This window comes from Egibacter rhizosphaerae, from assembly GCF_004322855.1.
In the GTDB taxonomy this organism is placed as follows: domain Bacteria; phylum Actinomycetota; class Nitriliruptoria; order Euzebyales; family Egibacteraceae; genus Egibacter; species Egibacter rhizosphaerae.
Genome location: NZ_CP036402.1, coordinates 1995259 through 2052193, shown reverse-complemented (window position 1 = coordinate 2052193; position 56935 = coordinate 1995259). Strand labels below are relative to the sequence as shown.

The 56935-nt window shown below is 73.5% G+C and carries 54 protein-coding genes and 1 pseudogene (2 of these 55 running past the window's edge); 30 read left to right on the top strand and 25 right to left on the bottom strand.

Features of this window, described 5'->3' with window-relative positions; all coding sequences use genetic code 11:
- A protein-coding gene (hrpA, locus tag ER308_RS09560; RefSeq protein WP_131154771.1) for an ATP-dependent RNA helicase HrpA crosses the window boundary here: on the top strand, positions 1-868 show its final stretch. 3020 nt of this gene lie to the left of the window's left edge; the window shows 868 of its 3888 coding nt (coding positions 3021-3888); its start codon lies off the left edge, out of view; it ends in the stop codon at positions 866-868.
- A gap of 61 nt (positions 869-929) precedes the next feature.
- Here the strand turns inward: hrpA and ER308_RS22365 are convergent.
- Positions 930-2966, bottom strand: a pseudogene (locus ER308_RS22365) (serine hydrolase domain-containing protein).
- Between the two features lie 102 nt (positions 2967-3068).
- The gene (locus tag ER308_RS09545) at positions 3069-4010 is read right to left on the bottom strand and encodes a DMT family transporter (RefSeq protein WP_165491953.1); all 942 of its coding nucleotides are present in this window, start codon (positions 4008-4010) and stop codon (positions 3069-3071) included.
- A gap of 146 nt (positions 4011-4156) precedes the next feature.
- On the opposite strand from ER308_RS09545, the gene ER308_RS09540 reads away from it, so the two are divergent.
- Positions 4157-5086 (top strand): LysR family transcriptional regulator, encoded by a 930-nt coding sequence (locus ER308_RS09540; RefSeq protein ID WP_131154767.1) that lies wholly within the window; start codon positions 4157-4159, stop codon positions 5084-5086.
- A gap of 59 nt (positions 5087-5145) precedes the next feature.
- Here the strand turns inward: ER308_RS09540 and ilvE are convergent, their stop codons facing one another.
- From ilvE to ER308_RS09525, 3 genes are all read right to left on the bottom strand, one after another.
- Positions 5146-6174 (bottom strand): branched-chain-amino-acid transaminase, encoded by a 1029-nt coding sequence (gene ilvE / locus ER308_RS09535; RefSeq protein ID WP_205745989.1) that lies wholly within the window; start codon positions 6172-6174, stop codon positions 5146-5148.
- A gap of 90 nt (positions 6175-6264) precedes the next feature.
- On the bottom strand, positions 6265-6957 hold the full coding sequence (locus ER308_RS09530) for a type 1 glutamine amidotransferase (RefSeq protein WP_131154766.1): 693 nt from the start codon (positions 6955-6957) through the stop codon (positions 6265-6267).
- A gap of 90 nt (positions 6958-7047) precedes the next feature.
- Positions 7048-7593 (bottom strand): PadR family transcriptional regulator, encoded by a 546-nt coding sequence (locus ER308_RS09525; protein ID WP_131154765.1) that lies wholly within the window; start codon positions 7591-7593, stop codon positions 7048-7050.
- A 158-nt stretch (positions 7594-7751) separates the two neighbouring features.
- Between ER308_RS09525 and ER308_RS21515 the strand changes: the two genes are divergently transcribed.
- The 4 genes from ER308_RS21515 to ER308_RS09510 all read left to right on the top strand — a co-directional run bounded on the left by ER308_RS21515 (position 7752) and on the right by ER308_RS09510 (position 10380).
- Positions 7752-8723 (top strand): hypothetical protein, encoded by a 972-nt coding sequence (locus ER308_RS21515; protein ID WP_165491952.1) that lies wholly within the window; start codon positions 7752-7754, stop codon positions 8721-8723.
- On the top strand, positions 8720-9181 hold the full coding sequence (locus ER308_RS21510; protein ID WP_165491951.1) for an ABA4-like family protein: 462 nt from the start codon (positions 8720-8722) through the stop codon (positions 9179-9181). Before ER308_RS21515 ends, ER308_RS21510 begins: the two co-directional genes overlap by 4 nt.
- A 67-nt stretch (positions 9182-9248) precedes the next feature.
- Entirely contained in the window at positions 9249-10079 is an 831-nt protein-coding gene (locus ER308_RS09515; RefSeq protein ID WP_165491950.1) for a sulfite exporter TauE/SafE family protein, read from the top strand.
- Between the two features lie 28 nt (positions 10080-10107).
- Positions 10108-10380: a hypothetical protein gene (locus ER308_RS09510; protein ID WP_131154762.1), complete on the top strand. Its 273-nt coding sequence runs from the start codon at positions 10108-10110 to the stop codon at positions 10378-10380.
- A 48-nt stretch (positions 10381-10428) separates the two neighbouring features.
- On the opposite strand, the gene ER308_RS09505 is transcribed toward ER308_RS09510, so the two are convergent.
- The gene (locus ER308_RS09505; protein ID WP_165491949.1) at positions 10429-12468 is read right to left on the bottom strand and encodes a ribonuclease catalytic domain-containing protein; all 2040 of its coding nucleotides are present in this window, start codon (positions 12466-12468) and stop codon (positions 10429-10431) included.
- 234 nt (positions 12469-12702) lie between these two features.
- Here ER308_RS09505 and ER308_RS09500 point away from each other — a divergent pair, with 234 nt between their 5' ends.
- The 5 genes from ER308_RS09500 to ER308_RS09480 all read left to right on the top strand — a co-directional run bounded on the left by ER308_RS09500 (position 12703) and on the right by ER308_RS09480 (position 19363).
- The gene (locus ER308_RS09500; RefSeq protein WP_131154760.1) at positions 12703-13761 is read left to right on the top strand and encodes a potassium channel family protein; all 1059 of its coding nucleotides are present in this window, start codon (positions 12703-12705) and stop codon (positions 13759-13761) included.
- A gap of 32 nt (positions 13762-13793) precedes the next feature.
- The gene (locus tag ER308_RS09495) at positions 13794-14708 is read left to right on the top strand and encodes a DMT family transporter (RefSeq protein ID WP_131154759.1); all 915 of its coding nucleotides are present in this window, start codon (positions 13794-13796) and stop codon (positions 14706-14708) included.
- Positions 14709-15049: 341 nt separating this feature from the next.
- Entirely contained in the window at positions 15050-16714 is a 1665-nt protein-coding gene (locus tag ER308_RS09490; RefSeq protein ID WP_131154758.1) for a putative glycoside hydrolase, read from the top strand.
- A 46-nt stretch (positions 16715-16760) separates the two neighbouring features.
- Positions 16761-17231 carry a flavodoxin family protein gene (locus ER308_RS09485; RefSeq protein ID WP_420826252.1) on the top strand — a complete coding sequence of 157 codons (471 nt, stop codon included), beginning with the start codon at positions 16761-16763 and terminating at the stop codon, positions 17229-17231.
- Positions 17232-17356: 125 nt separating this feature from the next.
- Entirely contained in the window at positions 17357-19363 is a 2007-nt protein-coding gene (locus ER308_RS09480) for an elongation factor G (protein WP_131154756.1), read from the top strand.
- A 68-nt stretch (positions 19364-19431) separates the two neighbouring features.
- Here ER308_RS09480 and ER308_RS09475 read toward each other — a convergent pair whose 3' ends face one another.
- On the bottom strand, positions 19432-21627 hold the full coding sequence (locus ER308_RS09475) for a cell wall-binding repeat-containing protein (protein WP_131154755.1): 2196 nt from the start codon (positions 21625-21627) through the stop codon (positions 19432-19434).
- A 234-nt stretch (positions 21628-21861) separates the two neighbouring features.
- Between ER308_RS09475 and ER308_RS09470 the strand changes: the two genes are divergently transcribed.
- A complete protein-coding gene (locus tag ER308_RS09470) occupies positions 21862-22773 on the top strand; it encodes a YihY/virulence factor BrkB family protein (protein ID WP_165491948.1) in 912 nt (303 codons plus the stop codon).
- On the opposite strand, the gene ER308_RS09465 is transcribed toward ER308_RS09470, so the two are convergent.
- Positions 22702-23448, bottom strand: coding sequence for a TSUP family transporter (locus ER308_RS09465; protein ID WP_165491947.1), 747 nt, complete (start codon positions 23446-23448; stop codon positions 22702-22704). The two genes, ER308_RS09470 and ER308_RS09465, sit on opposite strands and share 72 nt — an antisense overlap.
- A gap of 118 nt (positions 23449-23566) precedes the next feature.
- Here ER308_RS09465 and ER308_RS09460 point away from each other — a divergent pair, with 118 nt between their 5' ends.
- Genes ER308_RS09460 through ER308_RS09450 form a run of 3 tightly spaced genes read left to right on the top strand, consistent with a single transcriptional unit; the run spans position 23567 to position 26105 of the window.
- Positions 23567-24511, top strand: a complete 945-nt coding sequence (locus ER308_RS09460) for an ABC transporter ATP-binding protein (RefSeq protein WP_131154752.1) — start codon at positions 23567-23569, stop codon at positions 24509-24511.
- 8 nt (positions 24512-24519) lie between these two features.
- Positions 24520-25302 (top strand): ABC transporter permease, encoded by a 783-nt coding sequence (locus ER308_RS09455; RefSeq protein ID WP_131154751.1) that lies wholly within the window; start codon positions 24520-24522, stop codon positions 25300-25302.
- The gene (locus ER308_RS09450) at positions 25299-26105 is read left to right on the top strand and encodes an ABC transporter permease (protein ID WP_131154750.1); all 807 of its coding nucleotides are present in this window, start codon (positions 25299-25301) and stop codon (positions 26103-26105) included. The genes ER308_RS09455 and ER308_RS09450 overlap by 4 nt, the downstream gene beginning before the upstream one ends.
- Positions 26106-26211: 106 nt before the next feature.
- Here ER308_RS09450 and ER308_RS09445 read toward each other — a convergent pair whose 3' ends face one another.
- The 7 genes from ER308_RS09445 to allB all read right to left on the bottom strand — a co-directional run bounded on the left by ER308_RS09445 (position 26212) and on the right by allB (position 34279).
- Entirely contained in the window at positions 26212-27864 is a 1653-nt protein-coding gene (locus ER308_RS09445) for an HNH endonuclease (protein ID WP_131154749.1), read from the bottom strand.
- Between the two features lie 114 nt (positions 27865-27978).
- Entirely contained in the window at positions 27979-28557 is a 579-nt protein-coding gene (locus ER308_RS09440; RefSeq protein ID WP_131154748.1) for a DUF488 domain-containing protein, read from the bottom strand.
- A gap of 128 nt (positions 28558-28685) precedes the next feature.
- A complete protein-coding gene (locus ER308_RS09435) occupies positions 28686-29963 on the bottom strand; it encodes a DUF6986 family protein (protein ID WP_131154747.1) in 1278 nt (425 codons plus the stop codon).
- A complete protein-coding gene (pucL, locus tag ER308_RS09430; protein ID WP_131154746.1) occupies positions 29960-30859 on the bottom strand; it encodes a factor-independent urate hydroxylase in 900 nt (299 codons plus the stop codon). The genes ER308_RS09435 and pucL overlap by 4 nt, the downstream gene beginning before the upstream one ends.
- A 3-nt stretch (positions 30860-30862) precedes the next feature.
- A complete protein-coding gene (gene uraH, locus ER308_RS09425; RefSeq protein ID WP_131154745.1) occupies positions 30863-31198 on the bottom strand; it encodes a hydroxyisourate hydrolase in 336 nt (111 codons plus the stop codon).
- Positions 31199-31221: 23 nt separating this feature from the next.
- Entirely contained in the window at positions 31222-32766 is a 1545-nt protein-coding gene (gene alc / locus ER308_RS09420) for an allantoicase (RefSeq protein ID WP_131154744.1), read from the bottom strand.
- A 13-nt stretch (positions 32767-32779) separates the two neighbouring features.
- Entirely contained in the window at positions 32780-34279 is a 1500-nt protein-coding gene (gene allB / locus ER308_RS09415) for an allantoinase AllB (RefSeq protein ID WP_131154743.1), read from the bottom strand.
- An 81-nt stretch (positions 34280-34360) separates the two neighbouring features.
- Between allB and ER308_RS09410 the strand changes: the two genes are divergently transcribed.
- The 10 genes from ER308_RS09410 to ER308_RS09365 all read left to right on the top strand — a co-directional run bounded on the left by ER308_RS09410 (position 34361) and on the right by ER308_RS09365 (position 45413).
- Complete coding sequence (locus tag ER308_RS09410; RefSeq protein ID WP_205745988.1) at positions 34361-34906, top strand: helix-turn-helix domain-containing protein; 546 nt, start codon at positions 34361-34363, stop codon at positions 34904-34906.
- Positions 34903-35217 (top strand): thiamine-binding protein, encoded by a 315-nt coding sequence (locus tag ER308_RS09405; protein ID WP_131154741.1) that lies wholly within the window; start codon positions 34903-34905, stop codon positions 35215-35217. Before ER308_RS09410 ends, ER308_RS09405 begins: the two co-directional genes overlap by 4 nt.
- 36 nt (positions 35218-35253) lie before the next feature.
- Positions 35254-36087 carry an FAD binding domain-containing protein gene (locus ER308_RS09400; RefSeq protein WP_240732018.1) on the top strand — a complete coding sequence of 278 codons (834 nt, stop codon included), beginning with the start codon at positions 35254-35256 and terminating at the stop codon, positions 36085-36087.
- Positions 36084-36644: a (2Fe-2S)-binding protein gene (locus tag ER308_RS09395; protein WP_131154739.1), complete on the top strand. Its 561-nt coding sequence runs from the start codon at positions 36084-36086 to the stop codon at positions 36642-36644. The genes ER308_RS09400 and ER308_RS09395 overlap by 4 nt, the downstream gene beginning before the upstream one ends.
- A gap of 23 nt (positions 36645-36667) precedes the next feature.
- Positions 36668-39010, top strand: coding sequence for a xanthine dehydrogenase subunit D (gene pucD / locus ER308_RS09390; RefSeq protein WP_131156971.1), 2343 nt, complete (start codon positions 36668-36670; stop codon positions 39008-39010).
- The gene (locus ER308_RS09385) at positions 39007-40299 is read left to right on the top strand and encodes an 8-oxoguanine deaminase (protein WP_131154738.1); all 1293 of its coding nucleotides are present in this window, start codon (positions 39007-39009) and stop codon (positions 40297-40299) included. The genes pucD and ER308_RS09385 overlap by 4 nt, the downstream gene beginning before the upstream one ends.
- A 118-nt stretch (positions 40300-40417) precedes the next feature.
- Entirely contained in the window at positions 40418-41665 is a 1248-nt protein-coding gene (locus tag ER308_RS09380) for a BMP family ABC transporter substrate-binding protein (RefSeq protein WP_131154737.1), read from the top strand.
- Between the two features lie 3 nt (positions 41666-41668).
- Complete coding sequence (locus ER308_RS09375; protein WP_205745986.1) at positions 41669-43285, top strand: ABC transporter ATP-binding protein; 1617 nt, start codon at positions 41669-41671, stop codon at positions 43283-43285.
- Positions 43282-44484, top strand: a complete 1203-nt coding sequence (locus ER308_RS09370; protein WP_131154736.1) for an ABC transporter permease — start codon at positions 43282-43284, stop codon at positions 44482-44484. The genes ER308_RS09375 and ER308_RS09370 overlap by 4 nt, the downstream gene beginning before the upstream one ends.
- Entirely contained in the window at positions 44475-45413 is a 939-nt protein-coding gene (locus ER308_RS09365) for an ABC transporter permease (RefSeq protein WP_131154735.1), read from the top strand. Before ER308_RS09370 ends, ER308_RS09365 begins: the two co-directional genes overlap by 10 nt.
- A 96-nt stretch (positions 45414-45509) precedes the next feature.
- Here ER308_RS09365 and ER308_RS09360 read toward each other — a convergent pair whose 3' ends face one another.
- On the bottom strand, positions 45510-45869 hold the full coding sequence (locus ER308_RS09360) for a hypothetical protein (protein WP_131154734.1): 360 nt from the start codon (positions 45867-45869) through the stop codon (positions 45510-45512).
- A 214-nt stretch (positions 45870-46083) separates the two neighbouring features.
- Positions 46084-47757 carry an HNH endonuclease signature motif containing protein gene (locus ER308_RS09355; protein ID WP_131154733.1) on the bottom strand — a complete coding sequence of 558 codons (1674 nt, stop codon included), beginning with the start codon at positions 47755-47757 and terminating at the stop codon, positions 46084-46086.
- Positions 47758-47857: 100 nt separating this feature from the next.
- Between ER308_RS09355 and mntA the strand changes: the two genes are divergently transcribed.
- Complete coding sequence (gene mntA / locus ER308_RS09350) at positions 47858-48424, top strand: type VII toxin-antitoxin system MntA family adenylyltransferase antitoxin (protein ID WP_131154732.1); 567 nt, start codon at positions 47858-47860, stop codon at positions 48422-48424.
- 7 nt (positions 48425-48431) lie between these two features.
- A complete protein-coding gene (locus ER308_RS09345; protein WP_131154731.1) occupies positions 48432-48854 on the top strand; it encodes a HepT-like ribonuclease domain-containing protein in 423 nt (140 codons plus the stop codon).
- 58 nt (positions 48855-48912) lie between these two features.
- On the opposite strand, the gene ER308_RS09340 is transcribed toward ER308_RS09345, so the two are convergent.
- Positions 48913-49560, bottom strand: a complete 648-nt coding sequence (locus ER308_RS09340) for an urease accessory protein UreD (protein ID WP_131154730.1) — start codon at positions 49558-49560, stop codon at positions 48913-48915.
- On the bottom strand, positions 49557-49877 hold the full coding sequence (locus ER308_RS09335) for an urease subunit gamma (RefSeq protein ID WP_131154729.1): 321 nt from the start codon (positions 49875-49877) through the stop codon (positions 49557-49559). The genes ER308_RS09340 and ER308_RS09335 overlap by 4 nt, the downstream gene beginning before the upstream one ends.
- A 201-nt stretch (positions 49878-50078) precedes the next feature.
- Between ER308_RS09335 and ER308_RS09330 the strand changes: the two genes are divergently transcribed.
- The gene (locus ER308_RS09330; RefSeq protein ID WP_131154728.1) at positions 50079-50687 is read left to right on the top strand and encodes a hypothetical protein; all 609 of its coding nucleotides are present in this window, start codon (positions 50079-50081) and stop codon (positions 50685-50687) included.
- A gap of 43 nt (positions 50688-50730) precedes the next feature.
- Positions 50731-51096 carry a hypothetical protein gene (locus tag ER308_RS09325; RefSeq protein WP_131154727.1) on the top strand — a complete coding sequence of 122 codons (366 nt, stop codon included), beginning with the start codon at positions 50731-50733 and terminating at the stop codon, positions 51094-51096.
- A gap of 69 nt (positions 51097-51165) precedes the next feature.
- On the opposite strand, the gene ER308_RS09320 is transcribed toward ER308_RS09325, so the two are convergent.
- From ER308_RS09320 to ER308_RS09300, 6 genes are all read right to left on the bottom strand, one after another.
- Positions 51166-51435, bottom strand: a complete 270-nt coding sequence (locus tag ER308_RS09320) for a hypothetical protein (RefSeq protein WP_131154726.1) — start codon at positions 51433-51435, stop codon at positions 51166-51168.
- Positions 51432-51962, bottom strand: coding sequence for an RNA polymerase sigma factor (locus ER308_RS09315; protein WP_165491946.1), 531 nt, complete (start codon positions 51960-51962; stop codon positions 51432-51434). The genes ER308_RS09320 and ER308_RS09315 overlap by 4 nt, the downstream gene beginning before the upstream one ends.
- The gene (locus ER308_RS21505) at positions 51943-52482 is read right to left on the bottom strand and encodes a hypothetical protein (RefSeq protein ID WP_165491945.1); all 540 of its coding nucleotides are present in this window, start codon (positions 52480-52482) and stop codon (positions 51943-51945) included. The genes ER308_RS09315 and ER308_RS21505 overlap by 20 nt, the downstream gene beginning before the upstream one ends.
- 5 nt (positions 52483-52487) lie before the next feature.
- Entirely contained in the window at positions 52488-52907 is a 420-nt protein-coding gene (locus tag ER308_RS09310; RefSeq protein ID WP_131154724.1) for a hypothetical protein, read from the bottom strand.
- A gap of 1 nt (position 52908) precedes the next feature.
- The gene (locus ER308_RS09305; protein WP_131154723.1) at positions 52909-53118 is read right to left on the bottom strand and encodes a hypothetical protein; all 210 of its coding nucleotides are present in this window, start codon (positions 53116-53118) and stop codon (positions 52909-52911) included.
- Positions 53119-53224: 106 nt separating this feature from the next.
- Positions 53225-55882 carry a CHAT domain-containing protein gene (locus ER308_RS09300; RefSeq protein WP_165491944.1) on the bottom strand — a complete coding sequence of 886 codons (2658 nt, stop codon included), beginning with the start codon at positions 55880-55882 and terminating at the stop codon, positions 53225-53227.
- A gap of 141 nt (positions 55883-56023) precedes the next feature.
- Here ER308_RS09300 and ER308_RS09295 point away from each other — a divergent pair, with 141 nt between their 5' ends.
- A protein-coding gene (locus tag ER308_RS09295) for a S8 family peptidase (protein ID WP_165491943.1) crosses the window boundary here: on the top strand, positions 56024-56935 show its 5' portion. Its footprint extends 369 nt past the window's final position; the window shows 912 of its 1281 coding nt (coding positions 1-912); its start codon is at positions 56024-56026; its stop codon lies off the right edge, out of view.

Sequence of the window (56935 nt, the reverse complement as noted above, 5' to 3'; positions counted from 1 at the left end):
CTCCGGCGAGCTGGAGCGCTCCGGGCTCACCGACTGGGAGATCGGGGCGCTCCCCGGAACCGTCGAGGTGGCGGGGCGCGGCGCGGTCGTCACCGGTTATCCCGCGCTGGTGGACGAGGGCGAGACGGCCGGCGTGCGGGTGTGGTTGTCCGAGGGCGAGCAAGCGCGCCACCACTGGGAGGGCACTCGCCGGTTGTTGCGTCGGTCCATCCCCTTGCCCGCCAAGACGGTCGACCGCCACCTCGACCGCGAGACCAAGCTCGCCCTGACCCGTGCGCCGCACGACGACGTCGCCGCGCTTCTCGACGACGCCGCCTGCGCCGCGATCGACGCGCTCATGGCCGCGCACGGTGGTCCGGCGTGGGACGCGGAAGGGTTCGGGAAGCTCCGTGACGCGGTGCGGGCCGGCCTCGTCGACGAGGTGCGCGACGTGCTCGGCGGCGTGCGCGAGGTGGTCACCCGCGTGGGGGAGGCCGAGCAGCAACTTTCGGCCGGACGGGCGCCGCAGCACACCCAGGAGGATGCGCGGGCGCAGCTCGACCGGCTCGTCCATCCCGGATTCGTCACCGCGACCGGCGCACGCCGACTGTCCGATCTCGCCCGGTATGCGCACGCTGTCGCGTTGCGCCTCGAGAAGGCACGACAGGATCCGGCCCGCGATCGTGAGCGCCAAAGCAGGATCGCCGAGGTGCAGCAGGCCTACGTGGACCTGCTGCGCCGCCTCGGCCCCGACGCCGGGCACGAGGTGACCGAGATCCGCTGGATGATCGAGGAGCTGCGCGTGAGCCTCTTCGCGCAACAGCTCGGCACTCGTCAGCGTGTCTCCGAGCAGCGCATCCTGCGCGCCATCGCCGACGCACAGCCGTAGCGGCGGGCCCCGGACCGCTGACCGTCGAGGTCGCGGCGCCGGGGGAAGGCGTCGCGGCGGGTCAGAGGCCGAGGAAGCCGTGCGTTCCGAGCTGCCAGGTGAACGCGAGTCCCAGGACCGCCAACGCGGTCTGGTGCACCCTGACGGGTCGCGACCAGGCTCGGTGCCGCCACGCGTACCCGGCACCGGCGACCGTCGCCAGGGCGAGGATCGCGACGACGTACGGTGCGAGGTATGCCAGCCGCAGCGGCAGGGGCTCGGTGATGAACGCGAGGTCGCCTCCGCCGGCGACGAAGCCGGTGGCGAACAACCCGGCGAAGGCGACCCCGGCGATCGAGAGCCCGGCGGCGGCCAGCCGTGCGGCACGGACGCCGGTCGGTTGGCCGGACTGCTCGCCACGCTCCTGGACGGTGCGCCGGCGGCGCCACGCCCGCCCGACCCCGACACCCGCCCAGGCTATGAGCGAGAGCGCGAAGGCGGCGAGCGGTAGGCCCAGCGCGACGGCAACGACCGGGAACCGGTCGGGCCCGGTGACGGGCGCGAAGGTGTCCGGGGTCGCGCTCGAGAGGTGCACCGCGGCGACCTGCCCGTCGTTCGCCTCAGCGGCGAGCACGTCCGGTCCGCCGACCTCCTCGTACACGTACGGCCCCACCTCGACCCATTCACGGTCGGGACCCATCGGCGAGTTGCTCACCAGCCGGCCGTCGCCCTCGGTGGTGAGGGTGAGCCGGCCCAGCAGGCCGAGTAGTTGCGCGGGGCCGTGATCGGGCATCGCGTGACCGGCGTACTCGCCCGAGACGGTCTCGGCGCGCTCGCCGGCCTCGGCCTCGGTCGGCACGTCCTCGGTGCCATCGGGCGCGTGGAGCCCGTAGAGGTCGAGGAACTCCTCGACGACGTCCCCCGGGTTCGCCTCGCCGCTGCGGACGTTGTACGTGACGAAGATGCCGAGCTCGTGGTCCGGAACCAGCAGGAACTCGGTGGTCTCGTGGAGCGTGGCGCCCCCGTGGCCGAAAGCCTCGACGTCGACGCGAGGGTCCTCCATGAAGCCGAACCGCCAGCCCGTCACCGCGGGGTGGCGCTCCTCGTGGACCGCGTGCATCCGGTCCAGCGTCCCCGGTTCGAGGATGCGCTCGCCGTCGACCGAGCCGTCACCCAGGTGGGCCCGCATGAACCGTGCCATGTCCGTCGCCGGCGCGCTCATCGAGCCCGCCGGGTGCCAGTTGACCTAGCTGCGCTCGATCGGGGCGAGGTCGTCGCCGAACCCTTCGTGCGGGGCTGCGAGCCGCGACGGGTCCTCGTCCGGCACCGGCTGCTCGAACGTGGTGCGGTCCATGTCGAGCGGCCCCAGGACCTCGTCCTGCACGTACGCCTCGAACGTCGTGTCGTACGCCTCCGCGACGACGTGCCCGGCCAGCGCCGTGCCGTAGTTCGAGTACGCCACCGTCTCGCCGGGAGGACGAACCCGTTCGGGCGCTGCCTCGGCGAGTGCCTGCTCCAGTTCGACCAGCTCGTCGGCGTCGTCGACCGCGCCCGGGTTCGCGGGATCGTCGAAACCCGCGGTGTGAGTGGCCAGGTGGCGCAGGGTGATCGGCTCGTCGAAGGTCTCGTCGATCTCGACCGCGGAGTCCTCGAGGTACGTCGCGACGTCGACGTCGAGGTCGAGCGCGCCGTCCTCGACTCCCTGCATGACCGCGGTCCACGTGACGGGCTTGGAGGTCGAGCCCACCTGGAAGGCGGGCTCGTCCGCGGTCACGGGGACCCCGGCATCGGTGTCGGCGTCGCCGTACCCCTCGGCGAGCACGAGCTCGTCCTGGGCGACGACGGCGACGCTCGCGCCGGCGACGTGCTCGCCCAGGTCGGGTTCGATGCGCTGCGCCACGCGCTCGGCCAGCGTCGCGGGATCGACCTCGCCAGCGGCGCTGGCGCCGTCGCCGGCCGCCTGCGCCGCGGCGGCGCCGGACGCCCCGGCTGCCCCGGCCGCGCCGGCCAGCAGGCCGGCGAACGCGACCACGCTGACCGCAAGCGCGGCACCGAAACGGGCGGCGGCCCACGCGGGCCGGGCGATCGGGGACGTGGGTGTGGGGGGCGCGACAACCATGACAACCACCTCGTGTTCGTTGATTCGGGTGCGGTGCGTGCTGGCACCACACGGTGGTTGTCGCTGGTGTGGGTGACCTCTGCTGGCAGGGGGGTCTTCGACTCAGCCGCGCTCCCCACCTCGAGGTTCCGGGCTCCGACTCGCGGGGGAGACCGGCTCCGACCCCTGTGGGGGCGGGGGATCGCTGGTGCGCCACCGCGACGGGGGACGGACCGCCGCGGCGAGGCCGCCACTGACGAGCAGCAGCCCCGCCAGGCCGGTGGGCGTGAGCGGCTCACCGAGCAGCAGCAGCCCCAGCAGCACGGCGGTGACGGGCTCGGCCAGGGTCATCGTGAGAGCCCGCGGTGCGGGCACGGTGCGCAGCCCGGCGGCGTAGAGCGCGTAGGCGAGGCCCGCCGTGACCAGCCCGAGCCACAGCGCGACGCCCACCCCGGCTGGCGACTCGAGCCAGCCGTGATCGCCGAACGCGATCAGGGGGCTGAGCAGGACCGCGGATCCTCCGAACGCCGCAGCGGTGGTGGGCAGCAAGCGATCGCCGAGCGCTCGGTGGCGTTGCAGCACGAGCGTGTAACCCGCGAACGCGGCGCCGGCGACCGCGGCGAGGGCGATGCCGAGCGGATCGGCTGCGCGTTCGCCGGTCGGGAGCAGGAGCAACGCCACGCCGGCGACGGCGAGCGTCGTGGCGAAGGCCCAACGCGGACTGGGCGGTCGCCCCGTGGTGAGCGCGCGGACGATCCCGCCGACGATCGGGGCAGAGCCCAGGGCGACGACCGTGCCCAGGGCGACACCGGTCAGGTGGACGGCCGTGAAGAACGCGACCTGGAAGAGCGCGACGGCGACGGCCGCGCACACCAGCCACGAACGTCGTGGCCCGCGCATCATCGCCGTGAGCGCCCGGAGCTGGCCCGCCGCCACCGTGGCCAGGAGCAGCGCGGCCGCACCGAGCACGCCTCTCCACGCCGCAGCCTGCGCGGCTGGCGGGGCGATGTCCTCCAGCGAGGCGGTCGTCCCGGCGGTACCCCACAGCACCGCCGCGGCGAGCACCACCGCATTCCCTGTCCGATGCGACCACCGGTTCACGGTCTGGCCTCCGAGCGATCGAGGGTTGGTGTGTCCGCTCAGGATCCATCCACGAACGTTCACCATCAGCGCTGAGTCACGATCGATTGATCAGCTACGATGATCGGTCGATGGAACTTCGAACATTGCGCACGTTCGTCGCCGTGGCCGAAGAGCTGCACTTCGGTCGCGCGGCCGCCCGGCTGCACCTCGCCCAGTCGGCGGTCAGCCAGCAGGTGGCGCAACTGGAACGGGACGTCGGTGTGGCGTTGCTGGCGCGCACCAGCCGACGCGTCGAGCTGAGCCGGGCGGGCGAGGCGTTCCTGGTCGAGGCCCGCCGCACCCTGGATGCGGCGGGCTCGGCGCGCCGGGCGGCGCGGCGCGCGGCAGCCGGGGAGACCGGGTGGTTGCGCATCGGGTTCGTGGACTCGGCCGCCTACGACCTGCTCCCGCGACTGCTGGCGGCCTTCCACCAACGCCGACCGGAGGTCCGCCTGGAGTTGCAGGAACTCTCCACCGAAGCGCAGTTGGAGGGCGTGGGCGACGACGTGGACGTGTCGATCACCCGGGACACCGACCCCCTAAACGGTGTGGAGCTCACGCCGCTCGTGGACGAGCCACTGCTCGCCGCGGTCGATGACGGGCACCCGTTGGCCGAGCGTGAGGCCGTCGATCTCGCGGAGTTGGCCGCGGAGCCGTTCGTGCTGTTCCCCCGCGAGCACGTGCCGATGGTCTACGACCACCTCGTCGCCGTGTGCCGGCTCGCCGGCTTCCGGCCGCGGGAGGGCGCGCAGGCGCTGCAGTACGCGACGATGCTCGGGCTGGTGACCGCGGGCTACGGCGTGGCCGTGGTGCCGGCAGCCGTGCGGGTGGTGGGCAGCGCGCACGTCCGCTACCTGCCGCTGCGGGATCCGCAGGCGACGAGCCGGCTCGCCATCGCGGTGCCGGTCGGTCGGGCGGACCAGCTCGCCACCGTGTTCCGGGACCTCGCCCGCGATCTGGCGCCGTCGATCGACGCACTGCTGGATCCCCTGCGCGGCACGCGTGAGACCCCCGGGTAGGCCTCAGGCAGCGGGTGTCTGCCGGAAGCGCTCGCGGTACTGGGCCGGTGAGGCCGCGGTCACCCGCCGGGAGCGACCGGCTCGGTCCAGCCCCAGTGGTCGGGGGCGACACCACGCTGCACGGCGACGAGGGCCTCGCGCAACCGCTGGGTCCGCGGCCCGACGCCGCCGTCGCCCACCCGCACCCGCTGGTCGCCGTACACCAACGTGCCCACGCCCGCGAGTACCGCCGCGGTGCCGACGAGGGCGGCCTCGGCGGTGGCGGAGCGATCCAGGAGCTCGTCGACGAGCAGCGGGCGCTCCTCGACCTGGTCACCGAGATCGCGGGCGAGGGTCAGCACGGAGTCGCGGGTGATCCCGGCCAGGAACGTCCCGTCCAGTGGCGGGGTGATGAGGGCGCCGTCGCTGATGAGCAGGAAGTTCGCCGGACCAGCCTCCTGCACGAACCCCTTCGGGGCGAAGAGGAGTTGGTGGGCCGACAGCTCGCGGCGTGCCCGCTCGGTCGGTCCGAGCGCCATCGCGTAGTTCCCGCCGGCCTTCACCCCACCGAACTGCGGGGTCGTGCGCGGGAGGTCGGTCTCGACCGCCACGGTCAGCGGCCGGTCGGCCGCCACGTAGTCCCCCACGGGGCTGGCGAGCACGTAGAGCAGCGCCTCCCGTGAGGGGTGGGTCGCCGCCCCGATGTTGGGGTCGGTGCCCAGCAGGGTGGGACGCAGGTAAAGGGCGCCGGGAGGGTCTGGGACCTCGTCGAGGTTGGCCGCGACCACCGCGTGAAGCATCTCGGTGATCCACTCGGGGTCGGGGACGGGCAGGCACAGTCCGGCGGCGCTCCCGGCGAGCCGCTGGGCGTGATCTCGGGCACGGAACAGGCGGACGGTGCCGTCCTCGCCCCGGTGCGCCTTCAGGCCCTCGAAGCACGCGCTGCCGTAGTGCAGCCCGTGTGCAGCCGGGTGCAGCGACAGTGGTCCCACGGGCTCGAGTTCGAAGGGCGCGAACGAGCCATCGTTGGTCCGGCTCGTGGCCATCGTGCCCGCCATCACGCTGCCGAACGGCGCGGGCGTCGGCGTCGAAGTCGTGGACTCGGACAACGTCTCCCCCTGGCCTCACCATCGGCGACCGTCGCCGGATCGGCAGGGTACCGGCCGGTGCCGGTCACGGGAGGGCGGAAGGCGCTGCGATCAGGTCGCCGAGGCCGGAGCCGGGACCCCCGCGTGGGCCAGGAAGGCGCGCAGCAACCTGCCGGCTCGCTCCTCGGCCCGTGGCCCAGCGGCCCGTGCGGGTCCGATTACCTGACCTGCCGACACCCCCGCGGCGGCGAGCATGTCGGGGCTCCCGTCGACCCACGCGTCGAGGAGGTCGGGCGTGACCTCGGGACGGAACTGGATGCCCAGGTGGCGACGCACGGCGAAGGCGTGGCCGCTGCGCGGGGTTCGGGCGATCTCCCGGGCGGTGGGGGGTGGCTCGAACCCGTCGTTGTGCCAGACGACCCACGGGCCCGAGGCGATCAGCGTGGGGTCGTCGGTGTCGAGTTCCAGCCACCCGATCTCGGGGGTCTGGAGGGGGGCCACGGTGCCCCCGAGAGCGCGGGCGAGGGCCTGCCCGCCGAAGCAGACGCCCAGGATCGCGACGTCGTGGGCGTCGGCACGGCGGAGGAGGTCCAGTTCGTCGGCCAGCCACGGGACCGTGTCGTCAGCCGCCGAGGCGAACGAGCCGAGCGGAACGAGCACGTCGACGTCGGAGGGGTCGGGCAGGCCCTGGCCGCGGTCGAGCCGCACGACCTCGATCTCCAATCCGAGCGCGTGGGCGTGTTCTCCGAGGTGGCCCGCGGGATCGTGCTCCTCGTGCTGGACGAAGCACAGCCGGGTGGTCATGGCCGTTCACCTCCTGGTCCGCGGAGCGGCCGGGTGTGTCCCGGCGTCGACGCTACCCCGCCGACGAGGGTCCGCACCCGGACGTCCGGATCAGCCCGACGCGTCCCCGTCCCTCGTCTCGTCGGCCTGGCAGTACCGCGCCGCGGCCCACTCCGCCCACTCGACGTAGGCCCGTTCGACCCGTAGTCCGGCCTCGAGCGCGATCCGCGAGGCATCGACGGCCGCTGAGTCGCACGGCCAGTCGTGAGCCAGTTGCTCGTAGAACGCGAGTTGCTCGGCGTGGCGGTCACGTTCCCTCTCGAGGTAGGCGCGGGCCTCCTCGGGTTCGAGGAGCCAGAGGAGGAACACCCGCAGGATCGGCTCGTTGCGAACGCTGCGGCTGGGCTCGGTCTCGCGCAGCCAGCGCGTCGCCTCGGCGCGACCGGCCTCGGTCGCCGCGTAGTCCTTCCGCCCGCGTGCGCCCGTGCCGACGACCTCGATGAGCCCTTCGACCTCGAGCTTGCCCAACTCGGTGTAGACCTGACTGTGGGAGGCGGTCCAGACGTTGCCGAGGGACTGCTCGAAGCGTTTCGTCAGGTCCCATCCGCTGTGCGGGTGCTCGCTCAGCATCCCGAGCAGTGCGTGTCGCAGTGGCATCGCGCCCTTCTCGTCCGTCTCCTGGGCACAGTCTATATGTCCCGTTCGACAGATGCCAATTGACATGTCAGTCTCGACATGTAAGATTCGAAGTTCACACCGGATCGGGGGAGTCGTGAGCCGGCAACCCTGCGGCTCCGGAGCGGAGGGCAGCAGCGATGGGGAGGACATCCGGGCTCGTGCGGGAACTCCGGGGCGCGCTCACCGCCTACTGGCGGGAGGGGGACACGTCGCAGCGCTGGCTCTTCGCCGTGGGCACGATGCTGGTCATCGTGGGGCTCGTGCACCTCGTGCCCGCGGTCCTGACCGACCGTGCCTGGCAGGGGCCGATCTCGTTTCGGAAGCCGTTCCTGTTCGGGGTGTCGTTCGGGTTGACGTCGATCACGGTCGCTTGGCTGACGAGCTACCTGCGGACGGGTCCTCGGGCCCGGCGCACCGTCGCGTGGCTGCTCGGCGGTGGCTCCGTCGTCGAGGTCAGCGCGGTGTCGCTCCAGGCGTTCCGGGGCGTGCCGTCGCACTTCAACCTCACGAGCTCATTCGACGCCAGCGTCTTCGTGATCATGGGGGTGGCGGTCACCGCGATCGCCCTGTCGATCCTGCTGGTGACGTGGTGGAGTTTCACCCGTCTGGAGGCGCCGGGCCCGATGGTGCTCGGGGTCCGCACCGGGCTGCTCGTGTTGCTGGTGAGCCAGGCACTCGGCGGGCAGATGGTCACCCACGGGATCGAGCAGACGCTCGCTGACACGGGACGGGAGCCGAACGTCTTCGGCGCGGCCGGCCAGCTGAAGGTGCCGCACGCCGTGACCGTGCACGCGGCGCAGGTGCTGCCGGGGATCGCCTGGCTGCTGGGGTTCGGTGCCTGGGGCATCGCGCGCCAACGCCGGGTCGTGGTCGTCGCGGCCGTCGGGTACGTCGGGCTCGTCCTCGCCGCGGGGCTGCAGACGTTCACCGGCCGCTCTCCCATGGACCTCATGCCGGTGTCCGGCGTCCTGTTGGTCGCAGGGGTCGCACTGCTCGGCGGGGCCGGGTTGGTCACGCTGTTGGCGCTCGCGTCCCGGAACGCGACCGCCGGGACCGGTGCGCCCGACCAGGCGGCGCCGGCCGTCCCGCCCCGGGAGGGCCGGCCGTGACGGTGACGACGGCCTTTTCCGCCAGCTTCCTGCTCGTGGCCCCCGTCTGGGCGCTGATGCTGGCCGCCCCGCGATGGTGGCTGACGCGACGCCTCCTGGCCTCGCCGCTGGTGGCCGTTCCGGCGGCCGCCGCCTACGCGGTGGCGGTGGCGCCGATCGTCGGGGACGTCCTCTCGACGGTCACGCGACCCGAGCTCGGAGCCGTGGCCGCCCTCCTGGCCGAACCCCGCGGCGCGCTGGTCGCCTGGGCCCACTTCCTCGCCTTCGATCTGCTTGTCGGACGCTGGATCTACCTCGACGCGCGTGCATGGCACGTGCCGCACTTCGTGGTCCTTCCGGTCCTGCTGCTCACGCTCCTGTTGGGTCCGGTCGGGTACCTGCTGCACGTTCTCACCCGGGCGCCGTTTCGTGCCGGTGACGAGCCGGGCGTGCCCGCGGCCCGGCCACCGGCCGGCTGACTGCGTCCCCGGGCAGGTCGGCCCATAGGATGCGGGTCCGTCCGACCCCATCCCGTAAGGCTGCTTGGTGGCGCTCGCGGACCCCGACCTGTGGCTCGTGCTGACCGCCGCGCTCGGTGCTGCGGCTGTCGGCGCCGCAGGGGGCATCGGCGGCGCCGTGCTGCTCGTCCCCGGTCTCGTCCTGGCCGGCGTGCCGCAGGCGCTCGCGGCCTCCCTGGGACTGCTGACGGTGGCAGCCGGCTCGTTGGCGGCGGCGCCACGTCAGCTCGCGCAGCGGCTCATCAACCATCGACTGGCGGTGGTCCTCGAGCTGACCGCCACGATCGGCGCCGTCGCCGGCGCCGTCCTCGCGGGCGTCGTTCCCCCCGAGCTCTTCAACGTGGTGCTCGCGGTCGCGGTCCTCACCGCCGCTGCCGGCAGCTTCGGCCGGCGAGGGATGCGCAACCGTCCGGACCCGGCGCTCGGCGCGGACGAAGTCGGGGAGCACCCCGGCCGACTCGCCGGCGTCTACCGGCTCGGCGAGGAGGTGGTGCCGTATTGCGCCCGCCGCGTGCCCGCGGGTCTGGGTCTCTCGGGGGTGGTCGGGGTGGTCGCCGGGCTGACCGGGACCTCCGGTGGGTACCTCAAGACCCCGCTGATGAGCGAGGTGATGCACGTTCCCGTCAAGGTCGCCGCGGCGACCACGACGCTCGCGAGCGGGCTGACGGCGGTGGCTGCGCTCATCGTGTACGTGGGCCGGGGCGACGTGGACCCGCTCCTCGGGGCCGTCGCGGTGATCGGCGCGATCGCCGGCGGCATGCTCGGCGCGTTGGTGCAGGAGGTCGTCCCGCCCGTCCTGGCCCGGCGCGTGCTGGCCGGCGCGTTGGTGGTCGTGGCCGTGGTGCTGGTGGCCGCCTGATGCAGGGAGATCCAGCGCAGGGGGATCGATGAACCAGCCGACCGATCCGGTGCCGAAGGGTGCCCGGCTGCTGACCGCGATGGCCGCGTTGGCGGTCGTCACGGCGCTGGTCAGCCTGTTCGCCCCGGCTCCCTGGGGCCCGCGCGTCGCGTGGGTCGCGATCGGGATCGTGGTGCTCGGTCCACCGTTGCGGTTGCTGCTCGCCGCCCGCGCATGGCGCGGGCCGGGGGACCGCCGCTACCTGCTCGCCCTCGCCGGTCTCGCGGCGGTCTTCGCGCTCGCGGCCCTCGTCGGCCGCTGAGCCAGTGGGCCAGGCCCGGCCGGCGCGAGGGCCGGCTCACCAGCCGGCTCATCCGGCCGTGTCCGCGCGGGTCCAGCTCGCGCGGCCGATCTCGTCGAGTCCGGCGTAGCGCACTGACGTGCGCACCCCGACCCGCCAGGACGCGCTCGTCGCGGTGAGCCCGTGCGTGTCCGTCTCGAGCTTCGCGCGCTCATCGTCCCCGAGCCCGAGGGCGTCCTCGGCGGTCAGGAACCCGGGCAGGCCCAGCCGCGGCACCCGGATCCGCAGCCCCGCGGGAGTGAGCCCGGTGACCACCGCGGTCTCCGCCCCGCGAATCTCCCCCTGCTCGAGGAGCAGGGCCCACAGATCCGCGCGCTCCCTGCCCTCCAGCCGGGCCAGCGCGCCTGCGCGAGCACCGAGCCAGTCCGACAGCGGCCGCAGCAACTCCACCTCGTGGGGCGGGGGCTCGCCCGCCAGGGCGGCGCGCACCTGGCGGTGCACGACGAGGTCGGCGTAGCGCCGCAGCGGCGAGGTGAAGTGGACGTAGGCCTCCGACGCCAGCCCGCGGTGCTGGTGCGGATCCGGTTCGTACGTCGCACGCGCCGTCGACGACGTCGCGGTCGAGATCAGCAGATCGCGGCTCTCGATCCGTCCCTCGCGGTCAAGCCGGTCGATCTCGGCGAGCAGTTCACCGGTGACCCGGTCGGGGTCGCCGTCGTCGGCCTCGACCGAGGGCAGCGACGCCCCCGCGAGCTCCGCTGCCGCGCGCAGCCGCTCCCGCCGCCCGGGATCGATCCCCTCGTGCGCGCGGTAGAGGGCCGGCATCTCGTGGCGCACGAGCCATCCGCCGACGGCCTCGTTCGCGGCGACCATCAGGCGCTCGATCAGCCGGTAGGCCTCCGCGTGGGGCTCGGCGGAGGCCAGCGTCAGCTCGCCGTTCACGACGGTGGGGGTGAGCTCCGCCTGGTCGAACAGCTCCTCGAGGGTGAGGCGCGCGTCGCGCTCGACCGACAGCCGCCGGGAGGCCTCCAGCGCATCGCGGAGGGCCCGCTCGACCGAGGGGGCCTGCGTGCTCGCCTCGAGTTCCACGGCCTTGCCGTCGCCAGCCAGCCAACGCTCGACCGCACGGTACGAGAGTCGCGCGCGAGAGCGGATCCAGGCGGGCTCGACGGTGACCCGGTCGACGCGCCCGTCGGGCAGCACCGCGAAGCGGGCCGACAGCACGGCCCGGTCCTGCCCGACGACGAGCGAGTGGGCTCCCTCCGACATCGAGGGGTCGAGCATCGGCGCGTTCGGTCCGGATGCCAGGTAGGCCGTCGCCGCGAGTGTGCGGGCGTACTGGTCCGCGGGGGAGTCGAGCCCGATGTCGCCGGCCACGTCGGTGATGTGCACCGCGACCCAGACCGGGCTGTCGGGATCGCGGTCCCAGCTGGCGCCGACCGCGTCGTCGAGGTCGCGGCTCGCGAACGCGTCGACGGTCACGCACGTCTCGTCGCGCCGGTCCATCGGCACGAGGTTCTCGCCCGGAACGGGTCCCGACCGGTCGAGCCCGGCGGCGGCACCGCGTCGCCCTGCCGCCAGTTGGCCGGTGATGCGCACGTGCGTGGTTTCGGTCGCCTGCGGGTCGAGGCCGACCGCGGCCGGACCGCCGGGAACCACCGAGGGGGCGGCGCCCCCCAGCACGAGCGGGACGGCGCGGGCGCGGGTCGCGTCCGCGGTGCCGGCGGGGTAGGGGCCGGCTGCCACGGCTTGTGCGACGGGGGCGCCGCCCTCACCGGGCACGACGAGCACCACCACCCGCTCGCCCTCGTGCGCCGCGAGGGATTCTGCGACGGGCTCGGCCAAGGTGATCCAGCCTGTGCCCTGCGCACCGTCCTGCTCGATGACCATCTGCCCGCGGCGTCTGGCGGTCGTGCCGGTGAGCAGCCGGCGCGGTCGGGTCACCAGCTCGGTGGCGGCGGCGGTCGCGCCCTTGTCGGCGAGCTCGATCGTGGTGAGGACGAGGTCGTCGGCCACGAACGCGCGGGCCGGCTGTGGGGGCACGAAGACCCGGTCGACCTCGACGGGTTCGCCATCGGCGCCGGGGACCGCGACCGTGGTCTCGGTCACGCCGTCCTCGGCAACGGGCGTCAGGAACCCGAACCCCCGGCGGTGGGGGCGGAAACGGCAACGAACCTGCACGGCAACCTCACGGGACGGGACGTCGGGGATCGCACGGTCGCGCGACAGTCTCGCAGGCTCGGGCATCACGTGGCCGCCCGGAGCCGCCCGGACTCCCGGGGACGGTATCGTGGGGCGCTGTCACCCAGGGTGGTGCGAGTGCGTCGTACCCATCGAGAGGCCATGAGCGAACCGACCGAAACCGCCACCGAGGACGTCCGCTCGCGTCCCCCCGCCCGGGAGTACACGCCGATCATCCGCCTGCTGCGGCGGCTGCTCTTCGCGGCCTCACTGATCCTGTTCGTCGCGATCGTGCTGTACGCGGGGCGGGGCGGGTACGTCGACGAGGCGGGCGGGACGATCGGTGTCATCGATGCGCTGTACTACGCCTCGGTCACCGTGACCACGACGGGGTACGGCGACATCGTGCCCGTGACCGACGGTGCCCGAATGGCGACCGCGCTGCTGGTGACGCCCGCGCGGATCGTGTTCCTGTTGCTGCTCGTGGGGACCACCGTCGAGCTGCTCACGTCCCAGTGGCGCGAGGACCTGCGCCGCTCACGCACCCGCCGCAGGCTGCGTGACCACTACATCGTGTGCGGCTACGGGACGAAGGGTCGCGCGGCGGTCGAGGCGTTGCGCGAGGACGGGGTTGCTGACCGGCAGGTCGTGGTGATCGACATCGATGCGGATGCGGCCGAACAGGCCCGCCACGACGGGTTCACGGTGGTGAACGGCGATCCGGCGCGCGTCTCGTGCCTCGACGAGGCGAAGGTCCGCGAGGCGCGCGGTGTGATCATCGCGACGAACCGCGACGACACCTCGGTGCTCGCGACGCTCACCGCGCGTGAGCTGAACCCCGATGCCCGGATCGTCGCCGCCGTCCGCGAGGAGGAGAACGCGCACCTGCTGCGCCAAGGCGGCGCCGACGCGGCGATCACCACCGCCGAAGCGTCCGGCCGGCTGCTGGGGCTCACGACGAGGAGCTCCTTGGTCGGTCGGGTCGTGGACGATCTCCTGCACACCGCCGAAGGGTTCGCGCTCTCCGAGCGCGAGGTGGGAATACGGGAGGTCGGCTGCGCGGTTGACGCCACGGAGGGCCAGCGCACGCTCGCCGTGGTGCGCGACGGAGAGCTCCTGCGGTACGACGACCCGCGCCTGGGTGCGCTCCGCGAGGGCGATCGCGTGCTCGGCCTGCCCGACGAACGTGACGGTGCGCGCTCCCGCGACCGTCAGGGTTGACGCGCCCCGGCGCGGGAAAGGCCGCACGGTCCATGTCCGACGGTGCCCCCCGGCCCCGCCTCCTGCAGACGTCCGCGGGACGGCTGTCGGAGGCCTTCGGCGCCCCCGAATGGGGGTTGCTCACGGCGCTCGCGTTCATGTGGGGCTCGTCGTTCCTGTTCATCGACATCGGTCTGGAGGCCTTGCGGCCCGGGGTCGTGACCCTCGCCCGCGTGGCGCTGGGTGCCGCCGCGGTCGCGCTGGTGTCGCGGGCCCGCCGCCGCGTGGCCCGCGAGGACCTCCCGCGCGTCGCCCTGCTGGGTGTGGTCTGGATCGGCATCCCCCTGACGTTGTTCCCGATCGCCCAGCAGTGGGTCGACTCCTCGGTGGCGGGGATGATGAACGCGGCGATGCCCATCTTCACCGCGGTGTGGGCGACGGCACTGCTGCGGCGCCTGCCCGGCAGCCGCCAGGTCGTCGGCCTGCTGCTGGGCTTCGTCGGTGTCCTCTCGATCATGTGGCCGGGGCTGGGCGACGCGGACGCCACCGCGCTCGGCACCGCCCTGCTGCTGGTGGCCGTGTGCCTCTACGGGCTGGCGGCGAACCTCGCCGTGCCGCTGCAGCAGCGCTACGGCTCGCTGCCGGTGCTGCTGCACGCCCAGGTCGCGGCGCTCGTGATCGTGACACCGCTCGGTCTCGTGCAGTTGCCGGGCTCCGAGTGGGCGTGGGGTTCCGCGCTCGCGATGGTGCCGCTCGGTGTGCTCGGCACCGGACTGGCATTCGTGCTGATGACCACGCTCGTGGGACGTGTCGGGGGGCCACGGGGCTCGGTGGCGATCTACTTCACCCCGATCGTCGCCATCGTCCTCGGCGTCGCGCTCCGCGGTGAGCCGCTGCACGCGACCGCGCTCGTGGGCACCGCCCTGGTGCTGGCCGGTGCCTGGCTGGCCTCGCGGCGCGAGACGTAGGCTCGGTTCGCGCGGTCACCGGACGGCCGGTCCCGGGTTCGACACGACGCCGATGGCCGCCCGGGAGGCGGGCGCGGGGGCGCCGTCCACGCGCGTCGGGATCGATCGAAAATCCTGTTCCCAGTGCCCTCGCGGAGGGGTGACGAGCAGTAGGCTGCGCCACGTGTCCATGCCGCCGCGGCCCTCGGGCCGGGGGCCAGTAGAGGATCGCGTCGCGGTGGCACGGATGAGCCAGGGTCGGACGGTTCGGGGATCGTCGGTCAGGGGGTCGGACCGCGGTGCCGTCGCGAATGATTGACGAGTACGAGGGTGCCTTGGACGCATCGGGGAGCACACGGATCATGCGGGCAGCCCTCATCGGCGTGCTGTTGGTCGGTGCGGCCGCAGCGATGGCGTGGTGGTGGAATGCCGGCGCGACCGACGCGCCACTCGACGTCGGCACTGGGGGCGAGGGTGAGGCCCCGGACAGCGATGAGGCCGGCGTCGAGCTCGCCCTCCGCGGCCTCGACGACGGGGACGTTGTCACTGCCGAGGATCTCGAGGAGGGCCTCGACGTCACGGTCGTCGGCGAGCCGGCGGAGCGCGTTCAGCACGCCGCCGTGCGTCGCAACGGCGCGCGGCAGCACCCGTTCGACGAGGACGGCGAGGTGCCCCTGGACCTCGACCGCATGCCCGAGGGCGAGCAGGTCATCGAGGTCGAGGTGCCCGAGACCGAGGACGCCCCCGCAGCCGAGGCGTCGTGGTCGTTCACGCTCGACACGCGCCCCCCGCCCCTGCGGCTCGAGGACCCCGACCTCGCGGTCGGGGACGAGCCGGTCGGGATCGCTGGTTCCACGGATCCCGACGCCGAGGTGGAGGTGGGTGGCGAGCCCGTCGAGGTCGACGAGGACGGCGAGTTCGCGACCGAACTCGAGGTGCCACAGGACGGGGCGGCCACCGTCCACGAGCTCACGGTTACTGCGACGAGCGAGGCCGGCAACACCGCGACCGCAGAGGCCGAAGCGGCCTGGGTGCCCTCACGCAGCGACGTGGAGCGCATCCGCGGCGTGCACGTCTCGCCGCACGGGTGGGCGAGCGACGAGTTGCGCGAGGGCGTCCTCACCCTCGCCGAGGAAGGTCGGATCAACACCGTCGTCCTGAGCCTCAAGGACGAGGGTGGTCACGTCGGCTACGACACCGACCTGGAGCTCGCGAACGAGATCGGCGCGAACCTCGCGGTCTACGACCTCGACGACACCGTCGCTGAGCTGCACGAGCGTGGGATCCGGGTGGTGGGGCGCATCGTCGCGTTCGCCGACCCGACCTGGGCGCCGCACGCCTGGGAGAACGGCGATCGTGATGTCGTGGTCCAGCGGCCCGAGGGCGTGATGCACACCGGCAGCTACGACGGCTTCACGAGCTTCGCCCACGAGGACGTGCGGCAGTACCAGATCGATCTCGCGGTCGAGGCGGCGCGAGCCGGGGTCGACGACATCCTGTGGGACTACATCCGCCGTCCCGACGGGCCCTTGGACGAGTACCACTTCGGGGGCCTCGACGAGGACACCACGCCGTCGGAGTCGATCGTCGACTTCCTCGAGGAGGCCGACGAGGCGATCGCACCGTACGGCACGAGCCACGGCGCCTCCGTCTACGGGATCGCGGCGACCCGGCCTCACGAGATCGCGCAGGACATCCCGGCGATGTCCGAGCACCTCGACTACGTCGCCCCGATGGTCTACTACAGCCACTGGGGGCCGGGGGAGTTCGACGTGAGCGACCCGAACGCCGAGCCCGGGCTGATCACCGAGCGATCCCTCGAGGAGTTTGTCCGCCTCGCCGAGGAGCAGGGCGACTCCCACGTGGTCGCGTGGTTGCAGGACTTCCAGCTCGGCGGGCCCCACGGCGAGTCCGAGGTACGCGCGCAGCTCGAGGCCGCCGAACGCGCCGGGGTCGACGAGTGGATGATGTGGAACGCGAGCGTTCGCTACACGCGCTCCGCGTACGACCCGCTCGAGGAGGACTGAGCCCGCACCGTCCGCCTCCTTGCTGGCGGCCCGATCGCCTCGCACTCTGGCGGGCATGGCCCGGTTACTGATCGTCCACCACACGCCGTCCCCGGCGACCCAGGAACTGTTGGAGGCTGCCGTCGAGGGGGCGAGCGACGAGCTGCTCGAGGGGCTCGAGACGGTCGTCCGCCCGGCCCTGACGTGCAGTGAGGTCGATGCGCTCGAGGCCGACGGCTACGTTCTCGGCACGCCCGCCAACATCGGGTACATGTCGGGAGCGCTCAAACACTTCTTCGATCGAATCTACTACCCGTGTTTGGAGGCGACCCAGCGACGCTCCTACGCGGTCTACGTGCACGGGAACCTCGATACGACCGGTGCGGTGCGGGCGGTCCAGTCCATCGCGGGCGCGCTGGAGTGGCGCGAGGTGCACGAGCCGGTGGAGATCATGGGGCAGCCCGGGGAGGCGGAGCGCGACGCCGTCCGCGAGCTCGCAGGCACCGTCGGCGCGGCGCTCGAGACCGGTCTCGCGTGAGGGCGACGGCCGCGCAGCTCGCCGATCCGCGGGGCTGACGGTCGGGTACGAGGGTTCCGCCTCGCAGCCGGGCGGTCTACCCTTGGTGGTCCAACGCGTCGTCATCCGCACGCCCCGGGGGCCACATGTCGACGAACCGCTCGGCGTACCGGACGCTGTTGCTGATGGGCCACGGCGGGACGGGCAAGACCGCTCTGGGTGAGGCGCTCCTCGAACTCGAGGGCGGGGAGCGTGGCCGCCACGGCGTCCTGGACCACGAGGTCGAGGAACGGGAGCGCGGACATTCGCTGAGCCTCGCCGTGGCGAGCCTGCCGTGGCGCGAGCGGGTCCTCACGATCGTCGACACCCCCGGCGGTGCGGAGGCACTCGGGGACGCGTTCGCCGCTCTGGCCGCCGCGGACCTCGCCGTGTTCGTCGTGGATGCCAGCGTCGGCGTCCAGGCCCAGCACGACGAGCTCTGGGCGGCGTGCGACGAGCTCGCGATCCCTCGCCTGCTCTGGTTGAACAAGTTCGACCTGCCCCAGGCCGCGTACCAACGCAACATCGAGGCGCTCCGCGAGCGCTACGGCAAAGCGCTCGCTCCCGTGCACATGCCCATCGGGGTGGGCGACGACTTCACGGGGGTCATCGACCTCCTGCGCTTCGTCGCGGTCGAGCGACGAGACGGCCAGCGCGTCGAGGTCGACGTGCCCGATGAACGTCGCGAGCAGGCCGAGCGCAACCGCGAGCTGCTGGTCGAGGCGATCGTGGAGAACGACGACGCCCTCCTCGAGCGGTACCTCGAGGGAGAGACGCCGGGTACCGAGGAGCTCGCCGCGACCTTCGCGACCGGCATCGCCGGCTGCGGGTTCTTCCCGCTGCTGTGCGGCTCCGTGGCGACACCGATCGGGGTGCGGTGGCTCGCGGACTTCGTCGTCGACGAGGGTCCCGCCCCGGAGATGAGCGGGCCGGCCACGGCGCGCGTCATCAAGACCCACACCGACCGGTACGTCGGTCGGGTCAACCTCGTGCGAGTCGCGAGCGGCGAGTTGACCGCGGAGACGACGCTGCAGGTGGCCCGTACGGGCGCGACCGTCAGGCTCAACCACCCAGCGCGCCCGAAGGGGGCCGAACAGGAGCCGATGAAACGTGCGCCCGCTGGCGCCATCGTCCGCTACAACAAGCTCGAGGACGTGCGCACCGGGGACCTCCTGCATCCCGCGGGCGAACCCGTCGATGTCGTGGAGGTCCGCGCCCCGCGCCCGCAGCACCGGACCGCGATCGTGCCGGCCGCGCCCGGGAGCGAGGATCGCCTGGCGATGGCGTTGAGCCGCCTCGCCGACGAGGATGCGGCCCTCGAGGTCGAGCACGATCCCGACACGGGACAGACCGTCCTGTCGACCTACGGTCCGGAGCACTTCGCCGTGAGCCAGGCCCGGCTCGCCCGCAAGTTCGGCATCGACATCACCGAGGAGCCCCTGCGGATCGCCTACCGGGAGACGCTGCGCGCGACGGCCCGGGCCGTCGGGAAGCACGTCAAACAGTCGGGGGGCCACGGGCAGTACGGGATCGCCGAGATCGAGGTCTCGCCCCTGCCGCGGGGCGAGGGGTTCCGCTTCAGCAACGAGATCGTGGGAGGCGTGATCCCGCGGCAGTACATCCCGAGCGTCGAGAAGGGCATCGTCGAGGCAATGGCCCGCGGCGTCCTGGCCGGGTATCCCGTCGTGGACGTCGCGATGCGGCTCCTCGACGGCAAGCACCACTCGGTGGACAGCTCGGACATGGCCTTCCAGGCCGCGGGGTCGCTCGCGTTCCGCGCCGCCGCCGAGAAGGCGGGGCTCGCCCTGCTGGAGCCGATCATGCACGTCGAGGTGACCGTGCCGGGCGACCTGGTCGGAGACGTCATGGGCAACCTCTCGGCCCGCCGTGGCCGCATCCAGGGTTCCGAGCAGATCCCGGGGCCGGGACCTGCGCTCGACCGCACCCGCGTGCACGGGTTCGTGCCCCAAGCGGAGCTGACCACGTACGTGCCCGAACTGCGCAGCCTCACGCGCGGCACGGCGCGGGTCGACATCGTCCACGATCACTACGATTTCGTGCCCGAGCACCTCGGTGCCGGCATCGCCGCGCGTGAGGGGGCCGCGATCGGTTGAGCGCGACTCGCGCTCGCGGCGCGACGCGCGTGGGGACGGCCAGTCGGCCGCCCCCACGGCCTCCGCCGCTACTCGCAGCCGGCGCCGTGCAGCCGTGCGGTGCCGGCGCGCAGGATGTCCTCGCTCAACGCCGCGGGGCCGCCGTAGGCGACGGCCGTGTCGCCGACGTCGAGGGTGTCACAGACGTACTCGCCGACGCCGTCTTGCAGCGCACTGCTCGGGGTGAGCAGCACCGGCCCCCCGGCGGCCGCAGCGTTCGGCCCCCCGGCGAGGGCATCGGGGAACTCGTCGCTGCGAGCGAGGCCCACGAAGTCCGGGTCGTCGAAGAACGCCTCGGCGACCTCGAGCGCGGTCTCGTGCCGGGTCTCGCCGACCAGCGCCTCGGCGTCGGGGTGCGCCTCGGCCGCTGGACCTCCGATCGCCCACTGCTCACCCTCGTTCTCGACGAGGTAGTCCTGCACCGCCTCGGGCGGCTCCTCGGGGCGGGTGAGGATCACCGCGGCGTCCGTGTGTCCCGCGGCCGCACCCGCGGCGATGGCGTCGGGGAAGTCCTCGCCGGTGGCGATCAGCCGTGTCGAGGGGTCGTCGAGCTCGGCCGCGACCTCGAGCGCGGTCTGGTACCGCGTGGCCCCGGCGTGCCGTTCCACGTCGACGTCGAGCGCCTCGACGTCGGCCTCGACCTGCTCGGAGAGCGCGGCCGTGCCACCCAGCAGGCGCACGGTCGCGTCGTCGAGGACGCGCTCGAGCTCGTCGGCGGTCTCGGCCGACAGCTCGTTCGACGCGCTGAGCAGCAGCGGCCCGCCGACCGACTCAGCGAGCGGCGCGCCGGTGAGCGCGTCGGGGAAGTCGTCCGCGCGGGCGAGCACGGCCCCGTCGGCCGCGCCGTCGTCGAAGTCGTCCCGCGAAACGGCGACCGCGGTCGCGACACGGTCCGCGCCGGCGATCCGGGTGGCCGGGTCGGCGACGCGCACGCCCAGCCCGTGGAAGTCGCTGCGCTCGAACTCGTCCTCGTCCTCCTCGGCGGGGTGGACCGTGTCGATCGGTTCACCGGTTTCCCCGTCGAGCACCGAGAACCCGGGGTTCTCGCCGAACGCGACGTGCGCCGCGCCCGAGATGGGGTTCGGGCCACGCAAGGACACGTAGAAGTGCTCCCCGTCGGGCGAGAAGTCCACGATGTCGGGCGTACCCCCGGTGTCCTCGATCTCGTCGACGATCTCGTCGGTGTCGGTGTCGACGACGACGCCCTCCCCGGTGCCGCGGTTGACCTGCCAGAGCGCGTCACCGGCCGGGTGCAGCCGGACGCCGTGGGCGTCGACGCCGCGCACGTCGTCGCTGGCGGCGATCAGCGAGTGGTCGCTCGTATCGAAGACGTACCACTCGCCGGTCTCGTCCTCCTCGACCCCCGCAGCGGGGTCGTCACCGTCGATCGGGGTGCCGGGGTCGCCCCAGTTCGCGTAGATCTTCTGCCCGTCCGCGGAGCGGGCGAGGCCGCAGTTCGCCTTCACGTCGTCGCGCTCGAACACCTCGACGATCTCGGGCTCGTCGGCGGCGATGTCGACCACGACGAGGCCGCCGGCGCCCGGCCCGAGGGTGAGATAGGCGTACTGCCCGTCGGCGGTGTACTCGTGGCAGACCGGCGTCGGGACGCTCTCGGCGTCGTCGGGGATCTCCTCGATCTCGTCGAACCCGTCGACGCGTGCGCCTGCGCCGCCGCCCTCGACGTCGGCGAACTCGGCGAGCCACGGTTCGGAGTCGAGTACGTCCAGCTCGCGGTCGACCGCGAACTCCTCGGCGTCGAGGTCGGCGGTGATCTCGCTGAAGGTCGCCTCGTGGATGTTGGCGACCCAGATCGACTCGTCCCCCGGCGCGAACGAGGCCATGTGGGCTCCCGCGCCGGTCTCGATCGTCTCCACGACCGCACGGTCATCGGTGCGGATGATCGACACGGTGCCCGAGGCGGTGCTCGCGACGACCGCGTACTCGTGGCTCGAGTCGAACGCGATCATGTGGGGGGTGGTGACGTCGTCCTCGTGGCCCTCGAAGTCGATGACGTCGCCCTCGGCGAGGTCGGGGTCGTGGACGTGGATGCGGTTGAGGTCCTCGCCCTGGTCGAGCGCCCAGATCTCGTGGTCGGAATCGGCCGCGTCGTCGGCGGTGGCCGGCTCGGCGCCGAGCGCGACGGCCGCGCCGACGGCGCCGAGCGCGAGCACCGTGACCGTGGCGCGCCGGCGGATTCCCGGGGCCGGCAGTGTCCTGGCAAGCATGGGTCTTCTCCGTTGATGATGGCGAGCGCGGGGGCATCGGCCTGCGCGGTCCCGACCCGATGCGCACCCCGCCGGGGCATGGCGCCGGATGCACCATGCCCGCGGCGGTTCGTCGGCTCCAGCGCGCCGATGGTGGATAGCTGGAAAACACGGTCGGGACCGACGGGGCCTCAAGTCCTGCACAATGCGGAGTGAGATGACCGCTCCATGCGGGTCGCGAAGCGAGAGAGGGACATGATCCGAGCGACCCTGCGCGCCGCCCGCGACGTCGACCTCGTGCACCTGGCGTCCGCGGTCGCCTTCCGGATCGTGCTCGCGTTCTTTCCCGCGCTGCTGGCGGGCGTGAGCGTCCTCGTCCTCGTTGTGGACGGGGCGAGCGTCGTCGCCGTGCTCGAGCGGATCGAGGTGGTCCCGGCGCAGATCGTGGAGATCGCGGAGCAGCCCATCGCGGACGCGGTGGATCGTGCGCGCGCCGGTGCCGGGGGCGCGATCGCGCTCGGCACGCTCATCGGTCTGTGGGCGGCGACCGGCGCCGCGGCCGCGCTGGGACGGGCGCTCACCATCATCCGTGGGGTGGACCCGTGGCGGCGCGGGCTGCGTCGTCTCGGAGCGGCGCTCGTGCTGGTGGTGATCGGCGCGCTCGCACTCCTCGCGTTGCTCGTCCTGCTCGTCGTGGGTGAGGCCGTGCAGGAGTTGTTGTTGCCCGGACAGCTGCCGGCGTGGGCCACCCCGCTGGGCACCCTCGTGCGGGTCGCGGTGGCGGGAGCGGTGACCGCCGTCGCGGTCGCGGCCGCCTACCGCATCGCTCCCGACGCTCCCCCCGTCGATCGCCGCCTCGTGACGCCGGGCTCCCTGTTCGCGGTCGGTGCGATCCTGCTGCTCTCCGCGGTGGTGGGGCGCGTGGTCGGCGGGGGTCTCACGCTGAACCCCACCCTCTCCGGGATCGGCAGCATCGTCGCGGCACTCATCTGGTTGCAGGCGTGCTGCGTGCTGCTCCTGCTGGGCGCGCTGATCGACGTGCTGCGGGCCCGACGCGAAGGGCCACCCCCGGAGCCCGGCCTCGTAGCGGCCCGCTCAACCGCCGAGGCCGCGAGCGATCGCCAGCACACCGCCGATGGCGGCGAAGGCGAGCACCGCAAGTCGTAGCCACCCTCCGTCGAGCCATCGCCGAAGCGGGCGACTGACCGCGAAACCGGCAAGCAGCGCCGGCAGCAGGACCAACGCGAGCAGGGCGTGGTCGAGTTGCAGACGGCCGGCCACGGACAGACCAGCGAGGGACAGTAGGGTGCCGATGAAGAACAGCGCGGCCAGGGTGCTCCGGACCTCGGGGCCCGGGCGATGCTGGTAGAGCAGGGCCACCGGCGGCCCCCCGATCGCCGCCGTCGTCGCGAACAATCCCGACCCGGTGCCCGCCAGCAGGCGGGTCGTGCGTGTGACCGGGACCCGGGGGCGGGCGACGTTGAGCGCGACCACCCCCAGGATCACCGTCCCGAAGAGGACCTCGAGGAGGGCTTCGGTGACGGCCAGTAGCACCACGACGGCGATGACGGTGCCCACGAGGCGGCCGGCCAGCAGCGCGGGGAAGCCGTCACGATCGATCGCGCTGCGCTCCCTGCGCGCCGTCAGCGCGGTCAGCGCGACCGCCAACAGCAGCGGGGTCGCCGGCAGGGCCGTGGGCGCGAGCAGCGCGAGCGCCGGCACGAGCACGATCCCGAACCCGATGCCGACGGTGCCCTGCACGATCGCCGCGCAGGCCACCACGACGCTCACTGCGACGACGCCCAGCGGGGGAAGCCCCAGCAGCGTGGGATCCTCGGGCACCCGTCCTCCTCGGAGCGTGGGTCTCATCCGAAAGGGCGAGCCTAGCGAGGGGGCGCACTGCTAGGCTCGCACGCCGGCCGTGGGCTGTTGGAACGGGTTGGTTCGAGAAGGGGGGCTCGTGCCGCGATCGACGGGGGAGGCTGCGCGCGGCGACGCGATCTCCGCGCGCGGCCTCGAGAAGCGGTATGGCGACCTGGTCGCGGTCGACGGCATCGACGCGGACGTGTTCCGGGGGGAGTCCTTCGCCTTCCTCGGTCCGAACGGCGCGGGCAAGTCGTCGACGATGCGGATGGTCGCCGCGATGTCCCCCCGCTCCGGCGGCGACCTGCGGGTCCTCGGTGAGGATCCGGACACCGACGGCGAGGCGATCCGCGCGCGCCTGGGCGTCGTGCCGCAGGAGAACAACCTCGACCCGCAGCTGACCGTCGAGGAGAACCTGCTCATCTACGGCCGCTACTTCGGCCTTCCGCGCCGCGAGTTGCGCCCGCGGATCACCGAGCTGCTCGAGTTCGCGGAGCTGACCGATCGCCGCGGCGCCAAGGCGGAGTACCTGTCCGGCGGCATGAAGCGGCGGCTGGTCATCGCGCGGGGTCTGGTCAACCGTCCGGACCTGATCCTGCTCGACGAGCCGACGACCGGGCTCGACCCACAGGCGCGCAACCTCCTCTGGGACCGGCTGCGGCGGCTCAAGCGCGGCGGTGCGACGCTCATCCTCACGACCCACTACATGGACGAGGCCGAGCAGCTCTGCGACCGGCTCGTGATCATGGACCACGCCCGGATCGTCGCCGAGGGCACCCCGGCCGAGCTGATCGCCGTGCACGCCGGCCGCGAGGTCGTCGAGCTGCACGTCCCCAGCGACGAACTCGACCGGACGGCCCTCGACGGGCTCGTCGAGACGATCGAGGTGCTGCCCGACCGGGTGCTCATCTACACCGGCGACAGCGACAAGACGGCCGCCGCACTCGTCGAACGTGGCCTCGCCCGCGCAGGGATCTTCGCCCGCCGCGCGAGCCTCGAGGACGTCTTCCTGCGGCTGACCGGCCGCACCCTGGTGGACTAGGGGCTTCAGTGGCCGCCACGCTCGCTCCCGCCCTGCGCGTCCTCGAGGGCCGCGCGATCGCGGCGCGCCGAACCTTCCGCAGCGTCGTGGTCAGCAATGCCGCCAACCCGCTGCTCTACCTCCTCGCGGTGGGCTACGGGGTCGGCGCGGTCGTCGACCCCGGCGAGGCCGCGGGGCTGCCCGGCGGCTCCTACCTCGCGTTCCTCGCGCCGGGGCTGATGGTCGCGGTCGCGATGCAGCTCGCCGCGGCCGAGTCGCTCTGGCCCGTGATGGTCGGCCTCGAGTGGCAGAAGACGTACCACGCGACGATCGCCACGCCCGTGCGGCCGCGCGACATCGTGCTCGGCCACCTCGGGTGGGTGATCTGCCGGGCCGTGCTCGCCGGCGCCATCATCGGAGTCGTGATCGTCGTTTTCGGCGTGATCGAGCCCCTTCGGGCACTCGTGGCGATCCCCGTGGGGGTGCTCGTGGCGACCGCCTTCGCGGGTCCGATCGCGACGTTCACCGCGCTCGTGCGCAACGGCGAAGCGCTGACCACGCTGTTCCGGTTCGCGATCATCCCGCTGTTCCTGTTCAGCGGGACCTTCTTCCCGATCGACCGGCTGCCGGACGCCGTGCAGCCGATCGCGGCGGTCTCCCCCCTCTGGCACGGCGCGGAGCTGGCCCGCCTGGCCGCGCTCGGGGCCCCGACGACCTGGCCGGCCGCCGCGCATCTCGCCGTGCTGGCCGGCCTCACCGTCGTCGGTGGCGTCGCGGCGGCTCGGGTGGTGGGGCGGGTGTTGCGCCGATGAGCGCATGGCTGGTCCACACGCTGAAGCTGCGCGAGGGCGGCGGGCGGCACGTGCCGCTCGTGCTCGAACGCAACGCGATGTTCTACCGCCGGTTCTGGCCGGTCATCCTGACCGGCTTCTTCGAGCCGGTGTTCTACCTGCTCGCGATGGGCCTGGGGCTCGGCGCGCTCGTCCCGGCCGTCGAGGGTCCCGACGGCCGGGCGGTGGAGTACCTCGCGTTCGTCGCGCCCGCGCTGCTCGCGGTCAGCGCCATGAACGGGGCCGTCTTCGAGTCGACGGTCAACACCTGGGTGAAGCTGCGGTTCTGGAAGACCTTCGACGCGATGCTCGCGACGCCGCTGCGCCCGCTCGACATCGCCATCGGCGAGGTGACCTGGAGCCAGCTGCGCGGCCTCATGTACGCGGGGGCCTTCCTCGCGATGGCGGCGGCACTCGGCGGGATCCCGTCGTGGTGGGCGCTGGCTGCCCTGCCGGCGGCAATGCTGGTCGGGTTCGCGTTCTCGGCGCTCGGCACGACCGTGGCGACCTGGATCCGTGACTGGCAGGACCAGGAGCTCGTGCAGGTCGTGATCCTGCCGATGATGCTGCTGTCGGCGACGTTCTTCCCGATCGACGTGTATCCCGAGGCCGTCCAACCGCTGGTGTGGCTGTCACCGCTGTTCCACGGCGCGGCCCTGTTGCGCGGCCTCACGCTCGGGGTCCTCGAACCGGTCCTGCTCGTGCACGCGGGCGTGCTCGTGGTCCTGACGCTCCTCGCCGGCGTCGTCGCCGCGCGCCGCTTCGAGCGGTTGCTCAAGCCCTGATCATGCGCGCGCGGCGCGCTCGAGTGCGAGGTCGCGGTTCGGTCGCCTTCGCGACGCGCGTGTGCCCCGCGCACGGGTGGGTGCGCGGGGCGGGGGTGTGTGGGGGTTAGAAGGGTGGCGGGTCGTGCTGGTCGGGTTCGTGGTTGTCTTCGGGGTTGTCCTGGGGCGGGTCGGGTGGGTCGGGCGGTGGTTCGGGTTCAGGAGGGGCAGGTGCGGGTTCGAGTGGGGTGCCGGGCGGCAGGCTGTGCCATTGGCGGTCGCCGCGGCGGATGGTGAGTTGTCCTGAGTCGGGGTCGAGGGTCAGGTGCCAGTGGTGGTGGTGCACGCGGGTGTGCCATCGGCGTGAGAGCGCGACGAGGTTGTCGGGGTGGTGGTCGCCGCCGGCGGCGCGGGCGGTGAGGTGGTGCAGGTCGGTGTGGCCGATGGGGTCGCGTGAGCCGGGCAAGCGGCAGCCGCGGTCGCGGGCGCGCACGCTGGTGCGGGTGGCGGCGGGGATGTGGTCGGCGGCGATCTTGTCGGTGACCGCCAGGGGGCGGGCGCCGTCGAACACGACCGCGCGCACGTCGCCGCTGGCGGCCAGCGCCTCGATGGTGGCCGCGGACACGCGCGGGTATCCGCCGCGGGTGTTGAGTTCGATGCGTCCGTCGGCCAGGCCGAACAGTTGCGACAGTTGCACGTGGGCGATCACCAGCGGCCGCGCGCGCCGTCCCGCCCCTGCGCCCGCAGGCCCGGCAGAGCTCGCGCCCGCAGCCGAGCCGCCGGCGGCGCCCGCAGCCGAGCCGCCCGCGCCCGCACCGCCCGCGTCGTCGGTGCCCGTGCCGGTGCCCGAGCCGCCCGCAGGATCCGCGCCGTTGGGGTGGTTCGTGGTGCCCGCGCCGTTGGGGTGGTTGGGGGTGGCCGCGGCGGCGCGTTCGGTGTCGCTGGCGCCGGCGAGGTAGTGGCTGGCGATCGTGGTGAGCGCATCGGCGTAGGCCCGACCCCGCCGGGTGGGCGCCACCCCCTCGGGCAGGCCCGCACCCGCACCCGCGCCCGCGTCGTCGTCGTCGCGGTCGTCGTCGTGGTGATGCGCGTGGTCGCCGTCGTCGTTGGTGGGGGTGCCCGCGGCCGCGTCGAGCGCGTTGATGATCACCGCGCCGGCGAGAGCGTCGCAGTCGCCGAACAACTGCACGCGCCCGTCCAGGCCCGGCTGCAGTTGCAGGTAGTTGCTCGCCCGCGCGCGTTGGTCCTGGCGCGTGGCCGCGCGCTGCTCGCGGCAGTCAGCGACCGCGTCGGCGACCGCGTCGACCAGCCCGTCGGGGTCGTAGCCGTCCACGCCGCCGCGCGCGGCGATGGTGGCGCCGATGCGCTCGTCCACCGTCGCGCGCGCCGCCCGACCCAGCCGGCCCAGCCCGCCGGCGACCGCGCGTGCCTGCGAGTACGACACCTGCCCCTGCTCGACCAGCCCCGCCAGCACCGGCATGTCGCCCAGCACCTCACCGATGCCCACCAGCGCGCGGGCGTCGCGGCCGCTCCAGCGGACCGCCAGCGACACGAACCGCTCCAGCGGCAGCCCTTCCTGCTGCTCGCACACCCCGCTGCCGGCCAGCCGGCCGGCGGCGATGACCGCGCGCGCCAGGGCGGCCTCGGCCTGCTCCAGCGCCGCCTCGAGTGCTGCGAGGTCACCCCGGGTGCCCGCGGTGGTCTCCACCGGCCCGCCGCCGTCGCGGCCGTCATCGCGCGAGCCCGGCGGTGCTTGGTGCAGCGAATACCTGTTCGACATACCCTCATAATACCCGCCACCTATGACAACCCACCGACCCACACCAAATCTGTGGAAAGATCCAGGCAGTGCTCCGAAATAGCGATACTTCGCCGGATGACGAGGCTCGAGCCCTCACCCTGCTGTCGGGTTCGTCCCGGGGAGCGGCTGGTCGGCCCCGGCGTCGTAGACCACCCGTTCGCCGAGTTCGTCGAGCCGGGCGCCGGCGTTCAGTCGATGATCCTCCCGACTCCCATCGTGGCGTAGATGTCGGACCTCGAGGCCGCGCACGAGCGCGACGTGGTCGCCGATCATGCGGCGGTGGCAGCGTGACCAGTCGCCCTCCGCGCACATGATCGCTACGGGCCCCTCCCGACCGGAGGCCAGTAGCTCGTCGAGTGCCGCTCGGAACTCGGGCGACTCCATGTGGTCGGCGTAACCGCGGAACTGCGGGTCGGTGAGCGCGTGGTGGGGGGAGTCGTCGCGAGGTTCCCGCCGACCCCCGAGTCGCTCGTCCCAGCGGTAGCTGAGTTCGTGCCCCTCGAGCGTCGCGGCGAGCGTCGGACGGTTGAACTGCGGGTTTCGGCGGCTCGATGGCATGCGGCGGACGTCGACGAGGGTCGCGACCCCCGCAGCGACCAGCAGCTCCGCGAAGGCCTCACCCGACAACGTGCCGTGGCCCACGGTCAGTAGGCGCGGGTGCGCTGGTCCCATGCCGTCGTCCAAGTCCACGTCAGGGCCGGAATCCATTCCCCGGATGGCCCAGCGAGAGTGCGGGCCAGCGGGGTCAGCCTATTGTGCGCAGGCCGTCGCGTCGCGGGCGGTCGTCGAGGTCCGTGCCCCTACCCGATGGTCGCCGGCCGCGGTGCGACCGCACGGCCCGTGCGCTCGCGGACCAGCTCCGGTGTTGCCGCACCGCAGTCGACCGCCCACTGCACCCGTGCGGCGATGGTCGCGATGGTCGCGGGCTCGTCGAGGACCCCGCCCCCCGCGTCCCCCGCGTCCCACCGCGCGAGCCGATCGAGCGCGTCGTCCAGGCCCGCGAGCGCGTGGGTGAACACCGCCGCGTACCGGCTCACGAGGTGCGAGGGGTGCAGATCCCAGCCCTGCGGCACCCCCTGCGTGAACGCGCGGCGCACCGCGGCGGCGTGCCGCGCCCAGACGTGGTGGACCTCGGCGGCGCTGTCGCCGGCGGGCACGGCGTTCACCGAGCCGTCCGAGATGCGCACCTCGCCGCCCGCGAACGTCGCGACCATGAGGTGGCGCACGAGGTCGCAGGCGGGGTGGTCGATGCGCTGCTCCTCGGGGGGTAGCCCCAGCCCGGCGCTGTAGTCGTAGACACCGAGGTGCGCGCCGCACAATCGCCCGTCGGCGGCCTCCCGCAGGTCGCGCAGCGCGACGCGTCCGTCCGGGCCGAGCACCGAGGCCGTGGTCTCGATCTGGGCCTCGAACACCAAGCGCCCTTCGGGCAGCCCGTGCGCGTGCTCGAGCGCCTCGAGCGTGTCCACGAACGCGCGGACGTGGTCGGTCGCCACGATCTTCGGGAAGGTGATCGTGAACCCGGCCGGCAGTGCGCCCGCGGCGTCGAGGAGCGTGCCGAGGAACCGGTCGAGTGTCGCGACGCTCCGGTGGGCGAGTCCGTCGGCGAACGCCTTCACGCGCAGCCCCACGAACGGCGGCGCGCCGAGCTCGTCGCTCATGGCGGCGACCGCGGCCGCGGTCCGCTCGGCGTCGGCGTCCTCGGTCCCGTCGTCCCGGCGGCCGTAGCCGTCCTCGAAGTCGATGCGCAGGTCCTCGACGGGCTCGGCCGCGAGCTTCGCGGCGGTGCGTGCGCGTACCTGCGCGGCGACCTCGAGCCCGTCGAGTCCGTCGAGCCGCGGATCGGCCACCGCGTCGGCCAAGGCGCGGGCGTCGGGCGCGTGCGCGTCCAGCAGGCGCGCCGCCTCCTGCCCGAGTTCGGCCGGGGTGCGCGCGGTGACGCGGTCCCCGGGCACGTAGTACACCTCGACGGGCTGGCGGGTGGCCGGTGCGCCGGGCCATCCGCGCCGGTGGGCGTCCTCGGCCGAGGGCACACCGGCGAGGAGACGCGCGACCTCGTCGTCGGACAGGCGCGCGGTCACGCCGGCTCCGCCCTCGCGGCCGAGGGTCCGTCGCGCGCGATCGTGCCCTCGATGACCCCGTACGGGCGGTCGGTGACGACGAACACGTGGTTGGGGTTGTCGAGGCCGTACGGCTCGAGGTCGGCGAGGATGTGGTGCTCGTTGGGCATGCGGAACGAGATCCACGTGAGCTCGTCGTGGGCGGCGAGCGCTGCCTCGCCCATCTCGTACAGCGTGTGCTGCACGGATTCGCTCTCGTCGTGGGTCGCGAACCGCGCGCAGAACGTCGCCGGGACCTCGTCGAGCAGGCGCTCGTGCTCGGGCGCGGCGTGGTCGGCCACCAGCGGGTCGACGTAGCCCCACGAGGCCGCGACCGTCGTCGCCATGATCCGGTCGCGGGTCTCGGGCAGCGTCGTGTACTCGTCTTTGATGTAGCTGTCGAACGCCGAACCGGTGGTCTTGAGCACCCGCACCCCGTCGGCGCCGGCCGACACCGTCGGCGCTTGGCCGCGTGGCTGGCGGATCGTCGTGAGCTGTCGGCCGCCGGGACCGGGGCGGAACGTGTGGGTGTGTGGCGCGCCGTCGACGGCGAGGCGCTCCCACGGCAAGCGCGCGAGGTCGACCCGTGCGTGCGACGCGGCCGGGCAGGCCTCGAGCAGGCGCTCGGCGATCCGCGAGCCGAGCGTCGCCGGCGACCGCGCGCCGTAGTGGCGAGCCAGCGCGTAACACGTCCCGCGCATCGTGTCGGTCGTTAGCACCGGCGAGTTGTCACCGCGGGTGTGCACGGCCTCGAAGTCCCCCTCGAGCCGGACATCGATGTCCAGGTCGCTGAAGACATGCCGGTCGCCGTCGCGCTCGACGGTGGCGAGGCGGACCCCGGACTTGCCGAAGCGGTCGGATGCCAGGTGGACGGACACGGGTTAGCTCCCTCGATAGGTGCTGTAGCCGAAGGGGCTCAGCAGTAGCGGGACGTGGTGGTGCTCGTCGGGCGCGGCGATCTCGAACGTGACGGTCACCTCGGGCCAGAACGTCTCGCGGCCGTGCGCGGCCGCCCACGCGCCCGTGGCGAAGGTGAGGCGATGCACGCCGGCGGTGAGCTCCTCGCGGCCGAGGAGGTCGCCGATGCGGCCGTCGTCGTTGGTCTCGCGGGTGGTGAGATGCTGCCAGCCGTCGCCGTCACGGCGCTCGCAGGTCACCTGCAGCCCGGGCGCTGGGCGGCCGCGGGCGGTGTCGAGGACGTGGGTGGACAGGCTCAACGGTCGGCCTCCTGCTCGGTCGGCTACGTGCGGTGGTCGTGGTCGGCGTGGTCGGCGAGCGGCGGGCCCTCGACCAGTAGCCGGTCGAGGCGCAGCCGCGTGATCTCGGCCTGCTCTCCGGCCGCGACGCGCAGCTCGGTCTCGGGGTCGTTGGCGAGCCGCTCGCGCAGCTGGGCGAGCATCTCGTCGGCCGAGCGCCCCGCCGCGCGGATGAGGAACACGTGGCCGAACTGCTCCTCGTAGGTGCGGTTGCCCTCCTCGAGCGCGGCGATCGTGTCGTCGCTGGCGGAGGCTGCGCCGGCCTGCTCGGCCTGGGACCACGGCGCTCGCGTGCGCTCGCCGATGCGCGGGTGCGCCGCGAAGGCCTCGAGCCAGTCGTCGGGCCCGCACGCCCACCAGGCTTCATCGGCGGCCTCGGCGAGCGCCTCGGGGTCCGTGAACGGGCGTCGCGCGGCAACGGCCCGCGCCCACGTCGTTGACGCACAGCAGGCCCGCAGCGCGGCTTCGGCCCGTGACGGCTCCAGCGCGTTCAGTCGGGCGAGCCCCGCGCGCCGCCAGCCGTCCTCGGTGACCGGTCCGAGGGCCCGCAGGCGCGCGACGCCACCGTCGGGGTTGATGCGCAACCGCAGGTGGGTCGCGGGCGGCACGTCGGTGACGGCGAACCCGTGCCGCTGGTGCGCCTCCAGCGGGCGCGGGGCGAGGATCTCGGTCCACGCCTCCTCCGGCGGAGGGCGCAGGGCCCGACCGTCCGCGGCGGGCGGCAGCAGCTCGGGGGCGTGGGCGACGTCCACGGCGGCGCGGGCCGGGTAGTTGCCGACGAAGTGGGTCGTGTCGAGCTCGACACGCTCGACGATCCCCGTGGTCGCCAGAGCCAGGACGGCCCAGTCCTCCGCGTCGAGATCGCCGCGTCGGCGGCGGGTCTCCCACCCGTCGCGCATGTCGTGCGGCAGTCCGGGCGCGATGAGGTTCTCGGGGGAGGAGAAGCGCGCGTCGCTCGTCGTCAGCGGGTGGCCCCCGTTGGTGGCGGCGGCGAGGTCGAGCCGCCCACCGCCCCACGCCGCGGCCACGAGATCGGGCAGCGGCTGGCCGTGGAGGCGGAGCCGCGCGACGCCGCCGTCGGGGTGGATCGTGAACCGCACGTGGGTGACCCTGCGCAGCGTCTCGACCGGGAGGCGCTGAGCGGTGTCGCCGCTGACCGGGACGTGCTCGAGCAGTGGGAACCAGTCGGCGTCCGGGCCGGGCGTGCCGCCGGTGACCGCGCAGCCCTCGAGCGTGACCGCGGCGGGATGGTTGCCGGTGAAGTGCGTGGTGTCGACCAGCGCCGTCTCGATCACGCCCGGCACTCCGAGGCGGACGATGCACCAGTCGTCCGGGCCCGAGCGCCGACGACGGCTCTCCCAGCCGTCCATCACCTTGCCGCGCTCGGTGTAGGCGTCCGGGTCGAAGCGCGGCGGGCGTGGGTCGAGCAGGCGCTCCTTGGGGGCGAAGAAGTCGTCGCTGCCGTCGACGACGAGCCCGCCGAGGCGGCGGGCCGCGAGGTCGGGCAAGGGAGGCGCGTCGTCGGTCATGTGGCGTACTCGCTCATGAGGGGTCGCGGGCCAGGAAAGGCGCGGTCGGCGGCGCCGCATCGGCGTCGCCGGCCGGATCGGGAAGGAGCCGCCCCTGCGGGACATCCAGTGGAGCCCCGTCACGGGCGATCAGGCGCCCGCGCAGGTAGACGCGGCGGACCGCGCCGGTCACGCGGCGGTCCGCGTACGGGGTGAGGGGGTGGCGGTGCTCGAGCCGAGCGGCGTCGATCGTCCAGGGCTCGTCGGGATCGACGATCGTGAGGTCGGCGTCGTGGCCGGGGGAGATCGCGCCCTTGCGGTCGAGGCCGGCGAGTCGTGCGGGCTCGGCCGCCATCCACCGGGCGAGGTCGGCGAGGTCGTGGCCGCGCTCTCGGGCGGCGGTCCACACGACGGGGAGCCCGAGCTGCAGGGAGGCGATGCCGCCCCATGCGGCCATGAAGTCGCCCGCCTCCACCGCCTTCTCGTCCGGTGAGGAGGGCGAGTGATCGCTGACCACCGCATCGAGGTCGCCCGCCGCGAGGTGCCGCCAGAGCCGCTCGGCGTTGGCCGCGTCACGGATCGGCGGGGCGCACTTGTGGATCGTGGCCCCGTGCGGCACGTCCTCGGCGGCCAGCGTGAGGTAGTGCGGGCAGGTCTCGGCGGTGACCGGCACCCCGTCGCCGCGGGCGGCGGCGATCAGCTCGGCCGCTTCCGCCGCGGACACGTGCAGCACGTGGACGTGGCCACCGGTCCGGCGGGCGGCGTCGACGAGCGCGCGCACGGCGACGATCTCGGCCTCGGCCGGCCGCGTGTCGAGCCAGGTGCGATGGCGGCGCGGGTCGGGGTCGCCGGCGACGACCTCCCGCGACGCGCGGTCGAGGGTGACGGGATCCTCGGCGTGGACGAGCAGCGGCAGGCCGACCTCCGCCGTGGCAGCGAGCAGCCGTTCGGCGTCGCCGGGCGCGAAGCACCCGTACTCCGGCACGCCGCTGTCGCACAGGAACGCCTTGACGCCCCGTACGCCGGCGTCCCGAAGTTCGGCGAGTCGCTCCTCGGATCCCGGCACGAGCCCGCCCCAGAACGCGACGTCGACGTGTGCCTGCGGCCCGGCGGCGGCGCGCTTCTCGGCCAGCGCCGCGGGGTCCGTGGTGGGCGGGAGACTGTTCAGGGGCATGTCCACGAGCGTCGAGATGCCGCCGGCGGCCGCGGCTCGCGTGGCGGTGGCGAAGCCCTCCCAGTGCGTGCGGCCGGGTTCGTTCACGTGCACGTGGCTGTCCACCAGGCCGGGCAGCACGGCGAGGTCCCCGAGGTCGACGACCTCGGCGGATGCCGGCAGGCGGGCCGTGTCTGACTGCCCCGTGCCCTCCTGCCCCATGCCTGCCTGCCCCGTGCCCTCCTGCTCTGGATGCGCCGTGACCCGATCGATCCGCCCGCCGGTCACGATGACGGCGGCCGGCTCCACGCGCTCGGGCGTGACGACCCGACGGCTCACGAGGACGAGCGGTCGGTCGGGATCGTCGCGGAGGTCGCTCATGGGCCGGAACGCTCGGGCGCATTCAACGACCTGTCAAGATCGCCCCTCGACGCCCTCGCTCGTGGAAGTACGATGCGGCTCGTGGTTGGGAGCGAGGGGTCGGTCGAACACGAGCCGCGGGGCCTCGCGCCGCCGTCCGGGGAACCGGTCGACGCGCGCGGCCACGCGGCCGCGGAGGCCTGGCATCCGGTGCTCGTGTCCGTCGCCCCGCTCGTGACCGCGCTCGACGGCAGCCTCTACGACGGTCGGGGCACGTGCCTGCTCGGCCCGGACGAGCCCGGCGGACGCGAGATCCCGCTCGTCTACGAGGGCCAGCCCGTCGGGAGGGTCCGTCTGCCCGAGGAGCGGCGCATCCCTCCGCTCCACGACGCGCTCGGGCAGTTGTTGGACGAGTTGGCCGACCGCCACGGGGGTCCGCTCGACGCACTGTCGCGCACCCAGAAGCAGGAGGTCGTCGCCGAGCTCGACTCCCGTGGCGCGTTCGTGCTGCGCAAGGCCGTGGAGGACGTGGCCGCCAGACTGGGGGTCTCCCGATTCACCGTGTACAACTACCTCGCTGCGGCGAGCGGCGAGGACGGTGGCCGAACCGGCTCGGGGGTCGACGGCGGTCGCGAGGCGGGGCGATGAGGTTGCGCGCCGAGTTCACCGTCGAGCCGTTCGTCCCCGGCCACCCGGGCGCCCACGTGCAAGCCGCGGTGGAGGCCGCCGCCGCGGAGGGGCTCGCCGTGGACATGGGGCCGTTCGGCTCGAGCGTCGAGGGCGAGGCCTCCGCCGTGCTCGCCGCGCTGGCGCGCCTGAACGAGGCCGCCCTGCACCGCGGCGCCGATCGGATCGCGGTGCAGATCGAGCGCCTCGACCGGCCCGCCGCGACGGGCGGTGACGCGCCGGGCGACATCGAGCCGTCACACCCCCGAGACACCCGTGACCCTGAACGCTGACAAACTGTTGCGACCCTACGAGGAGCCGACGTGTCCGTGACCCGACCACGCAGCCTCGGCGAGGCCGTATCCGCCCTCGCCGAGCACCCCGACGCGCAACCGCTCGCCGGGGGCACCGATCTCGTCGTGGAGACGAACCTGGGCCACCGCCATCCGGAGCGCATCGTCGCGCTGCGCCGGGCCGAGGAGCTGCGGGAGCACCGCATCGACGACGGCGCGCTCGAGCTGGGCGCGATGGTGACCTACGGGGACATCGAGACGCGCCTGGCCGACGAGGCGCCGGGTCTCGCGATGGCCTCCCGGACGGTCGGCTCCCCGCAGATCCGCAACGCGGGCACGGTCGGGGGCAACCTCGGCACGGCGAGTCCGGCCGGCGACACCCTCCCGTGGTTGCTCGCGCTCGACGCGGAGGTTGAGCTCGTGTCCGCCGAGGGGTCCCGCCGGTTGCCGCTCGCCGAGTTCATCACCGGGCCCAAGCGCACCGCTCGGCGGCCCGACGAGCTGATCCGAGCGGTGCGGGCACGGCGTGTCGCGGGGCCCCAGCACACCGCGAAGATCGGCCCGCGCAACGCGATGGTGATCTCGATCGCGTGCCTGTCGCTGATCCTCGACACCGACCACCGCCGCGTGCGGGTGGGGCTCGGCGCGGTCGCGGCGACCCCCGTGCGTCCCGCCGAGGCCGAGCAGGCCGTGAGCGCGGCCGTGGACTGGCACCGCCTGACGTGCCCCGACGACGCGATCGCGCGCTTCGCCGATGCGTGCGCGGCCGCGACGAACCCGATCTCCGACCACCGCAGCACGGCCGAGTACCGACGCCATGCCGTCGGCGTGCTCGCCGACCGTGCCCTCAGGAGGTGTCTGTCCGCATGACGAGCCCGACCGGTCCACGCGATCCCGACGATGTGCGCCGGGGGGGTTCGGACCCCGCGCCGGAACCCGATCCCGAGCTGGTCTACGCGTTGACGATCAACGGTCGCACGCGCGAGGTGCCGGGCGCCTGGGTGGGCGAGAGCCTGCTCTACGTCCTCCGCGAGCGGCTGGGGATGCCGGGCTCGAAGAACGCTTGCGACCAGGGCGAGTGCGGCTCCTGCTCGGTGTTGCTCGACGGAGTGCTCGTCTGCTCGTGCTGCGTGCTCGCCGCCGACGCGGTCGACGCCGACATCCGCACCGTCGAGGGCCTCGCCGGCGATGACGCCGAGGAGCTGACCGACGTGCAGCAGGCGTTCCTCGACACCGGTGCGGTGCAGTGCGGCTTCTGCACCCCGGGGCTGATCGTCGCGGTGCACGACCTGCTCGACCGGGCGCCCGACGCCGACGATCTCACCGTCCGCGAGGCGATCAGCGGCAACCTCTGCCGCTGCACCGGCTACGGACGGATCCTCGAGGCAGTCGAGCAGGTCCAGAGCCGGCGGGAGGAGGCGCGATGAGCACCGTGGACGAAGGCGCCACGATGAGCACCGTCGACGAGGGCACGACCACCCGCGGCGGGGTGCGCGGGGGGCTCGGCGAGAGCGCCGACCGCCCCGACGGCGTCCCGAAGGTGACCGGCGACTTCGCGTTCTCCAGCGACCTGTACGCGCGCGGGATGCTGTGGGGCCGGGCGCTGCGCAGCCCGCATCCGGCAGCCCGGATCCGCGACATCGACACCTCCGAGGCCGAGGCGATGGAGGGCGTGGCGTGCGTCCTCACGGCCGCGGACGTGCCGGGCAAGCCCGTCTACGGGCTCGAGCACGCCGACCAGCCGGTGCTCGCGAGCGACGTGGTGCGCTTCCAGGGCGAGCCGGTGGCCCTGGTGGCCGCCGAACATCCCGAGCTGGCGCGCCGGGCACTCGACTCGATCACCGTCGACTACGAGCCGCTCGAGCCCCTCACCGACGGCGAGGCCGCGCTGACCGAGCCGGCGATCCATCCCGACGGCAACATCGTCCGATACCTGCCGCTGCGCCGCGGTGACCCCGACGCCGCCGGTGAGGTGGTCGTCGAGGGGACCTACGAGGTCGGAATGCAGGACCAGGCGTTCATGGGCCCGGAGTCGGGTCTCGCGATGCCGACCGACGACGGCGGCGTGGAGCTCTACATCTCGACGCAGTGGCTGCACGTCGACCGCGATCAGGTGGCGGCGTGCCTCGCCCTGCCCGCCGATCAGGTCCGCCTGACCCTCTCCGGCGTCGGCGGCGCGTTCGGCGCCCGCGAGGACATCAGCCTGCAGGTGCACGCCTGCATGCTCGCGCTGCGGACGGCCCGTCCGGTCAAGATGCTCTACAGCCGCGAGGAGAGCTTCCTCGGTCACGTGCACCGCCACCCGGCCCGGATGTGGTACCGGCACACCGCGACCTCCTCGGGCGACCTGGTGAGCGTCGAGGCGCGGTTGTTGCTCGACGGTGGCGCCTACGCCTCGTCCTCCACCGCGGTGCTCGGCAACGCGGTCTGCTTCTCGGCGGGTCCCTACCGAGTGCCCAACGCCCGGATCGACGGCTGGGTGGTGCGCACGAACAACCCGCCGTGCGGCGCGATGCGCGGCTTCGGGGCGGTGCAGGTCTGCTTCGCCCACGAGGCCCAGATGGATCGCCTCGCCGAGGCGCTCGGCATGGACCCCGTCGAGCTGCGGCTGCGCAACGCGCTCGAGAGCGGCGACGAGCTCATCACCGGACAGGTGCTGCACGGGACGGCACCGGTGCGCGCGTGCATCGAGGAGGCGATCGCCCACGACGAGCCGCCGGAACCCTCACCGGACGACCCGGAGACCCTGCGACCCGGGGGAGCGGGCCTGACGGCGGACCCTGACGGCGTGCGCCGCGGCACCGGCGTCGCGGTCGGCTTCAAGAACCTCATGTACTCGGAGGGGTTCGACGACTTCTCGACCGCGTCGGTCCGTCTCGAACGCGGGCCGGACGGCGAGCCGCTCGCGAGCGTGCACTGCGCCGCGGCCGAGGTGGGGCAGGGCTTCGTCGCGCTCGCCCAGCAGATCGTCCGGACCGAGCTCGGTGTCGAGCAGGTGCACTTGCTTCCGGCCGACACGCTGATCGGCTCCGCAGGGTCGACGAGCGCGTCTCGGCAGACGTGGATGTCGGGCGGTGCGGTGCAGCTCGCCTGCCAGGCGGTGCGCGACGAGCTCGCGCAGCGGGCCGCGGAGCGCCTGGACGCCCCGATCGACGGCCTGCTCTTCGAGGGGCGGGCCTTCTCGACGCTGGACGGCGAGCGGGCACGGATCGGCGACCTGCTCGACCGCCCGGCCGAGAAGGTGCGCGAGCACCACCACGTGGAGACCGAGCCGCTCGACGAGCACGGGCAGGGCTCCGCGCACGTGTCGTTCGCGTTCGCCGCGCACCGCGCGAGCGTCGACGTCGACCCCGAGCTGGGCCTCGTCCGCGTCCGCCAGATCGCGACCGGGCAGGACGTCGGGCGCGCGCTGAACCCGCGGTCGGTGGTCGGCCAGATCGAGGGCGGCATCGCGCAGGGCCTCGGGCTCGCGGTGATGGAGGAGATCGTCGTCGACGACGGGCTGGTGAAGAACCCGTCGTTCACCGACTACCTGATCCCGACCGCGCTCGACATGCCCGAGGTCGCGGCCACCATGATCGAGCAGCCCGAGCCCGGGGCGCCCTACGGCGCGAAGGGCGTCGGCGAGCCGCCGACGATCTCGTCGACTCCCGCGGTCGTCGCGGCTGTCCGCGCGGCCTCCGGCCGTCGCCTGCCGCGGGTGCCGGTGCGCCAGGAGGATCTCGCGCTCGGGCGCGCCGACGGGGAGGTCACCGGTGTGGTCGCTCCCCACGTGGCGGGGGCTCCGCGGTGAGCCGCCTGGTCCTGCGCGGCGCTCGGTGGCCCGGCGACATCGCCATCTCGGGCGACCGAATCGAGGCGGTCGGCGAGGTCGCGCCGGCCGATGGCGATCGTGTCCGCCGGGTCGACGGGGCGATCGTCACCGCCGGGTTCGTGAACACCCACCATCACCTCTACCAGTGGATGACCCGCGGCCGCGCGGTCGGCTGTGACCTGTTCAACTGGCTCACGACGCTGTACCCGACCTGGGCACACCTGGACGTCGACGACGTCCGCGCCGCGGCCCGCGTCGGGCTCGCCGAGCTCGCCCTGTCGGGGTGCACCACCGCCGCCGACCACCACTACCTCGTGCCCGGCGGCGACGAGCGGGTCTTCGACGCGCTCGGCGAGGCCGCCGGCGAGGTGGGGATCCGCCTGCACCTCGCGCGCGGGTCGATGGACCTCGGCGAGTCCGACGGCGGACTGCCGCCCGACCACGTCACCGAGGACCGCGACGCGATCCTCGCCTCGACCGAGCGGATCGCCGACCGCTGGCACGACGGGGAGCGGATCAGCGTCACGGTCGCGCCCTGCAGCCCGTTCAGCGTCACCCCGGAGCTCATGCGCGAATCCGCCGACCTCGCCAGACGGCGCGGCCTGCAGCTGCACACCCACCTCGCCGAGACCCGTGAGGAGGAGGCCGACTGCCTGGAGCGGTTCGGCTGCCGCCCGCTCGAGTTCCTCGACGACCTCGGCTGGGTCGCCGACGACGTCTGGTTCGCCCACGGCGTCCACTTCAACGACGCCGAGATCACCCGGCTCGCCGAGGCCGGCGCGGGCGTGGGGCACTGTCCGTCGAGCAACGCGCGCCTGGGCGCCGGGATGTGCCGGACGACCGACCTGCGTGCGGCCGGCGTCGCGGTCGGCCTCGGCGTCGACGGGGTTGCCTCGAACGAGCAGGGCACGCTCCACACCGAGTTGCGCCAGGCGCTGTTCACCGCGCGCCAGCGCACGGGCCGACCCGACGCGCTGATGCCTGCCGACGTGCTCGACTTGGCCACCGCGGGCGGCGCCGCGTGCCTCGGGCGCGACGACATCGGGCGGTTGGAGCCCGGCGCGCGCGCCGACCTCGTGGTCTGGCCCGCCGACGATATCGCCGATGTCCCCGACGCCGTCGACGGGCTCGTGCTCGGCCCGGACCGCCGGGCCGAGACGGTGCTCGTCGGGGGGGAGCCGATCGCTGAGGAGGGGAACCTGGCCGGCCTCGACCTCGAGGCCAGCCGACGCGACCTCGCGCGGCGTGCTCGCCGCCTGTGGTCGTGAGCGGTCCCGAGCGCGCCTCCACGAGGGTGGGGTGGCGGGCCCGCGGGCGCTGACCGGTACGGGATAGCCACGCTGTCGCGGCGCACCCGCTGCGGGAGCCGGACGAGGGGAGTGACCGATGCGCCTGAGACACCTACTGCTCATGCTGCTCGCGCTCGCGTTGCTCGCAGCCGCTGGCTGCGACACCGACGAGATCGCCGACGAGCCCGATGACGACGACGACGCCGTCGCCGACGAGCCGGACGACGAGGCCGACGACGATGGCGACGACGATGGCGACGACGATGGCGACGACGATGGCGACGAGGACGACGAGCCCGTTGACGAGCCCGACGACGACCCCGACGACGGCGAGGCCGACGAGGACGCGCTGAGCGTCGCGTTCGTCTACGTCGGGCCCGTGGGCGACGCCGGCTGGACCTACCGCCACGACGTCGGGCGCCAGGACATGGAGGAGAACCTCGGCAACCAGGTCGAGACGACCTACGTCGAGAACGTCGAGGAGGGCGCCGGCAGCGAGGAGGTCTTCGACGACCTCGCCCGTGACGGCCACGACCTGATCTTCGGTACGAGCTTCGGCTACCAGGACCAGATGGCCGCGGTGAGCGAGCGCTACCCCGACGTCGTGTTCGAGCACGCCACCGGGTTCACGACGACCGAGAACATGGGCAACTACTTCGGCGCGGCCGAGGAGGGCCGCTACCTCGAGGGCATGGCCGCCGGCGCGGTCAGCGAGACCGGCGAGCTCGGCTACGTAGCCGCGTTCCCGATCCCCGAGGTGGTGCGCGGGATCAACGCCTACGCGCTCGGTGCCCAGGAGATGAACCCGGACGCGACGGTCCAGGTCGTGTGGACCTCGACGTGGTACGACCCCGAGACCGAGGGTCAGGCCGCCGAGAGCCTGCTGGACGCCGGGGTCGACGTCGTCGGCATGCACCAGGACTCGCCGGCGGTCGGTCAGGCCGCCGAGGACGCGGGGGCGCACTGGACCGGCTATCACTCGGACATGGAGGAGTTCGCCCCCGACGCGTGGCTGACCGCGACCGCGTGGGACTGGGGTTCCTACTACACCGAGACCGCCGAGATGGTGCTCGACGGGACCTGGGAGCCGCGCGAGTACTACGGCGACATGGCCGACGGGCTCGTGAACCTCGCACCGTTCGGGGAGTCGGTGCCCGACGACGCGATCGAGGAGGTCGAGGCGCGCCGGGACGAGATCGTCGCCGGCGACTTCGCGCCGTTCACCGGACCACTCACCGATCAGGAGGGTGAGGAGCGCGTGCCCGAGGGCGAAGAGATGTCGCTTGAGGAGTTGCTCGAGTTCGACTGGTTCGTCGAGGGCGTCATCGGCGAGATCGAGGAGTAGCCGGTGACCGGAGCGGCGGTGCCCGCGGGCGAACCGTCCGTGCCCCGGGCGGAGCCTGCCGTCCCCGCGCTCGAGGCACGCGGGGTCCGGAAGGTCTTTCCCGGCGTGGTCGCCAACGCCGGGGTCGACCTCGCGCTCTGGCCGGGCCGGGTCCACGCCCTGCTCGGTGAGAACGGGGCGGGCAAGTCGACACTGGCCTCGATCCTCACCGGCCTCTACCAGCCGGACGGCGGCGAGCTCCGCCGCGACGGCCGTGTCATCGAGCTGCGCAGCCCGCGCGACGGGCTCGCCTGTGGCATCGGCATGGTCCACCAGCACTTCCGGCTGGTGGACCGCTTCACCGTCGCCGAGAACCTCGCGCTCGGCGACCGACGGCTGCCGTGGCGCTGGTCGGCGCGGCGGGTCGGCGAGACGGTGAGCGCGCTGGCCGACCGGTACGGCCTCCCGGTCCATGCCCGGGCGGTCGTCGGCGACCTCTCGGTGGGCGAGCGCCAGCGCGTCGAGATCGTCAAGACGCTCTACCGCGGCGCGGAGGTGCTGCTGCTCGACGAACCCACGGCTGTGCTCACGCCCCAGGAGGTCGACGCGCTGTTCGAGACCGTCCGTGCGCTGGCCGCGGACGGCAAGGCGGTGGTGTTCATCAGCCACAAGCTGCGCGAGGTCACGGCCGTGAGCGACGACGTCACCGTCCTGCGCGACGGGCGCGTCGTCGGGCAGCGGGCGATGGCCGAGAGCGACGCGGACGAGCTCGCCCGCCTCATGGTCGGCCGCGACGTCGACCTCTCCCCGCAGCGTGCCGCCGGCCCCCCGAGCCAGCCGGTGCTCGAGCTCGCCGGGCTCGGCCTCGACGCCGTCGACGGCCGGGGCGCTCTGGAGGGCGTCGACCTCACGGTTCACGGCGGCGAGATCGTCGGCGTCGCCGGTGTGGCCGGCAACGGGCAGCGTGAGCTCGCTGAAGTGGTCGCGGGGTTGCGGGCTCCCAGCCATGGCGCGGTCCGGGTCGCTGGCCGGGACGTCGCCGGCCGTGGGCCGCAGGCCGCCCGCGCGGCCGGGCTCGCCTACGTGCCGGAGGACCGGCTCGGCTCCGGTCTCGCGCCGAGCCTCTCGATCGCCGAGAACCTGCAGCTCACCCGCTCGTTGTCGATCGTCCTCGACCGCCGGGGCGCGGTCGAGGAGGCCCAGGCCGTGATCAGCCGGTTCGACGTTCGCACGACGGGCCCGGGCGCGGCGCTGCGCGATCTGTCGGGTGGCAACGCGCAGAAGGTGTTGCTCGCCCGCGAGCTCGAGCGCCCCGAGGGCGTGCACGCCATCGTCGTCGCGGCCCCCACCCGCGGTCTCGACGTCGGGGCCACCGAGTTCGTCCGCGGTCTGCTGGACCGTCGTCGTGCCGAGGGCTCTGGGATCCTGCTCATCAGCGAGGACCTCGACGAGGTGCGCGGGCTGTCGGACCGCATCGTCGTCCTGAGCGAGGGGAGGCTGGTGCTGGAGCGCGCGGCCGCGACCGCCGACACGACCGAGCTCGGTCTCGCGATGGCCGGCCAGGTCTCCGCCGCGGGCGCCGGTTCGCCGGACGATCGGTCACCGGAGCCCGGTTCCGACGCGAGTGGGGGCGCGCCGTGACGGCTCCCTCGACCACGGCGGCCCCCGCGCGACGCGTGCGCTTCGAACGCCGCGCCCGCGCCCCGCGGTGGCTGCAGGTTGTGGTCCCGGTCGTGTCGGTCGTGGCGGCGTTGCTGTTCGGCGCGGTGTTCCTCGTCGCGACCGGCCACGACCCGGTCGAGGTGTACCGGACGATCCTGCGCGTTTCCTACACCACCGGCTTCGGGATCACCGACACGCTGCGCAGCGCGACGCCGTTGATCCTCACCGGCCTGGCCGCGGCGGTCGCGTTCCGCTTCAAGCTCTACAACATCGGCGGCGAGGGTCAGCTCTACATCGGCGCGGTCGCCGCTTCCGGGATCGCGCTGGCCGTCGGGGAGGTCGTGCCCGTACCGGTCGCGGTCGCGGCGGTCGTCCTCGGCGGCGCGATCGGTGGCATGGCGTGGGTCGCGGTGCCCGCACTCGCGCGCGCCTACCTCGGCACGAGCGAGATCATCACCTCGCTCATGCTCAACTTCGTGGCGCTCTACGCGATGCGGTACCTCATCTTCGGCTCGGACACCTTCTGGCGGGATCCGGGAGCGACGACGTTCCCCCAGGGCCGGCGCCTGCCCGAGAACGCGACGTTCTACGAGTTCGGCACCACCCGCGTGCACCTGGGGCTGGTCATCGCGGTCATCGCTGCCGTGGCGGTCTATCTCGTCGTCACCCGCACCCGCTGGGGCTATCGGTGGCGCGTGTTCGGCGACTCCCCGCCGGCCGCGCGCTATGCGGGGATCAGTCGCACGAAGGTCATCGTCTCGGTGCTGCTGATCTCCGGCGCGCTGGCCGGCCTCGCCGGCGCAGGGGAGGTCGCCGGTCGCGCGTTCCGCCTCGACCCCCAGGGGCTCGCGATCAACCTCGGCTACACCGGGATCATCGTCGCGGCGCTCGCGCGCTACAACCCGCTGGCCGTCGTGCCCGTCGCCGTGCTCGTCGGCGGCCTGCTGAACGCGGGACCCGCCCTGCAGAGCCTCCCCGAGCGCGTGCCGGACGCGATCTCGACGATCCTCACCGCCGCGATCCTGCTGTTCGCCCTGGGCGGTGAGCTCTTCGTGCGCTACCGCCTCCGGCTGCACGGTGACGGGGAGGCCGAGGCCGCGCCCCCCGAGCCGGGCGAACCGGTCCCCGAGGCCTCGGCCGCGGACTCCGACGACGAGGAGGGCGCGCGGTGGATGTGACGATCGTCGTGCTCACCCTCGCCGCGGCAGTGGGCGCTGGGACGCCGCTGGCCCTCGCGGCCCTCGGCGCGTTGCTGTCCGAGCGCGCCGGCGTGCTGAACCTCGGGATCGAGGGGCTCATGCTCGTCGGCGCGGTGAACGCGTTCATCGTCGCCGAGGTCAGCGGCCAGCCCCTGCTCGGCCTCGTCGCCGGCGCTGCCGCGGGCGGCGCGCTCGCGATCATCCACGCGTTCCTGTCGATCACGATGCGGGCCAATCAGATCGTCGCCGGACTCGCGCTCGTGCTCCTCGGCACCGGGATCGCGATGTTCCTCGGCCAGCCGATCGAGGGCCAGCCCCTGTCGGCGCGCCTGCCCGACACCTCGCTGCCGCTTCTGTCCGAGATCCCGATCCTCGGGCGGATCCTGTTCGACCAGGACGTCGTCGTCTACGGCACGTGGGTCGTGATCGCCGCGGCGACCTTCTATCTCATGCGCACCCGCACCGGGCTCGCCGTCCGCGCGGTCGGGGAAGCGCCAGCCACCGCGGACGTGATGGGGATCCGCGTCGCCGCGGTGCGCTACGCCCACGTCGTCGCGAGTGGCGTGTTCGCGGGCGCCGGCGGCGCCTACATCATCCTCGCCCGCGTGCCCGCCTGGGCCCAGGACGGGACGACCGCCGGCCTCGGCTGGATCGCGATCGCCCTCGTGGTGTTCGCGTCGTGGCGACCCTGGCGGGCCCTGGCCGGCGCCTACCTCTTCGGCGTCGCGCTGCGCGCGAACTTCGCGCTGCAGGCGGCCGGCTTCACCGCGGTTCCCGCGGAGTTCCTGTCGATGCTGCCCTACCTGGTGACCGTCGCGGTGCTCATGGTGATCACCGCGACCGACACCCGCGAGCGCCTCGGCGCGCCCACCGCGCTCGGGGTCCCCTACGTCCGCGACGAGCGCTGAGGCCGCTGGGTCGGCTCGGCGTTCGCCGCGCTTGGGGCGCCCTGGTCGAAGCGCGTGACGTGCGGCGTTCACGCAGGCCTGGTAGCCGTACCTCTACTACGTGATCGCCGCGGTGGTACCCACGGCCGCGATCAGTGTCGCGACCTGGACCAGCATCAAACGGCCGAGGTCGCGCTTGTGCTCGCCGCGTAGCTCGGAGATCTCGCCACGGACCTCGGAGATCTCGCCACGGACCTCGACGATCTCGCCACGGACCTCGACGATCTCGCCACGGACCTCGGCGACCTCGCCGCGCAGCTGGGTGCCGAGGACGTCCAGCCCCTCGGCCAGGTCCGCGCGCGTCGCGAGGTCAGGGGCGGGCACCGGGGCGAGATGGCTCATGATGAGGGAAGCGGTTGGCTCGTCCAGGCGGTCGCGCAGGACGTCGAACGCATGATGGCGGCTGACCTCGTCCATGGTGCTCCTCGGTCACGATGACCACAAGCGGCGGATGCGGGGGGACGGGGTTCGAGTCTGCCCGGGCGGCGGGCCAGGACGGGCGATCGCGCCGCTCGGGCTGTGGAGGACCCTCGGGGCAGGTCGCGCGCGTCGGCCCCGCGCACTGGTGGGTGCGCGGGGCTGACGTGTTCTGCGTTGCTTTGAGCCCGAGGCATCGGGCGGTGTCGCGGGGTTAGAAGGGTGGCGGGTCGAGGCCGTCGTTGTCGAACAGGCTGGGGTCGTCGGGGTCGTCGGGTTCTGGGGATGCGCTGGGGGGTGCTCGGGACGAGCCGGGCGGTGGGGGTTCGGGCGGGTCGGGTTCGGGTTCGAGGGGGGTGCCGCGCGGCAGGGAGTGCCAGGTTCGCCCGCCGCGTTGGGCGATGAGCTGCCCCGAGGCGGGGTCGATCGACAGGGTCCAGTCGTGGTCGTGCACGCGGGTGTGCCAGCGGCGCGATAGGGCGGCGAGGTTGGTGGGGTCGTGATCGCCGCCGTGTTCTCGGGGTTGGAGGTGGTGCAGGTCGGTATGGCCGATGGGGTCGCGGGAGGCGGGGAAGCGGCAGCCGCGGTCGCGGGCGCGCAGGGCGAGGCGCGTGGGGGTGGGGATGGTGTCGGCGGCGACTCTGCCCGACACCGCAAGGGGTTGGGCGCCGTTGAACACGACCGCGCGCACGTCGGCGCTGTGGGTGAGCGCTTCGATGGTGGCTGCGGACACGCGGGGCAGGCCACTGCGGGTGTTGAGTTCGATGCGCCCGTCGGGGTGTCCGGTGAGCTGGGAGAGTTGCACGTGGGCGATGATCAGCGGGCGCGCCCGCCGACGGCGCGGCGTGGCGGGTGAGGCGTTCGCGTTCGTGTCGGGGTCTCCGGGCGCCGCGTCGGGGTCTCCGCCTGCCGCGCGGGTGTTCGCCGCGCCGGCGGCATCGGTGGGGTGGGGGTCGCCGGCGAGGTAGCAGGCGGCGAGGTCTTCGAGGGCGTCGGCGTATTGGCGGCCGCGGCGCGTGCCCGCCGGCCCCGTGCCGTCACCGTGGATCCCCTCGCTAGCGGGATCGTCAGGCGTGTCGCCCTCGCGCTCGCCCTCGGGGTCGCGGTCGTGGGGGTCGCCGGCGTTGTTGTTGTTGTTGTTGTTGTTGTTGTTGTTGTTGTCGTCGTCGTCGTCGTCGTGGTCGGGGTCGTTGTCGTTCGTGGCCTCGGGGTTGGGGTGGGGGGTGCCGGCGGCGGCGTCGAGCGCGTTGAGGATGATCGCGCCGGCGATGGCGTCCCAGTCGCCGTACAGCTGCACGCGCCCGTCCAAGGCGGGTTGGACTTGTAGGTAGTTGGCCTGCGCCGCGCGCTGGTCGCGGTCGCGGTGCGCGCGCTGCTCTCGGCAGTCGTCGGCGGCGGCGTGGACCGCGTCGACCAGCCCGTCGGGGTCGAACCCCTCCAGGCCCCCGCAGGCGGCGATGGTGGCGCCCAAGCGTTCGTCGATGGTTTGCCGCGCGGCTTTGGGCAGGCGCGCGAGCGCGTGGCTGACCGCTCGGGCTTGCGAGTACGACAGTTTGCCCGCTTCGAGCAGCCCGGCGGTGACCGGCAGGTCGATCAGGGTCTCGCCGGTGCGCGCGAGCGCTCGCGCGTCCCCGCCGGTCCAGCGCGCGGCCAGCGACACGAACTGCTGCAGGGGCAGCCCCTCGAGCTGTTCGCACACCCCCGAGCCCGCCAGTCGGCCCACACACAGCGCCGCGCGCGCGAGCGCGGCCTCGGCCTCACCCAGCGCGGCCTCCAACCCCTCGAGATCCTCGGGGGTGCCCGCGGCGGTCTCGACCGGCGCGCCGCCCTCGCGCGCGTCGTCGCGCGACCCTGGCGGTGCGTGGTGCAGCGAATAGGTGTTCGACATACTGGAAGTATACTCGCCACCTACGACAGCATCTGGAACCCACCCGAATCTGTGGAAGCACCGTGTGAGTGGCCGAGCGCTGCCGTGGTCACGACGGGCCGTGGCCGGTCAACGGCTCGTCGATGCCCACCTCGTAGCACACCCGCTGACCGCCGGGATCGTGACCGGCGCTCGGGTCGGTTCGCTCGCTGCCGGTCTCGCCGGCGAGGTGTCGGGTAGCCTGCTACCAATGTCCCCCAACGACCGGCGCCGTGTGGACGACGAGGCAATCGCACGTGTCATGGCGGACTGGGACGGCGTCCTCGCCGTCTATCTGTTCGGGTCGCACGCCAGCGGGACCGCGCGCGTCGACAGCGACGTGGACGTGGCCGTCTTGCTGGACCGGGACCGCTTCCCGACCGCCGCAGAACGCTTCGAGGAGCGGCTGCGGCTGACCAGCGCGCTCATCGCCGCCCTGCGTCGGGACGACGTCGACCTCGTGGTGCTCAACGACGCGCCGCCGATGCTGGCGCGGACCGTCCTGCGCCACGGCCGGAGGTTGCAGTGCCGCGACCCTGAGGCCGACATCGCATTCCGACGCCACGCCCAGTTGCGCGCGGCCGATCTCGACCTGTTCCTCGGTCGGGCGCGTCGGGTGGCTCTGGAGGCGCTACGGACCGGAGCGTGAGAGCGCCATGACCTACCTGGTCGAGCGCCTCGGTGAACTGCGCCGGCATCTGACCCATCTCGAGCAGCTGCGCGCCCGGGTGACATCGGCGGACGATCTGCGCGGTGACTTCAGCCTGCGCAACGATGTGCTGTTCTCGCTGCTGATGGTCGCCCAACTGGTGGTCGATATCGCCGGTGAGCTGTCGGCGCGTCGCGCATTGCCGTTCGACGACTACACCACCGCCGTCAGGAACCTCTTGACCGTCGGGGTCGAGCCGGCCGTCGTCACCGAGCTGGAGGCACTGCCGGGTCTCCGCAATGTGGTGCTTCATGAGTACGTGGGGCTGGACCTCGAGCGTGTCGTGGAGGCCACACGCCGCCTGGAGCCGGTGCAACGGTTCGTGAGGACGGTGGCCGAGCTCGAGGCCAGCGATGCCGACTCACCGTGACGGTGACCGGGCTCAGATCCGGAGTGGACCGACCCGAGCATCCGGGACGCGAACGGGTTCATGACGTGGATGCGCACGCGCTCCCACCGACAACCGTCACGAGCGCGCCGCCCCCCGCAAGGTCCAGGACCGCGCGCTCCGGGCTCTGCGCCTCGCGGTCGAGCGGCGCGGCCTCGGGGCCGACGACCAGCAGGTTGCCGATCGCGCGGGCGCCCGCGGTGATGGCCGGTCCGTCGGGTGCGTCCCCGCCGACGTCGAGGGCGTGACGCAGGAGCGGGGACCCCGCGAGGTCGGCCCACAGGGTGCTGCGCACGCGGCCGCCGGCCTCACCGGACCGTCCGAGCACGAGTTGCTCGCTCCACCGCAGCGTCGCGTCCTCGGCCAGGTCGATGGACGCGGAGGCCTCGTGGTCGCAGCCCGCGATCGCGACCGTCGGCTCCGGGGCCCAGTCCAGGTGCCCGCCCCGGTCCACACGGGCGGTGACCGCCAGCCGCGAGGGGCCCGTGCCCGGGTAGACGAGCGACGCGGCGACGGTGCGCACCGTCAGGCGAGCGCCCGGGCCGACCTCGACGTCTAGCGCGAGGTCGTCGCCGCCGAGGGGGCCGGCGGTGCCGCCGACGAGGTGCACGGCCTCCGGGGTGGGGCGCAGGACCAGCGGCGGGTCCGACCGGCGCTCGACGATGCGGGTACGGCCGCGCGCGGTCACGTGTGGGTCTCCGCGGCGCCGAGAGGATCGTGGACGGTCACGAGCTTCGTGCCGTCCGGGAAGGTCGCCTCGACCGCGATCTCGGGGATCATCGCCTCCACGCCGGGCATGACGTCGTCGGGCCCGAGCACGTGGCGGCCCGCCTCCATGAGGTCGGCGACTGAGCGGCCGTCGCGGGGGCCCTCGAGCACGACGTCGCAGAGCAGTGCGACGGCCTCGGGGCGGTTCAGCGCGACGCCCCGGGCCTGGCGTCTGCGGGCGACGTCCGCGGCGACGTGCAGCAGCAGTCGCTCCTGCTCGTGGGGGGTCAGCAGCACCTGGGCACCCTCCGGCGCGTCGGGTGGGCCGCAGGCGGGCGTCGTCTCCGTGCGCCCGTGCCTCGGCCCGCAACGTGCGCGGCACGGTATCCAGGCGATGTGTCGTGGATGTTGCGGGGCGGTTTCGCGTCGTGACGACGGTTCCCGCCGACCCGTATCGGAGGGCCGGGCCCCGTGACGGCCGTGCCCTCCGCTCTTACCATGCTGCAAGGACGGGGGGACACGATGGTGCACCGCGCGACCCGAGATGTGTCGAGCCCGCGCCTGGCCGGCGCGAGCCTGTGGTACGGGGCGGCCGGGGTGCTGGTCGCCCTGGCGTTCGTGGGCAACCTGCTGGTCGAGTTCGAGGTCGCCCTGGTGGCCGCCTCCCTGATGATCAGCCCGGGCGTGACGCTCGGCGCCGTGGCGTTCCTCGTTGCCCAGCTCCTCCTGCTGTGGAGGTTGAGGCCCGTGAGCGCGGCGGCCCCTGTGGGCCTCGGGCTCGCCGCGCTCGGGGTCGCCGCGGCCGTTGTCTGGTCGGTGCTCGCGGTGGCCGCCTACGCGGACACGGCGCTGCCTGGTCTTCGCGCCAGCGCAGCGGGCGGGCTCGCCCTGCTCGCCCTGTTCGGCAGTGTCGTCGTCGCCGGTGGGGTGCTGTCTCGGCTCGAGGGACCGACCCGTCGTGCAGCCGTCGGCCTGTGGGCGATCGTGCTGTTGGTCGTGGCCGCGGGCGCGGCAACCTGGCTGGGCGTGCCGGCGGACTGGGCGATCACCGCGCTCTACGGGACGCTCGCCGCTGCGCTGGCGACGACCGCCCACCGTCTTCGGTGACCGCACGCGGGGCGCTCGACGCGGTGCGAGGAGAGGGGGAACCATGCACGGCAGGACGCTGCTGCGCCTCGGGACCGCGATCCTCGCAGTCGTCGTCGCGCTGTCGCTGCGGGCGCCTGCCGAATCGGTCGTTGCCGAGGCGGCGCTCGTGGTCTGGGTCCTCGCCATCTGGGTGTGGTTGGCGACGAGCCCGGAGCCGCACCGGCCGCTCGGCGGCGCGGTGTCGCCGGTGCGAAGGACGCTGCGGGCGATGGCGCTGGGTGGCGCCCTCACGGCGTTCGGGGTCGCCGCTGTCGCGGGCGAGTTCCCGCTCGTGTTCGGGGGCTTGCTGTTCGCGCTGCTGCCGCTCGCACGAGCCGTGGTTGCCCGGACCCTCGCCCGATGGGAACGCGAGGCGAGCGAGGTCTGACGCCGGTTTCGCCCCGTGGCGTCGTCGGGCCGACGTGACAGGGGAGAAGGCGGCGGCGCTCGCGCCCGCTCAGGCGACGGTTGCCGCGGGCACTGCTTGGTAGGCCCGGTCAACGGCCGTCCTCGGGACGGCGGTGGCGGTCACGATGCTGGCGGTGACCTGTCGGCTGAGCTCGAGCCACCATGTCGCGGGCAGCGTGTCTCGCTCCTCGGCAGGCCCCCGGTCGCGGAGGACGGCCTCGCGGATCTCCGCCGTCCGGGTCTGCGAGAGCGCGTGACGCCGCCCCCACGCGTCGAGGAGGGGGTCCAGCCGCTGCGGGTGCTCGGTGGGCATGGTCACGTGTCCAGGTCCAATTCTGCCGCGAGCCGGGTGCGCGCACGGTGGAGGTGGTAGCGCACCGTGCCGGCGGGGCGGTCCAGTGCCTCGCCGATCTCGTCGCTGGTCATCCCCGCCACGCTCGCCATCGTCAGGGCCACACGCTCCTGCTCCGGCAGGCGCGCGATCGCCGCGTCGAGGCGCGTGAGCTGCCCGCGCAGGGCTACGCGCTCGGTGTCGTCGGGCTCGCTGCCGTCCCGCACGCCGGGGTCGCGGGCGAGGTTGGCGACCGTGGCGGTCCGGGTGGCCTCGGCGCGGTACCCGTCGATGACGAGGTTGCGCGCCACGGTGATGAGCCAGGCCCGCTGGCGTGGTTCCTCGAGCGTCGCGACTTCGCCGAGGTGCCGCCACAGCCGTAGGAACGCCTCCTGCAGCAGGTCGCGAGCGGCCTCCGGATCCGAGGTGCGGCCCAGGAGGAACGCGTGCACGGTGTCGCGGTGCCGCTCGAAGAGGTCGTCGAAGGCGGCGACCTCAACCCCCGTCGACGACATCCTCTGCCACCGCGATCGTGCCGTGGTTCTCCGTGGTGAGGAACTGCACGGCTCCCACGAGCTCGTCGGGAGCGACGAGCGTCCCGACGAGCGAGATCTCGGCGACCTTCTGGCCGAGGAGGTCCACACCGACGTCATCGCCCAGCTCGAATCGTCCGACCAGCACCAACGCGAGGGGCTCGTCGACGAGCTCGAAGAACCCGCGGCCGAGGCGTTCCTTGCCGACGAAGAACCGTGGACGCTCACCCCCGTACCAGGCGAGTTGCCCCTCCATGGTGAGGACCGGGACGAGCCGGGTCTCGCTCGCGCGCGGCGCGACGAGCTGTCCCGCGGCGACGATGCGCTGGTACCCGATCCGCGGTATGGGGCCGGTGATGACGGTCTGGCCGGAGAGGAACAAGACGTCGCCCTCGGTTCCTCCCTCGTTCGCGAGGGCCTCACCACTCAGGCGCTGTTGGCCGGACAGCGTCTTGAACTGCTGCCCCTCGACGAGGTGGAAGTACTCCACCGAGCCCGTCACCCGTGTCAGGCCGCTGGCGAGGGCCGCCTCGCTCCCGTGGGGGCGAGCACCATCCCGGTGACGACCACCCGGGCGAACGCCACGTGCTCGACGGGGTTCGACACCGCGAGGGTGCCGGTCACGACCAGCACCGCGCCCTCGGCCGACGGATCGGCCAAGGCGTCACCGCCCATGACGACCGCGCCGGTGTGGACCCTCAGATCCGCGCCGTCGGGGACCGGAACGACGCTGGCCACGTTCTTGGTCGGGATGCGTGCCAGCGTGCCGGCGAGCGACTCGGGGACGAGGACGAGCGCGACGTTCTCGATGCGGTGGACCGCGAGCAGCTCGTCGGCCGAGCGCATCGTGGTGAGGTCCAGGATGGCCACGTTCTCCACGGCTCCCGGTCCATCCGGTTGCTTCACCTCGGTGTCGTCTTCTCCCACCTCAGACCCTCCTCGTCGAGAACGCGGCCCGTCGAGCCCCTGTCAGCCGCCGCCACGCCGCACGCGCCCTGCCGACTGCAGACACCGCAGTGTGCCGTGCGCCGCCGGGCTCGGGCCCGTGCCGGTGCGCCTCGCGGGCCAGGCGACGCTGCTGGGCGAGCTGCAACAGCTCCTGCCGCCGAACCCGCGCCGTCTCGTACTCCAGTCCCATCTCGCTACCACCTCCCGATGCGCCGTCTCTCCTCTGGAAGACGGAGCCGGCCGGCGGCTGTTGGCAACGGATGGCGTTCGGACGTGCGACGGGAGGCGGTGGTGCTTTAGCCCGCGCCGAAGCAGACGAAGCCCGACGCGCGCGGTGCCGATCCGTCGGCCCCGGTCCGCGACTGGGCCCGTGCGAGGGCGGTCGCGGGCTCCCGCCCCGACGCGAGTTCTGCGTGCACGTCGCCCATCAACGCGGCGGTCTCAACGTCCCCGACGGGGATCACCGAGGCGATGACCGATCGCGTGCCGAGGCCGAGCAGCGCCGCGGCCAGACCGCGCAGCTCGTCGCCGGCGCTGACGTCCGACAGTCCGGCGTCACAGGCCGACAGCACGAGGTGTGGGGGTGGCTGCCGAATCCGTTCGAGGTCGTAGACCATGAGCGGGCCGTCGGCGAGGCGCAGTGACGAGAACTGGGGGTTGTCGGCGCGGAACGTGCCGTGGGCCGCCAGGTGCCCCAGCGAGGCCGCATCGAGGTCGGCGAGCACCGTCTCGGCCGTCGAGTCGGCACCGGTCCGCAGGGTCGCGTTCGGGTGGTGATCGGCGATCGCGGCGAGTTCGTCGGCGGCGGCGGGCACGTCCGGCCCTTGCGCGAGCACGGGTGGGTCGGTGCCAGGTGCCGCCGCCGACTCGTGCGCCCGGAGCCACAGCTGCGACGAGGGCGCGACCGTGACCGGCCGACCGTCCAGTGACGGCAGCGTGCCCCACGGCAGGGCGTGGAGGGAGCCCGTCGGCACGACGACCAGCGGACGGTCGCCGACGTGGGAGCGAAGCTGGTCGAACAGCAGGCGGTCGAGCTCGTGCCGCGCGTGGTCGAACGCCGTGTGCGCCGCCGCGCGACCGGCTTCGGAGCCGCGCGGGTTCGTCAGTCGCCGCGCCGCGAACCGCACGGCGACGACCTTGCGGCTCACCGGGTCGTCGGAGCCGAGCGGAACGAGCGTCGCGCGCTCACCCACCACGACCACGGCATGCAGCGACCCGCCGACCCCCACGAACTCCACCAGCGCGCGGTCCCCGAGCCGCTGGTGGAGCGCGTCCAGCGACAGGTGTCCCGACGGCCCGGTCCCGGTGCCGCGGGCCTGGCGGGCGAGGTCGGCGACCTCGCGTTCGAGTCGGGTCTGCTGCTGGATGAGGTCGGTGGTGCCCTCGCCGGCGAGCGCGGCCCGGTCGAGGTCGCGCACTGTCTGACGCAGCCGACCCAGGGCTGACGCCAGTCGCTCGTCGTCGGGTGGGCGGGTCGGCGGGGTCGCGAGGCTCGCGGCGCGCGTGCGCTCCGCGGCCATGAGGACCCGGTCCGCGCGCTGCTGTTCCAGAGCGAGGTGGAGGCCGAACTGTGCCAACTCGGCACCGTGGACCGTGGTGTGGGTACGCAGGTCGGTGGCACCGAGGAGGTCCCGCTGGGCGTCCACCAAGCGCAGGCCCGCCTCGATCGCGCGACGTGCCCCGGTCCGGTTGCCGGCCGCGTGACGGCGGAGCGCCTCCGCGTGCCAGCCGTGCACCCGCGGCTCGAGGGGGCCGCGGTGCCGCCGTTCGCCGGCCACGCCGAGTTCCCGGTCGGCGATGATCGGGTGACCCAGCTCCAGGGCGAGGCGTCCCGCGGTCAGCCGCGCCTCCTGGGCGGGCGCCATCCATCCGGCGTCCTCGAGTTGGTCGGCGGCCCGCCGGATGCGGCCCAGCACCCCGCGGCTGTGCTCGCCCTGATGCCACGCGGCGCGGGCGGCGATGTAGCTCGCGAGGACGCGGTGGCGGGGCCGGCCCTGCTGGGCGAAGGTCCGGGCTGCGCGGTCGGCCTCGATCCGTGCCGTGTCGGGATCGTCGTCGAGGATCGCGGCATGGGCGAGCAGCAGGCGCGTCTCCGCGGCATAGCCGCGATAGCCGTGGCGGGTGAGCCGGGCGAGTCCCTGCTCGGCGGAGGCTCGGGCCTCGGCGAGGAGGCGGGCGGGTAGCAGCGCCTCGCATCGGTCCCGGAGGCCGATGGGGTCGACCTCGCCGCGCTCGTCGAAGAACGCGGCGGCCTTCCCGAACCATTCGAGCGCGGCGGGCAGGTCACCACGCTGGCTGCTGACGAGGCCGAGGTTCTGCTGGATGGTCGCCGCCAGGCGGGGTTGTCCCGACGAGCGGTGCAGGGACTCGGCCTCCCGGAGATCGGCCTCGGCGACGGCGAGGTCACCGCGGTAGCTGTGCAGCATGCCGCGGTTCCAGAGGGTGGCGGCCACCAGCTCGGTCTCGCCGGCGGCGCGCAGCACCGGCAGCGCCCGGTTGAAGTCGGCCAGCGCCGCGCCGAGGTCGAGACCCTGGGCCACCAGGACGGTGGCGCGCTGGAACTCGAGACGCGCCAGGTCCACCCCCTCGACGTCCTGCGCGGCGCGCGCGGCCTCCTGGAAGGCCGCCTCGAAGCGGCCCTGGAAGGCCAGGGTTCCGAAGAGGCTCGTGCGGGCGCGCGCGGCGACCACGCGTTCACCCGCCCCCTCGGCGGTCTCGACGGCGCGCGAGAAGTGCCGCAACGACAGGTCGAGGTCGTGATCGGCCCGGGCGGCGAGGCCCAGCGCCCGGTGGGCGATCGAACGCGACGCGGCGCTGGCCGGGTCGTCGGGTGGCGCCTCGGCGAGCACCCGTCCGGCGAGGTCGCGGGCGTGCTCGGGATCCTCGCGCGCGCAGTCGAGCGCCTGCGCGGCGAGATCCGCGAGGATCGCAGTGCGCTGGCCGCCGGTGGTCATGCGCTCCCGTGGGCTGAGGTGTCTGCGGGGATGAGGTCTCTGCCGGGAATGTGCCACGCCGCCGTGGTTCGTCCGATGTCGTTGGTGATCGCGGCGGCGACGCTGATACTGGTCCCCGGCAATCGGGCGCGAGGAGAGATCATGGCAAGAGGCGGGAACGCACACGACCATCGCGGACGCGGCCACCGGGGACACGAGCCACCACTGCCCCCGGGCGTGGCGGAGACGGTGGACCGCACCGCGGGCGACTACCTGTACGAGCCGGACCGGTTGGTCAGCACCCTCGACGACCTCCCGCGGGTCGAACGGTACCTGGACGAGCGACGCGGCACCTCGGTGACCGACATCGCGCGCCATGAGCGGCTCGGCGTGGCGCTGCTGGAGATCAAGACCGGTCGAGGCGCGGACGTTCCGACGATCGTCGACGAGCTGCACGCCCTGTCCGGCGGGCTCCGCGTCGGGCCCAGCCACGTGTTGGGGGTGAACGCGCACCTCGCGATGGTGCCCGTCGCGCCACCTCGCCCGGCACCGCCGCTGCCGCTGCGCGCCGACGAGCCCGGGCTGCCCGGCGAGGGGGTGCGGATCGCCGCCCTCGACACGGGCGCCTGGGCGCACCCGTGGTTCATGGGTCGGGTCGACTTCCGGTACCCCGAGGACCTCGACGTGCCCGACCAGGACGGCGACGGCCGGCTCGACTGGGCCGCCGGGCACGGGACGTTCATCGCCGGCACGATCCTGCAGTACGCACCCCGGGCGACGGTGGTCGCGCGGCGCCTGCCCGAGGATCCGGGGCCCGCGCCGAACCCGGCGCACCTGACCGACCTCGAGCTCGCCACGATGCTGCTCGACACCCCCGAGCTGCTCGCGTGCGACGTCCTGACCCTCTCGGTGGGTGGGTACACGCACGACGCGATGGGGCTGCTCGCGTTCGAGGGCGCGGTGGAGGCGTTGCGCGACTTGACGCCGGGCCTGGTGATCGTCGCCGGGGCGGGCAACGAGGGGGCGGCGCACCCGTTCTTCCCCGCGGCCAGCCCGCTCGTGGTGGGGGTCGGT

Coding starts and splice junctions, on each gene's coding strand:
- ER308_RS09540 (WP_131154767.1), top strand. CDS start 4,157: ATGGAACTTCGAACATTGCGCACGTTCGTCGCCGTGGCCGAAGAGCTG.
- ER308_RS09530 (WP_131154766.1), bottom strand. CDS start 6,957: ATGACCACCCGGCTGTGCTTCGTCCAGCACGAGGAGCACGATCCCGCG.
- ER308_RS09525 (WP_131154765.1), bottom strand. CDS start 7,593: ATGCCACTGCGACACGCACTGCTCGGGATGCTGAGCGAGCACCCGCAC.
- ER308_RS21515 (WP_165491952.1), top strand. CDS start 7,752: ATGGGGAGGACATCCGGGCTCGTGCGGGAACTCCGGGGCGCGCTCACC.
- ER308_RS09510 (WP_131154762.1), top strand. CDS start 10,108: ATGAACCAGCCGACCGATCCGGTGCCGAAGGGTGCCCGGCTGCTGACC.
- ER308_RS09500 (WP_131154760.1), top strand. CDS start 12,703: ATGAGCGAACCGACCGAAACCGCCACCGAGGACGTCCGCTCGCGTCCC.
- ER308_RS09495 (WP_131154759.1), top strand. CDS start 13,794: ATGTCCGACGGTGCCCCCCGGCCCCGCCTCCTGCAGACGTCCGCGGGA.
- ER308_RS09490 (WP_131154758.1), top strand. CDS start 15,050: ATGCGGGCAGCCCTCATCGGCGTGCTGTTGGTCGGTGCGGCCGCAGCG.
- ER308_RS09480 (WP_131154756.1), top strand. CDS start 17,357: ATGTCGACGAACCGCTCGGCGTACCGGACGCTGTTGCTGATGGGCCAC.
- ER308_RS09475 (WP_131154755.1), bottom strand. CDS start 21,627: ATGCTTGCCAGGACACTGCCGGCCCCGGGAATCCGCCGGCGCGCCACG.
- ER308_RS09470 (WP_165491948.1), top strand. CDS start 21,862: ATGATCCGAGCGACCCTGCGCGCCGCCCGCGACGTCGACCTCGTGCAC.
- ER308_RS09450 (WP_131154750.1), top strand. CDS start 25,299: ATGAGCGCATGGCTGGTCCACACGCTGAAGCTGCGCGAGGGCGGCGGG.
- ER308_RS09445 (WP_131154749.1), bottom strand. CDS start 27,864: ATGTCGAACAGGTATTCGCTGCACCAAGCACCGCCGGGCTCGCGCGAT.
- ER308_RS09440 (WP_131154748.1), bottom strand. CDS start 28,557: ATGGGACCAGCGCACCCGCGCCTACTGACCGTGGGCCACGGCACGTTG.
- alc (WP_131154744.1), bottom strand. CDS start 32,766: ATGACCGACGACGCGCCTCCCTTGCCCGACCTCGCGGCCCGCCGCCTC.
- allB (WP_131154743.1), bottom strand. CDS start 34,279: ATGAGCGACCTCCGCGACGATCCCGACCGACCGCTCGTCCTCGTGAGC.
- ER308_RS09405 (WP_131154741.1), top strand. CDS start 34,903: ATGAGGTTGCGCGCCGAGTTCACCGTCGAGCCGTTCGTCCCCGGCCAC.
- ER308_RS09395 (WP_131154739.1), top strand. CDS start 36,084: ATGACGAGCCCGACCGGTCCACGCGATCCCGACGATGTGCGCCGGGGG.
- pucD (WP_131156971.1), top strand. CDS start 36,668: ATGAGCACCGTCGACGAGGGCACGACCACCCGCGGCGGGGTGCGCGGG.
- ER308_RS09380 (WP_131154737.1), top strand. CDS start 40,418: ATGCGCCTGAGACACCTACTGCTCATGCTGCTCGCGCTCGCGTTGCTC.
- ER308_RS09360 (WP_131154734.1), bottom strand. CDS start 45,869: ATGGACGAGGTCAGCCGCCATCATGCGTTCGACGTCCTGCGCGACCGC.
- ER308_RS09355 (WP_131154733.1), bottom strand. CDS start 47,757: ATGTCGAACACCTATTCGCTGCACCACGCACCGCCAGGGTCGCGCGAC.
- ER308_RS09345 (WP_131154731.1), top strand. CDS start 48,432: ATGACCTACCTGGTCGAGCGCCTCGGTGAACTGCGCCGGCATCTGACC.
- ER308_RS09330 (WP_131154728.1), top strand. CDS start 50,079: ATGCTGCAAGGACGGGGGGACACGATGGTGCACCGCGCGACCCGAGAT.
- ER308_RS09325 (WP_131154727.1), top strand. CDS start 50,731: ATGCACGGCAGGACGCTGCTGCGCCTCGGGACCGCGATCCTCGCAGTC.
- ER308_RS09315 (WP_165491946.1), bottom strand. CDS start 51,962: ATGTCGTCGACGGGGGTTGAGGTCGCCGCCTTCGACGACCTCTTCGAG.
- ER308_RS09305 (WP_131154723.1), bottom strand. CDS start 53,118: ATGGGACTGGAGTACGAGACGGCGCGGGTTCGGCGGCAGGAGCTGTTG.
- ER308_RS09300 (WP_165491944.1), bottom strand. CDS start 55,882: ATGACCACCGGCGGCCAGCGCACTGCGATCCTCGCGGATCTCGCCGCG.